This is a genomic window from Escherichia sp. WS1265 (assembly GCF_046487585.1).
GTDB lineage: Bacteria > Pseudomonadota > Gammaproteobacteria > Enterobacterales > Enterobacteriaceae > Escherichia > Escherichia coli.
The window spans coordinates 1-56,544 of the sequence record NZ_JBJQJE010000004.1; the positions used below are offsets into that span (position 1 = coordinate 1).

Here is a 56,544-nt window from a genome sequence, read left to right on the forward strand (position 1 = left end):
TCTGCAATCCAGTGCCCGAGGACCGTGAAGAAGAAAAAGATTAATCCAGTGTGAGAGGCTGGTGTGAGAAAGTTGAAAGAGTTTTGCCGTAGAAATGATGCCTGCATGACCGGCCAGATAATGATTTACAGCAGCAAGTTTTACTTCAAATGAATGTTTCATAAACTGCACCTTCAGATGTCAGATTATGTCCAACATTTGGGGTGCAGTTCATGACGCGTCTTATCAGGCCTACAAGTCCGTTGAAAATGCTGGTTTTGTAGGCTGGATAAGGCGTTCACGCCGCATCCGGCAGCCGTGCCCAACTTCCTGATAAGGCGTTTACGCGCATCCGGCAACCGGGTCCAACTGCCTGATGCGACGCTTGACGCGTCTTATCAGGCCCACAAGTCCGTTGGAAATGCTGGTTTTGTGCGCCACATCCGGCATATTACCCATGACGCCGAATCGGTTGTTCAGAGTGCCCACGCTGCATCACCCTTTGCAACACTTCCGATTCCAGCTCCGCTAATCGCACCGACCCTAATCGACGCGGACGGGGGATATCCACTGTCAAATCCAGACCAATTTTTCCCTCTTCAATTAATAACACCCGGTCAGCCATTGCTACCGCTTCGCTCACATCATGCGTCACCAACAGTACGGTAAAGCCGTGCTCCTGCCAAAGTGACACAATCAAATCCTGCATCTCGAGCCGAGTCAGGGCGTCCAGCGCCCCGAGCGGTTCATCAAGCAATAATAAACCCGGTCGATGAATCAACGCTCTTGCCAGCGCCACACGCTGTTTCTGCCCGCCAGAAAGTGCGGCAGGCCATTCCCCCGCGCGATTCTCCAGTCCTACCGCAGCCAGCGCCCGACGCGCGGCATCGCGCCACTGACCTTGAAGGCCTAACCCAACGTTATCAATCACCGATTTCCACGGTAGCAGACGCGCATCCTGAAACATCATTCGCGTGTCTTCCTGAATTTCAGCCAGCGGTGTGGTGCCCGCTAACACATCGCCTGCGGTTGGCGTTTCCAGACCTGCCAGCAGGCGCAGCAAGGTACTTTTGCCACCACCGCTACGGCCCACCACCGCCACAAACTGACCTGCAGGAATATGTAAATCCAGTTGGTTCAGGACGATATTTTCCGCGTAATGTTTGCTTACTGCATTGAGCAACAATGGTGTGCCCTGGTTCAGACGAGCAGTATTCATACCGTGGCCTCCTTCAAATGATAAGCCGGGTTCCAGCGCAACCAGAGGCGCTCTAACAGCTGCGCGCTGACGTCAGCAAGTTTGCCGAGCAGGGCGTAAAGAATAATGGCGACAACCACCACGTCCGTTTGCAGAAACTCCCGCGCATTCATCGCCAGATAACCAATGCCGGAATTGGCAGAAATGGTTTCGGCAACAATCAGCGTCAGCCACATCAGGCCCAACGCAAAACGCACGCCGACCATAATGGAGGGCAGGGCACCAGGCAGGATCACATGGATAAACAGCGGGATGCCGGATAATCCATAGCTACGCGCCATTTCCACCAGACCGCGATCGATATTACGGATGCCGTGCCAGGTGTTGATATAAATGGGGAATAGCGTGCCGAGCGCCACCAGAAAGATTTTTGCGGATTCATCAATGCCAAACCACAAAATCACCAGCGGGATCAGCGCCAGATGCGGCACGTTACGCAACATCTGAATGGAGGTATCCAGCAGCCGTTCTCCCCAGCGAGATAGCCCGCTAATCAGTCCCAAAATCAACCCCAGCGATCCGCCAATTGAAAAGCCAATCAACGCCCGCCAGGAGCTGATCGCCAGATGCTGCCACAATTCGCCGCTGGCGGAGAGCGTCCAGAACGCCGTCACCACTCCTTCCGGAGAGGGCAAAATACGCGTCGACAGCCAGCCAACTGAGGAGGCCAGTTGCCACACCGCCACGATGCCCACCGGTAAAAACCAGGGGGCAACGCGCAATAACCACTTCTTCACTGGCGTTGCTATTATTTATTCCTTAGCTTTGCGCGGCTTTACGGGGGATAAAATCATTTGCCACCGCTTCGCCTTGCGGATTCAGCGGCTGCGGCTTCGGAATTTCCGGGATGGCGACATCCAGATGCGGGAACAGCAATTCGCCAACCCGATACGCTTCTTCCAGATGCGGGTAGCCCGAAAGCACAAAACTGTCGATGCCAAGTGCAGCGTATTCGTTGATTCGCGCAGCGACCGTCGGACCATCGCCCACCAGTGCCGTCCCGGCACCGCCGCGCACTAAGCCAACACCCGCCCATAAATTGGGGCTGATCTCCAGATTGTCGCGCTTGCCGTTATGTAGCGCCGCCATTCGCTGTTGTCCTACGGAATCCGTCCGGGCGAATGCGGCTTGTGCTTTGGCGATAGTCTCATCATCAAGATGCGAGATTAACCGCTCGGCGGCCTGCCACGCTTCGTCGTTGGTTTCACGAACAATCACATGCAGACGAATACCGAAACGAATTTTGCGTCCATGCGCGGCAGCTTTCGCCCGCACTTGTTCGATTTTCTCTTTAACCAGTTCCGGCGGTTCGCCCCAGGTGAGGTAGAGATCAACTTGTTCTGCCGCCAGCTCCTGGGCGACATCTGACGATCCGCCAAAGTAAAGCGGAGGATACGGCTGTTGAATCGGCGGGAAGAGCAGTTTAGCTCCGCGCACATGAATATGTTTACCGTTGAAATTGACGGTTTCCCCCAGCAATAAGCGCCGCCAGACCTGGGTAAATTCCGCCGAGGCTTCGTAGCGCTCGCTATGATCAAGGAACACGCCGTCGCCTGCCAGCTCTTGTGGATCGCTGCCTGTGACCAGATTAAACAACGCACGACCATTCGAGAGACGGTCAAGCGTGGCGGCCTGGCGGGCGGCAACGGTAGGTGAGGTTACGCTGGGACGCAGGGCGACAAGAAACTTCAGCCGTTGCGTCACCGGGATCATCGACGCGGCAACCAGCCACGCATCTTCGCAGGAGCGCCCCGTTGGGATCAGCACACCGGTATAGCCCAGGCGATCCGCCGCTTGCGCAATTTGTTGCAGATAACCGTGATCAACCGGGCGTGAACCTTCTTCCGTTCCCAGATAATGCCCGTCACCGTGGGTCGGTAAAAACCAGAACATATTCAGACTCATAATTGTTTTCCTTCCAGTTGAGTGAGCTACCAGATACGCTGGCGAATATCGACTTTTTTCGGCACCAGACGGTTTTCATAAAACAGATCTGCCGTTTGCTGCTGTAAGGCGGCAACTTCGGCGTTAACCGGTTTGATGGTGGTGGGAGGGCGATGATCCAGATACGAGGCAATCACTGGGGCCGGTAAGCCCATCGTTTTTGCCAATAAGGCGATGCTTTGCTCGCGCTGGCTGCGGGTTAACGCATCGGCCTCACTAAAGGTTGCCAGTACGCCCTGAATAAAAGCGCCGTTTTTTTCTGCATAGGGGCGAGCTGCCAGATAAAACGATCCGGTTTGATTGAGATCGGTGCCGTCTTTCAACACCCGCACGCCGCCCTGTAATAATGCAGCGGAGTAGTAGGGATCCCAGATAGCCCATGCGTCGACGTTACCTTGCTGGAACGCGGCGCGGGCATCGGCAGGCGTCAGGTAAGTGGGCTGAATATCCGTGAATTTAAGCCCGGCCTGGCGTAGTGCGCGTAGTAAAAGATTGTGAGAGCTGGAACCTTTCTGAAAGGCAACTTTGTGACCTTTAAGATCGGCTACGGTTTTGATCGGGCTATTTTCTGCCACCAGAATCACTTCGGCTTTGGGCTTCGGCGGCTCGACGCCCACATATACCAAATCAGCACCGGCAGCCTGGGCAAAGATTGGCGGAATATCTCCGGTACTGCCGAGATCAATACTGCCAACGTTTAACGCCTCCAACATTTGCGGTCCCGCGGGAAACTCCACCCACGAGATTTTTGTTTGCGGATAGCGTTTTTCCAGTAACTGGTGGCTTTTTGCCAGCACCATACCAATACTGCCTTTCTGATAGCCTATACGTAACGCTTCAGGCGAGGATTCTGCAGCAACCGCAAAGTAGAGACGCTAAGCAATCCCGCCAGCGCCAGTTTAATGATCTTACGCATGGGCATTACCTCGCAGAGACAGAAGGTCAGGAACCTGAACATCCCGACGGTGCAATGCCTGCCAGAAAGTTTCTAGCGCGGTATCAAGACGGGTTTGTAAATTCGGCGTGAACTGCGGCTTGTGGTGGTAATCAATCACCTGTGAGTCATCGGCAAACACGCCGTGCAGGATCTCCTGGGCTTTCAGCGCACTTAAAACTGGCTTAAGGGCATAATCGACCGCCAGCAGATGGGCCACCGTACCGCCCGTCGCCAGCGGTAGCACCACTTTGCCTTGCAACGCACGTTCTGGCAGCAGGTCGAGCAGGGTTTTTAGCGCACCGGAATAGGCGGCTTTATACACAGGCGTGGCGACAATCAGCCCGTCAGCCTGTTGCAACTGTTCGGTGAAGGTATTGAGTGCCGGACTATCGAAACGAGCATAAAGCAGATCTTCCGGGGCGAAGTTTTGCAGATTCCAGTGATAAACCTCTACATCCAGGCCATTCAGTTTTTCCCGCGCATATTCCAGCAAGGAGCTGGAGCGAGAAGGAAAGCGAGGACTACCCGCCAGGGTGATGACACGCATACTCTCTCCTTATAACCAATTGTTCTTGTTTTGTTAACATTGATAACAATTCGGTCAGTCTGTCGGAGAGACAAGAAAATGCCAAATATAAATTTTGTGTATCTTTTTCTAAAAATGAACTAAGGATTGAGGGATATGTATCACGTGTATTTATTTATTGGATATTCAATAAATGTTGAATCAATGAATTACTCGTTCAGGTAATAAGTAAATATTCATGAAATCTATAAATTAAAAATTTGTCACTTATTGGATTAAGGATGCTTGATTTAAATGGCGGACAATTGTTGTTATTATTAAGTCCAATGTCATTTAAAGGCATTATCATATTTACGAAGAGATCAGGATGATGACGATGAAAAAAAGTGTATTGACGGCGTTTATAACTGTGGTATGTGCAACGTCCAGCGTTATGGCTGCTGATGATAATGCTATCACGGATGGCTCAGTAACATTTAATGGTAAAGTTATTGCTCCAGCTTGTACTCTGGTCGCTGCGACGAAAGATTCCGTGGTGACTTTGCCAGATGTTAGTGCCACGAAGTTGCAAACCAATGGTCAGGTTTCTGGCGTGCAAACTGATGTGCCAATTGAATTAAAAGATTGTGATACTACCGTAACAAAAAATGCAACGTTCACCTTTAATGGCACTGCGGATACTACTCAGATTACAGCGTTTGCTAACCAGGCCTCATCTGATGCTGCTACAAACGTGGCCCTGCAAATGTATATGAATGATGGTACAACGGCCATCACGCCAGACACAGAAACCGGGAACATTTTGTTGCAAGATGGAGATCAGACGTTGACTTTTAAAGTTGATTATATCGCTACGGGGAAAGCGACTTCTGGTAATGTGAATGCGGTAACAAATTTCCATATTAACTATTATTAATAGAACTCATTAATTGTTTTATTAATTAGTACCCCTCCAGTGTTCTGGAGGGGGTATTCATATTTTTTAAGAGTGACTATTTATGAAAACTTGCATAACAAAGGGAATTGTGACCGTAAGTTTAACGGCAATATTACTCAGCTGCTCATCCGCATGGGCGGCAGGTAAAGGCGGGATTGGACTTGCAGCAACACGTCTTGTTTATTCAGAAGGTGAAGAGCAAATTTCACTGGGTGTACGTAACACCAGTCCGGATGTTCCTTATCTTATTCAGTCATGGGTGATGACCCCAGATAATAAAAAATCAGCAGACTTTATTATTACACCACCGCTATTTGTGCTGAATCCGGCTAATGAGAATCTGTTACGCATTATGTACATTGGTGCGCCGTTGGCGAAAGACAGAGAAACCCTTTTCTTCACTAGCGTACGGGCAGTCCCTTCAACAACGAAGCGGGAAGAGGGAAATACCCTGAAGATTGCCACACAAAGCGTCATCAAACTTTTCTGGCGACCAAAAGGTTTAGCGTATCCCTTAGGCGAGGCTCCGGCGAAACTGCGTTGCACTTCGTCAGCTGACATGGTTACGGTCAGTAACCCAACACCTTATTTCATTACCCTGACAGACCTGAAAATAGGTGGAAAAGTAGTTAAAAATCAAATGATTTCCCCCTTTGATAAATACCAATTTCCTCTGCCAAAGGGTGCTCAAAACAGTAGCGTAACGTACCGAACCATCAATGACTACGGGGCGGAAACGCCGCAACTCAACTGTAAATCGTAAGCCGTCTTCAGTTAAGAGAGCGAGATGCCTAGAACTCACCGACAACACAGCCTGTTAACCTCTGGTGGAGTGCCATCGTTTATTGGTGGGCTGGTGGTGTTTGTGTCGGCGGCGTTCAATGCACAAGCTGAAACCTGGTTCGATCCCGCCTTTTTCAAAGATGATCCCTCAATGGTGGCCGATTTGTCCCGTTTCGAAAGAGGGCAAAAAATAACGCCAGGGGTTTATCGTGTCGATATTGTTCTGAATCAGACAATGGTAGATACGCGCAACGTTAATTTTGTTGAGATAACGCCAGAGAAGGGGATTGCCGCCTGTTTGACGACTGAAAGCCTGGATGCAATGGGCGTGAATACTGATGCATTTCCGGCTTTTAAACAACTGGACAAACAAGCGTGTGCGCCATTGGCAGAGATTATTCCGGATGCCAGCGTAACCTTTGATGTGAATAAACTCCGTCTGGAAATTTCAGTACCGCAAATTGCTATAAAAAGTAACGCCCGTGGCTATGTTCCCCCTGAACGCTGGGATGAAGGGATCAACGCATTATTACTGGGATATTCTTTTAGCGGGGCCAACAGTATTCATAGCAGTTCAGATAGTGATTCCACAGATAGCTATTTTTTGAATTTAAACAGTGGCGTGAATTTAGGTCCGTGGCGATTGCGCAATAATTCCACATGGAGTCGTAGTAGCGGGCAAACCGCAGAATGGAAGAATCTCAGCAGCTATTTGCAGCGGGCGGTTATTCCTCTGAAAGGCGAACTGACCGTTGGTGATGATTATACCGCAGGCGATTTTTTCGACAGCGTCAGCTTTCGTGGCGTACAGCTGGCGTCAGATGACAACATGCTGCCAGACAGCCTGAAAGGGTTTGCGCCTGTGGTGCGTGGTATCGCCAAAAGCAATGCCCAGATAACGATTAAGCAAAACGGCTACACCATTTACCAAACTTATGTCTCGCCAGGTGCTTTTGAGATTAGTGATCTCTACTCCACGTCGTCGAGCGGTGATTTGCTGGTTGAAATAAAAGAAGCTGACGGCAGCATCAATAGTTACAGCGTGCCCTTTTCCAGTGTGCCATTACTCCAGCGTCAGGGGCGAATCAAATACGCGGTGACGCTGGCGAAATACAGAACCAATAGTAATGATCAGCAAGAAAGTAAATTTGCTCAGGCCACGCTGCAATGGGGCGGACCGTGGGGAACGACCTGGTATGGCGGTGGACAATATGCTGAATATTACCGTGCTGCTATGTTGGGGCTGGGTTTTAACCTCGGCGATTTCGGAGCGATTTCGTTCGACGCGACCCAGGCGAAAAGTACACTGGCAGACCAAAGTGAACATAAAGGGCAGTCATATCGTTTTCTGTATGCCAAAACGCTCAACCATTTGGGCACTAACTTTCAATTGATGGGCTATCGCTATTCGACGTCGGGCTTCTACACCCTTTCCGACACCATGTATAAACACATGGATGGCTACGAATTTAATGACGGTGATGATGAAGATACGCCGATGTGGTCGCGTTATTACAATTTGTTTTACACCAAACGTGGCAAACTGCAGGTCAATATCTCCCAGCAATTAGGCGATTACGGTTCGTTTTATTTAAGTGGTAGCCAGCAAACATACTGGCATACCGATCAACAGGATCGGCTATTACAGTTTGGCTACAACACGCAAATTAAAGATCTCTCACTGGGCGTTTCCTGGAACTACAGTAAGTCCCGTGGTCAACCTGATGCTGATCAAGTATTTGCACTTAATTTTTCCCTGCCGCTCAATCTGTTGCTCCCCAGAAGTAATGATAGCTATACCAGGAAAAAAAATTACGCATGGATGACCTCTAATACCAGTATCGATAACGAAGGGCACACTACACAAAATCTTGGTTTAACGGAGACACTGCTCGATGACGGTAACCTGAGCTACAGCGTGCAACAGGGATATAACAGCGAGGGGGAAACGGCGAATGGTAGCGCCAGCATGGACTACAAAGGGGCGTTTGCGGATGCCCGAGTGGGCTACAACTACAGCGATAACGGTAGCCAACAACAACTTAACTACGCCCTTTCAGGCAGTTTAGTTGCTCATTCACGGGGCATTACCCTGGGGCAATCTCTGGGGGAAACCAACGTTCTGATTGCAGCACCAGGCGCGGAAAATACTCGTGTGGCGAATAGCACCGGGCTGAAAACTGACTGGCGCGGATATACCGTTGTTCCCTATGCCACTTCTTATCGTGAAAATCGAATCGTACTTGATGCTGCATCGTTAAAACGTAACGTGGATCTTGAAAATGCAGTAGTAAATGTAGTTCCCACCAAAGGGGCGTTGGTTCTGGCGGAGTTTAATGCCCATGCGGGGGGAAGGGTATTAATGAAAACATCAACGCAGGGTATACCGCTGCGTTTTGGCGCGATAGCGACGCTGGACGGCGTACAGACTAATAGCGGCATAATTGATGATGATGGCTCGCTCTATATGGCGGGTTTACCGGCGAAGGGAACAATAACCGTGCGCTGGGGCGAAGCACCCGATCAAATTTGTCATATCAGTTACCAGCTTACCGAACAACAAATTAACGCTGCGATTACGCGAATGGATGCCATATGCAGATAATCTTTGGAGAAAAATGCGTGTCATTACTACGACTATTTTTTGCCGCCGTCTTAATGCTATGGTGCGCTCAAACCGCTGCTTATAGCGGGCAGTGTCATACCACTCAGGGGAATCCCTATATTGGCGTCAATTTTGGCGTTAAAACCCTGGAGGAAGAAGAAAATACTGCAGGGGTAGTTAAAGACAAATTTTATCAGTGGAACGAATCGAATGATTATTATGTTTCCTGTGATTGCGATAAAGACAATGTCAGAAGTGGCCGATGGGCATTCGCCGCGGATTCGCCGTTAGTCTATTTAGGCGACAACTGGTACAAAATTAATGACTATCTTGCCGCCAAAGTTTTATTGCAGGTTAAAGGCAGTTCTCCTACTGCGGTTCCTTTTGAAAACGTGGGCACAGGGGCAGATACCCGGTGGCATATTTGTGACCCCGGCGGTCAACGTTTAGGCGGCCAGGGGGCTAGCGGTAATAGCGGTAGCTTTTCCCTGAAAATATTGCAGCCGTTCGTTGGTTCGGTCGTCATTCCTCCTATGGCGCTGGCGCGATTATTTGAATGCTACAACATACCCGCAGGTGATTCCTGCACGACTACAGGTACACCGGTTTTAGTGTATTACCTGTCTGGTACGATCAATTCACTTGGCTCATGTTCCGTCAATGCCGGAGAGACAATCGAAGTCGATCTGGGCGACGTATTTGCGGCTAACTTTCGTGTTGTAGGGCATAAGCCTCTTGGGGCCAGAACGGCAGAACTTGCAGTCCCAGTCAGGTGTAACACGGGAAACGAAGGGTTAGTTAACGTCAACCTGAGTCTGACGGCAACCTCAGACCCCAGCTATCCCCAGGCGATTAAGACGTCACGTCCTGGCGTGGGCATTGTGGTGACCGATAGCCAGAACAACATTATTTCCCCGGCGGGTGGAACACTACCGCTCTCTATTCCTGATGATGCAGACAGTATCGCGCGAATGAATGTCTATCCGGTCAGCACGACAGGCGTACCACCAGAAACCGGGCGATTTGAAGCCACGGCAACGGTGAGAATAAATTTTGATTAACGCGTGAACGTATGAAGAAAAAAACAATATTTCAGTACGTTATCTTGTTCTTTAGCTTTCTTAACACCCATGTCGGGATGGCTGGGCCTGAACAAGTCAGTATGCATATTTATGGTAATGTGGTCGATCAGGGCTGTGATGTTGCCACCAAAAGCGCATTACAAAATATTCATATTGGCGATTTTAATATCAGTGATTTTCAGGCTGCGAATACCGTAAGCACAGCTGCTGATTTGAATATCGATATCACCGGTTGTGCCGCTGGTATCACTGGCGCGGACGTCCTTTTTAGCGGCGAGGCTGACACCCTTGCGCCGACACTACTCAAACTAACTGACACAGGCGGAAGCGGTGGTATGGCAACGGGGATTGCCGTGCAAATTCTTGATGCGCAAAGTCAGCAAGAAATCCCGCTCAATCAGGTCCAGCCTCTTACGCCCTTAAAAGCGGGGGATAACACACTCAAATATCAACTTCGTTATAAGTCCACAAAGGCGGGGGCTACGGGCGGTAATGCGACGGCGGTTCTCTATTTTGATCTGGTTTACCAGTGAAGGAGTGATGTTGAAACGGATAATCTGGATTCTGTGCTTACTGGGTTTAACGGGGAGTTGTGAGCTATTTGCCCATGATGGCACGGTCAACATCAGCGGATCGTTTCGCCGTAATACATGCGTGCTGGCACAGGATAGCAAGCAAATCAATGTGCAGTTAGGCGATGTCTCGCTGACACGTTTTTCTCATGGGAACTATGGCCCGGAGAAATCTTTCATCATTAATTTGCAGGATTGCGGAACAGATGTCAGCACGGTTGACGTTACCTTTTCAGGAACACCCGACGGAATGCAGAGCGAAATGCTGTCCATTGAAAGTGGTACGGATGCAGCCAGTGGGCTGGCAATTGCGATTCTGGATGATGCGAAAATATTGATTCCGCTTAACCAGGCGAGTAAAGACTACAGCCTACATAGCAGTAAGGTGCCATTAACTTTTTATGCGCAATTGCGACCTGTTAATAGCGATGTGCAGTCGGGTAAAGTGAATGCCAGCGCGACATTTGTACTTCATTATGACTAATACGTGGAACAGATTGACGCTCGCGATTTTTGCCGTTTTATCGCTGCTGGTGGCGGGGAAATTGCAGGCAGGAGTGGTGGTTGGCGGAACGCGATTTATCTTCCCGGCAGACAGAGAATCGATATCTATTTCACTGACTAATACCAGTCAGGAATCCTGGCTTATTAACAGTAAAATCAATCGCCCAACGCGTTGGGCCGGGGGGGAAGCGTCGACAGGGTCAGCACCATTACTGGCCGCTCCGCCACTTATTCTCCTGAAGCCCGGTACTACAGGCACGTTGCGCTTGCTGAGAACGGAAAGCGGCATTTTGCCTGTGGATCGCGAAACGCTATTTGAGTTAAGCATTGCCAGCGTACCATCCGGCAAAGTTGAAAATCAGAGCGTAAAAGTGGCGATGCGCTCGGTATTTAAACTGTTCTGGCGACCCGAAGGTTTGCCGGGCGACCCGCTAGAAGCTTATCAACAATTACGCTGGACACGGAATTCGCAGGGTGTACAACTCACTAACCCAACGCCTTACTACATTAACCTGATTCAGGTGAGCGTAAATGGTAAAGCGTTAAGTAATGCGGGAGTTGTGCCACCTAAAAGCCAGCGTCAGACAAGCTGGTGTCAGGCAATAGCACCGTGTCATGTCTCCTGGCGGACGATAAATGATTACGGCGGGTTGAGTGCAAAGAAAGAGCAAAATCTGCTCTGAAACAGGCTCGGAAAACGTTTGCGCTTTTTTTGCCACAGGTCAATTCCCTTTTGGTCCGAACTCGCACATAATACGCCCCCGGTTTGCACACCGGGAATCCAGGAGAGTTCATGTACTACCCCTTCGTTCGTAAAGCCCTTTTCCAGCTCGATCCAGAGCGCGCTCATGAGTTTACTTTTCAGCAATTACGCCGTATTACAGGAACGCCGTTTGAAGCACTGGTGCGGCAGAAAGTGCCTGCGAAACCTGTTAACTGCATGGGCCTGACGTTTAAAAATCCGCTTGGTCTGGCAGCCGGTCTTGATAAAGACGGGGAGTGCATTGACGCGTTAGGCGCGATGGGATTTGGATCGATCGAGATCGGTACCGTCACGCCACGTCCACAGCCAGGTAATGACAAGCCGCGTCTCTTTCGTCTGGTAGATGCCGAAGGTTTGATCAACCGTATGGGCTTTAATAATCTTGGCGTTGATAACCTCGTAGAGAACGTAAAAAAAGCCCATTATGATGGCGTCCTGGGTATTAACATCGGCAAAAATAAAGATACGCCGGTGGAGCAGGGTAAAGATGACTATCTGATTTGTATGGAAAAAATCTATGCTTATGCGGGATATATCGCCATCAATATTTCATCGCCGAATACCCCAGGACTACGCACACTGCAATATGGCGAAGCGCTGGATGATCTCTTAACCGCGATTAAAAATAAGCAAAATGATTTGCAAGCGATGCACCATAAATATGTGCCGATCGCAGTGAAGATCGCGCCGGATCTTTCTGAAGAAGAATTGATCCAGGTTGCCGATAGTTTAGTTCGCCATAATATTGATGGCGTTATTGCAACCAATACCACTCTCGATCGTTCTCTGGTTCAGGGAATGAAAAATTGCGATCAAACCGGTGGCTTAAGTGGTCGTCCGCTTCAGTTAAAAAGCACAGAAATTATTCGCCGCTTGTCACAGGAATTAAACGGTCGCTTACCGATCATCGGTGTTGGCGGCATTGACTCGGTTATCGCTGCGCGTGAAAAGATTGCTGCGGGGGCCTCACTGGTGCAAATTTATTCTGGTTTTATTTTTAAAGGTCCGCCGCTGATTAAAGAAATCGTTACCCATATCTAATTATTTCTTCGAATTCCTCTTTATAAGATAATCAGGGCTTTATTTTAAGCCCTGGTTGTTTTATATTCATCGCTGTTGCTTATTTAGACATTTTGTACTTTTATTGTTGAGGTTATTAAGCGAAGCGACAATGGATTGTGTTGCTGCGGTTTTATAGGGTAGGGGAGAGGCAAATGCGAATTAAACCAGACGATAACTGGCGTTGGTATTACGATGAAGAGCACGATCGAATGATGCTCGATTTAGCCAATGGTATGCTATTTCGCTCACGTTTTGCGCGCAAAATGTTGACTCCAGATGCCTTTTCTCCCGCAGGCTTTTGCGTTGACGATGCTGCGCTCTATTTCTCGTTTGAAGAAAAGTGCCGCGATTTTAATTTATCTAAAGAACAAAAAGCCGAACTGGTGCTGAATGCACTGGTAGCAATTCGTTATCTCAAACCGCAAATGCCGAAAAGCTGGCATTTTGTTTCCCATGGAGAAATGTGGGTGCCCATGCCGGGCGATGCGGCCTGCGTTTGGTTGAGCGATACTCACGAGCAAGTCAATTTGCTGGTCGTTGAATCTGGCGAAAATGCCGCGCTATGTCTGCTAGCCCAACCCTGCGTTGTTATTGCGGGTCGCGCGATGCAGTTGGGCGACGCCATTAAAATCATGAACGACAGGCTGAAACCGCAGGTGAATGTTGACAGCTTCAGCCTCGAACAGGCAGTCTAACGCGCCAACTTAAGTGCAGTCTTCGGTACACAGCTACAGCAAAGAATGGTGCCATCATCGCCCATTGCTGATTTTTTCAGCGGCGTGACTTCGCCTTCTAAAAGCTGAACACGGCAACTTCCACAAATGCCCGCGCGGCAAGAATAAGGGATACGAATTCCCTGATTTTCTAATTGCTCCAGCAACACCTGCTGGTTATTTCCACGAAATGCCTGCCCCTGCCAGTCAATATCTACATTTGCGTCCGGTTGTTGCGTGATGTTGACGGTATCATCAGCGGCGGCTGCGCCGTAAATTTTAGCCGGAGCCGTTGCCAGAATTTCCACCTCATCGCCAACGCGAATTACGCCGCTATTACGGGCAATTAAATTCTGACCAAAATCGACATCGCCGTTATCCTGGGCAGTGCGGAAAGATTGCAATGTTTTTAATGGTTCGCCTGCCGGATGTTTTTGCCCTTTTTCTGGACTGACGGTGGTGAAAATACAGCGGCTACAAGGTTTAACCACATCAAACACCACATCACCAATGCGAATCACTTTCCAGCTATCTTCTTCCCAGGCTGACGCGCCGGAAACCACCAGATTGGGGCGGAATTGCTCCATTTTTACACTGGCCGGACAACGTTGTTGGAGATCACGTAACGAGGCTTCGTTAGCAAGAAGGTAAGGATAGCCATCAGCAAATGACAGGGGTACAGTGTTGTGGCGTTTCACGCGCCGCGTCATTTGTGGCCCCACCCAGCGCAACTGCACTTCGCGGGAGAAAAATCCACTTAGCCATTTGTTGATCGCGTCTGGTGCAATTCGCGCGGTAAAATGTGTGCCCCAAACTTCGGTTGGTGCGTCTTGTGTGGCGAAATCAGCAAAACGAACATATGCGCTACTGCCATCTGGTGCGGTGAGATGCAAGCCATCATGCACAGGTGAAGGAGTAAACCGTACCATTTGCGGAAACTGGCGAGCGGTAATAAACGTACCGTCAGGTTCCGTGATCATAAAGATGCGATCGAAGGCCAGACCACTGACATCTGCCAGAGCATGTGTAAGACCAATGCCGCGCATCGATTTAACAGGATGAATAAAAAGCCGGGTTAATGTCGCCACGGTGCGGTCCTCAAATGAAAATAAGCCCTCAACTTTATGACATGACGCGCTTATTAGCTATAATGCGCAACAATTTTCTTAGCGCCTGTCCCATTAGGCTATTTTATTTGTCAGTTTGGCCCAGGGAAGTGCTCGAAATCCTCACGTACTTGTGTACGCTCCGGTTTCTCCGCGCTGTCCATGTCCAGACTGACTGCAACAATTACGCCTACTGCGGTAGGCTCTTAGAGTAAAAGTGACGATATGAATTCTCTGTTTGCCAGTACGGCCCGTGGGCTGGAAGAGCTGTTAAAAACTGAACTGGAAAACCTGGGGGCCGTTGAATGCCAGGTGGTTCAGGGTGGGGTCCATTTCAAGGGCGACACACGGCTTGTTTACCAGAGCCTGATGTGGAGCCGCCTGGCCTCGCGTATTATGTTGCCGCTGGGCGAGTGTAAGGTTTACAGCGATTTAGACCTCTATCTCGGTGTTCAGGCGATCAACTGGACAGAGATGTTTAATCCTGGCGCGACCTTCGCTGTCCACTTCAGTGGTTTGAATGACACCATCCGCAACAGTCAGTACGGCGCGATGAAAGTGAAAGACGCGATTGTCGATGCTTTCACGCGGAAAAATCTGCCGCGTCCAAATGTTGATCGCGATGCGCCGGATATCCGCGTTAACGTCTGGCTGCATAAAGAAACCGCCAGTATTGCCCTTGATCTCAGTGGTGATGGTTTACATCTGCGTGGCTATCGCGATCGTGCTGGTATTGCGCCGATCAAAGAAACCCTGGCAGCCGCGATTGTTATGCGATCCGGCTGGCAGCCAGGAACACCGCTGCTCGATCCGATGTGTGGTTCCGGTACGTTGCTGATTGAAGCGGCGATGCTGGCGACCGATCGCGCACCAGGCTTGCACCGTGGACGTTGGGGCTTTAGCGGCTGGGCACAGCATGATGAAGCCATCTGGCAGGAAGTGAAAGCAGAAGCGCAAACCCGCGCCCGTAAAGGTCTGGCTGAGTACAACTCTCATTTCTACGGTTCCGACAGCGATGCGCGGGTGATTCAACGTGCGCGCACCAACGCCCGTCTTGCGGGGATTGGCGAACTGATCACTTTTGAAGTGAAAGATGTCGCGCAACTGACCAATCCGCTGCCGAAAGGGCCATACGGTACAGTGTTGAGCAACCCGCCTTACGGCGAACGTCTGGACAGCGAACCGGCGCTGATTGCGCTGCATAGCCTGCTGGGCCGAATCATGAAAAACCAGTTCGGCGGCTGGAATCTCTCTTTATTCAGTGCCTCGCCGGATCTGTTAAGTTGCCTGCAGTTGCGTGCAGACAAACAGTACAAAGCGAAAAACGGTCCATTAGACTGCGTGCAGAAAAATTACCACGTTGCCGAAAGCAAACCAGACAGCAAACCGGCAATGGTGGCAGAAGACTACGCCAACCGTCTGCGTAAGAACCTCAAAAAATTCGAGAAGTGGGCGCGTCAGGAAGGCATTGAATGCTACCGCCTGTACGACGCCGATCTACCGGAATACAACGTTGCAGTTGACCGTTATGCCGACTGGGTGGTGGTGCAGGAGTATGCGCCGCCAAAAACTATTGATGCGCACAAAGCGCGTCAGCGTCTGTTCGATATTATCGCTGCAACCATTTCGGTACTGGGGATTGCGCCAAACAAACTGGTGCTGAAAACCCGTGAACGCCAGAAGGGCAAAAATCAGTACCAGAAACTGGGCGAGAAGGGCGAGTTTCTCGAAGTCACCGAATATAACGCTCACTTGTGGGTGAACCTGACGGATTACCTCGATACCGGTCTGTTCCTCGATCACCGTATCGCCCGTCGTATGCTCGGTCAGATGAGCAAAGGCAAAGATTTCCTCAACCTGTTCTCTTATACCGGCAGCGCCACCGTGCATGCGGGATTAGGCGGTGCACGCAGCACCACCACCGTGGATATGTCACGTACTTATCTGGAGTGGGCAGAACGCAACCTGCGTCTGAATGGCCTAACCGGGCGTGCGCATCGCCTGATTCAGGCCGATTGCCTGGCGTGGCTGCGTGAGGCAAATGAACAGTTCGATCTGATCTTTATCGATCCGCCAACCTTCTCTAACTCAAAACGAATGGAAGATGCGTTTGATGTTCAGCGCGATCATCTGGCGCTGATGAAAGATTTGAAACGTCTGCTGCGTGCAGGTGGGACGATCATGTTCTCGAACAACAAACGTGGCTTCCGTATGGATCTCGACGGCCTGGCAAAACTGGGACTGAAAGCACAAGAAATTACGCAAAAAACGCTCTCCCAGGATTTCGCCCGTAACCGCCAGATCCACAACTGCTGGCTGATTACCGCAGCCTGAAAGGAATAGTAATGTCATTAATCAGTATGCATGGCGCATGGCTGTCGTTCAGCGACGCGCCGCTTCTCGATAACGCAGAACTGCATATCGAAGATAACGAACGTGTTTGTCTGGTAGGCCGCAACGGCGCAGGCAAATCGACGTTAATGAAAATCCTCAACCGTGAACAAGGGCTGGATGACGGTCGCATTATTTACGAGCAAGATTTGATTGTAGCTCGTCTGCAACAGGATCCGCCGCGTAACGTTGAGGGGAGTGTTTATGATTTCGTTGCCGAAGGCATTGAAGAACAAGCGGAATACCTGAAACGCTATCACGATATTTCGCGCCTGGTGATGAACGACCCGAGCGAGAAAAATCTCAACGAACTGGCGAAGGTTCAGGAACAGTTGGATCACCACAACCTGTGGCAGCTGGAAAACCGCATTAACGAAGTGCTGGCGCAACTGGGGTTAGATCCTAACGTTGCGCTGTCGTCGCTTTCCGGCGGCTGGTTGCGTAAAGCGGCATTAGGACGCGCGCTGGTGAGCAATCCGCGCGTATTGCTGCTCGACGAACCGACTAACCACCTGGATATCGAAACCATCGACTGGCTGGAAGGATTCCTTAAAACCTTCAATGGGACGATAATTTTCATCTCCCACGACCGTTCGTTTATCCGCAATATGGCGACGCGCATTGTTGATCTCGATCGCGGCAAGCTTGTGACCTATCCTGGGAATTACGACCAGTACCTGCTGGAAAAAGAAGAAGCCCTGCGCGTGGAAGAACTACAAAATGCCGAGTTCGATCGCAAACTGGCGCAGGAAGAGGTGTGGATCCGCCAGGGGATCAAAGCACGCCGTACCCGTAATGAAGGCCGCGTACGCGCCCTGAAAGCAATGCGTCGTGAGCGTGGCGAACGTCGCGAAGTGATGGGTACCGCAAAGATGCAGGTGGAAGAGGCCAGCCGCTCCGGTAAGATCGTTTTCGAAATGGAAGACGTTTGCTACCAGGTTGACGGTAAGCGACTGGTGAAAGATTTTTCGGCCCAGGTTCTACGTGGCGACAAAATTGCCCTGATTGGCCCGAATGGGTGCGGCAAAACCACGCTGCTGAAACTGATGCTCGGTCAGCTTCAGGCGGACAGCGGGCGTATTCACGTTGGCACCAAACTGGAAGTGGCTTATTTCGATCAGCACCGTGCGGAACTGGATCCCGATAAAACGGTGATGGATAACCTTGCTGAAGGTAAGCAAGAGGTGATGGTTAACGGCAAGCCACGCCATGTTTTGGGCTATTTGCAGGACTTCCTGTTCCATCCTAAACGGGCGATGACGCCGGTACGTGCGCTTTCTGGCGGTGAGCGTAACCGCTTGTTGTTGGCGCGTTTGTTCCTCAAACCAAGCAACTTATTGATTCTTGACGAACCGACCAACGATCTTGATGTTGAAACGCTGGAACTGCTGGAAGAACTGATCGACAGCTACCAGGGCACGGTATTGCTGGTGAGCCACGATCGTCAGTTTGTCGATAACACCGTTACAGAATGCTGGATCTTCGAAGGCGGCGGTAAAATTGGTCGTTATGTCGGCGGTTATCATGATGCCCGTGGTCAGCAAGAACAGTATGTGGCGCTCAAACAGCCTGCGGTGAAAAAAATCGAAGAAGCCGCCGCGCCAAAAGCAGAAACTGTAAAACGCAGCAGTAGCAAACTAAGCTATAAATTGCAGCGCGAACTGGAGCAGCTACCGCAATTGCTCGAAGATCTGGAGGCGAAGCTGGAAGCCCTACAGACGCAGGTGGCGGATGCTTCCTTCTTCAGTCAGCCGCATGAGCAGACGCAAAAAGTGCTCGCCGATATGGCTGCTGCAGAGCAGGAGCTGGAGCAAGCCTTTGAACGCTGGGAGTATCTTGAAGCGTTAAAAAATGGTGGCTGATCGCAAAATAGTCGATTTAAACAGAGACAGCTGACAACGGTAAAATTGCCTGATGAACTGGGTTTATCAGGCATGAAAACCAACACTTTGTTAGTCATCTGTAAAATAGCGCATCATTAAGGAGTACCAATGTGCGAACATCATCATGCCGCGAAGCACATCCTGTGCTCGCAGTGTGACATGCTGGTGGCGTTACCGCGCCTTGAGCATGGTCAGAAAGCGGCATGTCCCCGGTGTGGCACAACGTTAACCGTGGCGTGGGATGCCCCTCGGCAGCGTCCCACCGCCTATGCGTTGGCTGCACTGTTCATGCTGTTGCTGTCCAACTTGTTTCCTTTTGTGAATATGAACGTTGCAGGAGTTACCAGTGAAATTACATTACTGGAAATTCCCGGCGTGCTTTTTTCTGAGGACTACGCCAGCCTCGGCACCTTTTTCCTGTTGTTTGTGCAACTGGTTCCCGCGTTTTGTCTGATAACCATTCTGTTACTGGTGAATCGCGCGGAATTACCGGTCCGTTTAAAAGAGCAACTGGCACGGGTGCTTTTTCAACTCAAAACCTGGGGAATGGCGGAGATTTTCCTCGCGGGTGTGCTGGTCAGTTTCGTTAAACTGATGGCCTACGGCAGCATTGGTGTCGGCAGCAGCTTTCTCCCCTGGTGTTTATTTTGTGTCCTGCAACTGCGCGCCTTTCAGTGCGTTGATCGTCGCTGGTTATGGGACGATATCGCCCCGATGCCAGAACTGCGCCAGCCGCTAAAACCAGGCGTCACGGGGATACGTCAGGGGCTGCGTTCATGCTCCTGTTGTACGGCAATCCTTCCTGCTGACGAACCCGTATGCCCGCGCTGTAGTACCAAAGGGTACGTTCGGCGTAGAAACAGCCTGCAATGGACACTCGCGCTGCTTGTTACGTCCATCATGCTGTATCTTCCGGCTAATATTTTGCCCATCATGGTGACGGATTTATTAGGCTCGAAGATGCCATCGACGATTCTCGCTGGGGTCATCCTGTTATGGAGCGAAGGCTCTTATCCCGTCGCTGCGGTGATCTTTCTGGCCAGTATTATGGTGCCAACGTTAAAGATGATCGCCATCGCGTGGCTGTGTTGGGATGCCAAAGGGCATGGCAAGCGCGACAGTGAAAGAATGCATTTGATTTATGAAGTTGTTGAGTTTGTAGGCCGCTGGTCGATGATTGACGTTTTCGTTATCGCGGTGCTCTCGGCGCTGGTGCGTATGGGAGGTTTAATGAGTATTTATCCGGCAATGGGTGCATTAATGTTTGCTTTAGTCGTCATAATGACAATGTTTTCTGCTATGACGTTTGACCCGCGTTTGTCGTGGGATCGTCAACCTGAATCAGAGCATGAGGAGTCCTGACAGTATGGAATCTAATAATGGGGAAGCCAAAATCCAGAAAGTGAAGAACTGGTCTCCCGTGTGGATATTTCCTATCGTCACGGCGCTCATTGGGGCCTGGGTTCTTTTTTATCATTACAGCCATCAGGGGCCGGAAGTGACCCTGATCACCGCGAATGCGGAAGGAATAGAAGGTGGTAAAACCACCATTAAAAGCCGTAGCGTTGACGTCGGCGTGGTTGAAAGCGCCACACTGGCTGATGATTTGACGCACGTTGAAATCAAAGCGCGGCTGAATTCCGGTATGGAAAAATTGCTGCATAAAGATACCGTCTTTTGGGTGGTGAAACCGCAGATTGGTCGAGAAGGGATTAGCGGCCTGGGAACGCTGCTGTCTGGGGTTTATATCGAACTGCAGCCAGGCGCGAAAGGCAGCAAAATGGATAAATACGATTTGCTGGACTCGCCACCGTTGGCCCCGCCTGATGCGAAAGGTATCCGTGTGATTCTCGATAGCAAAAAAGCCGGGCAGCTCTCGCCAGGAGATCCCGTGCTGTTCCGTGGCTATCGGGTAGGTTCGGTTGAAACCAGCACCTTCGATACGCAAAAACGCAATATCAGCTATCAACTGTTCATCAATGCACCTTATGACCGACTGGTGACCAGCAATGTTCGCTTCTGGAAAGATAGTGGCATTGCGGTTGATTTGACGTCAGCGGGAATGCGTGTGGAGATGGGCTCATTGACAACGCTGCTTAGTGGCGGTGTCAGCTTTGATGTGCCGGAAGGTCTGGATTTAGGGCAGCCAGTGGCACCGAAAACAGCTTTCGTTTTGTATGATGATCAGAAGAGCATTCAGGATTCGTTGTACACCGATCACATTGATTATCTGATGTTCTTTAAAGATTCGGTACGCGGTCTGCAACCGGGAGCTCCGGTAGAATTCCGGGGTATTCGCCTGGGTACCGTAAGCAAAGTGCCATTCTTTGCGCCGAATATGCGTCAGACATTTAACGATGATTACCGTATTCCGGTACTGATTCGTATCGAGCCAGAGCGGCTGAAAATGCAGCTTGGCGAAAATGCGGATGTTGTTGAGCACCTTGGCGAATTGTTGAAACGTGGTTTACGCGGATCGCTGAAAACCGGAAACCTGGTCACTGGCGCACTGTATGTTGATCTCGATTTCTATCCAAATACGCCTGCAATAACCGGTATTCGTGAATTTAATGGTTATCAGATTATCCCGACCGTTAGCGGCGGTCTGGCGCAAATCCAGCAACGACTGATGGAAGCGTTGGATAAGATCAACAAACTGCCATTGAATCCGATGATTGAACAGGCAACCAGTACGCTTTCTGAAAGTCAGCGCACAATGAAAAACCTGCAAACGACGCTGGATAGCATGAACAAGATCCTCGCCAGCCAGTCGATGCAGCAGTTACCGACGGATATGCAGTCAACGTTGCGTGAATTGAATCGCAGCATGCAGGGCTTCCAGCCTGGCTCCGCAGCCTACAACAAGATGGTGGCGGATATGCAGCGCCTTGATCAGGTGTTGCGAGAACTGCAACCGGTGCTGAAAACGCTCAATGAGAAGAGTAACGCGCTGGTATTTGAAGCGAAGGACAAAAAAGATCCAGAGCCGAAGAGGGCGAAACAATGAAAAAGTGGCTAGTGACGATTGCAGCACTGTGGCTGGCCGGATGCAGCTCCGGCGAAATTAATAAAAACTATTACCAGTTACCTGTGGTGCAGAGCGGTACACAAAGTACCGCCAGCCAGGGTAATCGCCTGTTATGGGTAGAGCAGGTCGCTGTTCCTGACTATCTGGCCGGAAATGGTGTGGTTTATCAAACCAGTGATGTGAAGTATGTGATTGCCAACAACAACTTGTGGGCCAGCCCGTTGGATCAACAGTTGCGCAACACTCTGGTTGCCAACCTGAGTACGCAACTGCCCGGCTGGGTGGTTGCCTCCCAGCCTCTGGGAAGCGCCCAGGACACGCTCAATGTTACCGTAACGGAGTTTAACGGTCGCTATGATGGCAAGGTCATTGTCAGTGGTGAATGGCTGTTGAACCACCAGGGACAACTGATCAAACGTCCGTTCCGTCTGGAAGGGGTGCAAACTCAGGATGGTTACGATGAGATGGTTAAAGTACTGGCCAGTGTCTGGAGTCAGGAAGCCGCTTCTATTGCGCAAGAGATAAAGCGTCTACCTTAATTATAAAGATTTGTAAATATAACCGTCTCCGGTATGTTGCCTGAGGCGGTTTTTTTGTTTCTAAGGTGCGGAAAAAGTTGTTCCTCTTCACATTTTTTGTACAACCGACATGCCCGTGTAGCTCACAAATATGACAGTGGCGTGAATTTTGCGCATTGACGGCAGTTATGATTCGCGGTATTGCTTAACTGTGATTGCACATTTAGTAATCACTGTTTTCTTTTCCACCAGAAACCAGTATGAGGGAAACGAGGCATGAAGAGACAAAAACGAGATCGCCTGGAACGGGCACATCAACGTGGTTATCAGGCCGGCATCGCCGGACGCTCAAAAGAAATGTGTCCCTATCAGACGCTGAATCAAAGGTCACAATGGCTGGGAGGCTGGCGAGAAGCCATGGCGGACAGGGTAGTAATGGCCTGATTCTGTCTCTTTAAAAAGAAACCTCCGCATTGCGGAGGTTTCGCCTTTTGATACTCTGTCTGATTATAATCAGAAGGCAGACGTATCCTGGAACAGACCGACTTTCAGGTCGCTGGCGGTATAGATCAAACGACCATCAACCAGCACTTCGCCATCCGCCAGGCCCATAATCAGACGACGGTTAACAATGCGTTTAAAGTGAATACGGTAGGTCACTTTTTTCGCTGTCGGCAGTACCTGACCAGTGAATTTCACTTCGCCAACGCCCAGCGCGCGGCCTTTACCTTCGCCGCCCAGCCAGCCGAGGTAGAACCCTACCAGCTGCCACATTGCGTCCAGGCCCAGGCATCCTGGCATAACCGGATCGCCAATGAAGTGGCATCCGAAGAACCACAGATCCGGATTGATATCCAGTTCTGCTTCAACATACCCTTTGTCGAAGTTACCACCCGTTTCGGTCATTTTGACCACACGGTCCATCATCAGCATGTTCGGTGCTGGCAATTGCGGGCCTTTAGCGCCAAACAGTTCACCGCGACCAGAGGCAAGAAGGTCTTCTTTTGTATAGGATTCGCGTTTATCTACCATGTTCTCTGTAAGCCTTATTTTATTGAAGCACGCAGGATAGCTAACACGTGTACGCTGAACAAGTCCGATCAGTTCGGAATAAACCAGTTCAGCCAACGTAATGGCCATGGAAAACGGTGACGTCCTTCCTGTTGCGATGCTTGCGCGATACGTTCCTGGATGGTTTGCATCAGCGTCGTTTGGCCTTCGCCATCCCACACCAGATTTAATAATAACGGCAGTGCGTCAGTCACATCGTCTACTGCCCAGATGGTGAATTTGCCTTCTTCTACCGCTTTCACCAGTTCACTGTGAAGACTTAAATGGCGAACGTTAGCAGTGGGGATAATGACACCTTGTTTCCCGGTTAACTCACGTTGCTGGCAAATAGCAAAGAAGCCTTCGATTTTCTCATTTAAACCACCGACCGGCTGGGCACGACCGAACTGATCGACTGAACCTGTGATAGCGATACTCTGATTCACCGGCACATCGGCGAGGGCGCTTATCAGGGCGCAGAGCTCAGCCATCGAGGCACTATCGCCATCCACTTCACTGTATGACTGCTCAAATGTCAGCGATGCTGAGAAGGGGATCTGTTGCTCAAGCTGTAGTTCCGACATCAGGAACGCCTGCATGATCATCATCCCTTTCGCATGGATATTGCCGCCAAGCTCCGCTTTGCGTTCGATGTCGGTGAATTCACCATCGCCAATATGCACAACGCAGCTAATGCGAGAAGGTTCGCCAAAAGCGCGTGGATGACCCGGAAATTCAATGACCGAAAGGGCGTTAATTTGCCCGATGCGTTCGCCTTCGGTTTCAATCAGGATTTGCTCCTGAAGAATCTCATCCTGCATGCGTTCAGCGAGGAAACCTTCGCGCCATTCACGCTGCTGTAGCATTAAGTTTAGCTGCTCGCCGGAGAAGGTGTCGCCATCGCACAGGGAGGCGACCTCTTTACACTGGCGGAGGATCCACTGCGGGCTAAGCGGAAGTGTTTCTTGTTCACCGGTGTAGCGGGCTGCTTCGCGGATAAGTACCGGCCAGGCATCCGCTCCCGGTGCAGGTAAGTGATTATGTCTGGCGGTCAATGTTACCCAGCGACACCACTGGCTTACTGACTCCGCATCGACAATCTGCAGAGTATCTTCAAATTCGCTATAAATAGCCTGCTCTGAAAGCTCTGGTTCCATCTCCTGGAAATCAGCCAATGATTCGCGTTCGCCTACCAGAATGACTTTCAGCTTCAATGGCATCGAAGGCACAGAGACGGGGAGAGGGCGCGACTCATCAAACGCAACCCAGTCAAAACGCTCGCGGTTAACGATATTTTTCAGCCGCATCCACAGCAGAGGTTGCGCCAGCAGTGTACGCAAAGAGATGATGAGAATACCGCCATTTGCCTGATGCACCAGACCTGGCTGCAGGGTAATGTCGCCATTAAACTGGCGCAGGCAGCCAAAGAGTTGTTCCGCTTCTACCCAGTCGGCAGCGACAACTTGCGTTAAAGTCGCAAAATTATCATCTGCACTCACTGCGTTACGTAAGCGGATGGTGTGCCCGGAAACCTCATAGTGACCGCCCACCAGTTGGCCTGCATCGCTTTGTAGCGCACGCGCGGCATCGGCAATAAGATTCAGATACTCAGACTCTTCCGGGGCCTTCGCCAGCATAAAAGAGGAGGATGCTCGCGTATGCAGCAACTGCTCCAGCGCAAATTGCAGTCGCGGTTGAGTATCACTGAATAAAGGATCGTTTTCGTCAATCAAATGTGGCTGAGCAAATATTTCCTGATAGCTATCGGTATCAGGAACCAGGTCACGCCATGCAAGTTTCGTAATGGTCAAAGTTGATGTTTTTTAGTCTGTTGTCAAAGCCGCGATTATACCGTAACCGGCACTGCAGCACACGTAGAAAGCACCGACAATACTCCTGGCATGGGCGTTAAAGCTCACAGGATGGAGATTCTTTTCTTCACTGACCCAAAAAGCTGATATTCTGTAAAGAGTTACACGGTAACATTGAGATCGCTATGAAATATCAACAACTTGAAAATCTTGAAAGCGGTTGGAAATGGAAGTATCTGGTGAAGAAGCACCGCGAAGGGGAGTTAATCACCCGTTACATAGAAGCCAGTGCCGCCCAGGAAGCCGTCGATGTGTTGCTCTCGCTGGAAAATGAACCCGTGCTGGTAAATGGCTGGATTGACAAGCATATGAATCCGGAACTGGTCAATCGCATGAAGCAAACCATTCGGGCCAGACGGAAGCGCCATTTTAATGCGGAACACCAGCATACGCGCAAAAAATCGATCGATCTGGAATTTATTGTCTGGCAACGTCTGGCTGGTCTTGCGCAGCGTCGCGGTAAAACGCTTTCTGAAACGATTGTTCAGCTGATTGAAGATGCGGAAAACAAAGAGAAATACGCGAATAAAATGTCTTCTTTGAAGCAGGATCTGCAGGCATTGCTGGGTAAGGAATAACTGACGAAAGTCAGTTCAATTTTCTAAAGACGAAAAAAAACCCCGCAGCAGCGGGGTTTTTTACCAGACGAGAACTTAAGCCTGCGGCTGAGTTACAACGTCTTTGATGCCTTTAACTTCGATCTCTACGCGACGATCCGGAGCCAGGCAGTCGATCAGTGCAGCACGCTGTTTCACGTTGTCACAGGTGTTGCCAGTAACCGGGTTGGATTCGCCCATACCACGTGCGGAGATTTTGTCTGCCGGGATACCTTTGGAGATCAGGTAATCAACAACAGACTGAGCACGACGCTCGGACAGACCCTGGTTGTAAGCGTCAGAACCGATGCGGTCGGTGTAACCCAGAACAACTACGGAACCGTCTTTCGGATCCAGGTTGCTCAGCTGGCTGTACAGCTGATCCAGAGCAGCCTGACCTTCCGGTTTCAGGGTTGCTTTGTTGAAGGTGAACAGAACGTCAGACTTCAGAGTGAAGTGCTTGGTCTGTACTTCCGGTGCCGCAGCTGGAGCCGGAGCAACTACTGGAGCTGCTTCGCCCTGACCGAAACGGTAGGAAACACCCAGGCTCAGCATGCCGTTGTCCGGACGAGTACCGATGGTGTGTGCGTCACCGATGTTGTTGGTCCACTGGTATTCCAGACGGGTAGCGATTTCAGGAGTGATCGCGTACTCAACACCGCCAGCGAAAACCGGAGAAACGCCGGTGTCGTGGTCTTTAAAAGATGCGCCACCAGGTACGTTAGCCTTGGTGTCTGCACGCCATACCATACCACCCAGACGAGTGTAGATGTCCAGATCGTCAGTGATTGGGTAACCCAGTTTAGCGGTCAGCTGAACGCCCTGAGCTTTGTATGCGCCGTTGATGTTGTCGCCTTTGTACGGCATACGACCTAACCAGTCGTAACCCATTTCAAAGCCAACATACGGGTTAACCTGGTAACCACCAAAAGCACCTGCACCCAGTTGGTTTTCGTGGGTCGGACCATTGTTAGGAATAAAACCAGTGTCATGGTACTGGGACCAGCCCAGTTTAGCACCAGTGTACCAGGTGTTATCTTTCGGAGCGGCCTGCGCTACGGTAGCGAAACCAGCCAGTGCCACTGCAATCGCGATAGCTGTCTTTTTCATTTTTTGCGCCTCGTTATCATCCAAAATACGCCATGAATATCTCCAACGAGATAACACGGTTAAATCCTTCACCGGGGGATCTGCTCAATATTAACTCTACCGATATCTTCGGCTTATGCCGAGCACCCCTGGCGATGTAAAGTCTACAACGTAGTTGAAAACTTACAAGTGTGAACTCCGTCAGGCATATGAAAAAAAAGTCTTGTATAAGGTACGTTTAATCTTTTTTGTCAGCGACAATTTACAGAAGAAAATCGCGGAAACCGCTTCAGACAAGCCTCCGCAAGGAAAATTAGTCACGACTGAAAGCATTGGCTGGGCGACAAAAAAAGTTCCAGGATTAATCCTAAATTTACTTAATGATACAAATTAGAGTGAATTTTTAGCCCGGAAAGTTGTCTCGTTGCGTGAGAGGATGCGCTTACCGGACGCATAATAAACCCCATAGCGTTACCTTCATTTGCCGCATCAACAAGTTCAGCATGCTCTTCTTCAGTCAAATCATCTGCCAACCAACCGATCACCACACTGTAATTGCCCGTGCGTAAAGCGCGAACCATTGACTCCACGGTGTGGCAAGGGGAGAGCTGGCTAATCTGCATCACTTTCGTTAAGGGTAGCCCAGATGCCTGAACCCATTCCCGACTCAGTTTTTGTTGCGGTGTTAACCAGAGTTGCCAGCGCGATTGCTGACCGAGTTGCTGTAACAATGGCAACAGTAGAAGTTGCGTCATCATGGGCTGATCTTCGCGATAGACAACTTCACTGATAAGCCCGGCTGTAGTGTTTTCCGTAGAGACACGCGCAATTTTACTTGCTGCAGATGAGAACGACGAAGAACGATGTGCATAGCCTGAAGTGTACATAATCAATCCAGCCCCTGTGAGTTACTGTATGGATGTACAGTACATCCGGTGACGACAAAGATCAACCCTATTTTCGGAAAGAGCCTCGCAAATTTTGTCGTTAGTGACGGGAAAACATAAATTAATCTTGCCCCTTAAGAATAAGTTGCCTATTTTCGTAGTTAACGGATCCGTTAATGTGAATCATTCTTTTATGTTATGATTTTAAAAGGAATTTTATGAAAAGCCTCTCCTATAAGCGGATCTATAAATCACAAGAATACCTGGCAACGTTGGGCACAATTGAATACCGATCATTGTTTGGTAGTTACAGCCTGACCGTTGACGACACGGTGTTTGCGATGGTTTCTGATGGTGAGTTGTATCTTCGGGCTTGTGAGCAAAGTGCACAGTACTGTGTAAAACATCCGCCTGTCTGGCTGACATATAAAAAGTGTGGCCGATCCGTTACCCTCAATTACTATCGGGTTGATGAAAGTCTATGGCGAAATCAACTGAAGCTGGTGCGTCTGTCGAAATATTCTCTCGATGCAGCGCTGAAAGAGAAAAGCACGCGCAATACCCGGGAAAGACTGAAAGATTTGCCCAATATGTCTTTTCATCTGGAAGCGATTCTCGGGGAGGTGGGGATTAAGGATGTACGGGCGTTACGTATACTTGGGGCAAAAATGTGTTGGTTGCGACTGCGGCAGCAAAACAGTCTGGTGACAGAAAAGATTCTGTTTATGCTTGAAGGGGCCATTATCGGCATTCATGAAGCTGCGCTCCCGGTGGCACGCCGCCAGGAGCTTGCAGAATGGGCTGACTCTCTTACGCCGAAACAGGAGTTTCCTGCGGAACTTGAGTAATCTGGCGTTGCAGACGACCAATCTCTGGCAGTAATGCAATCAATAACCCGACTTGTTGTACGACCAGAGGTTCTTTGCTGTCTGCCCGCGGTTCAAGTTGCTGCATTCGCTGTTTCAGGCCAGCTAATGCCTGATTGACGCGTTCTTCATCAGCAGGTTGATGATGTAGCGCGTCATCAACATAGCAAACTGCGTCATCAAGAAACGCCAGAATTTCAGGATTAGTTAACTGCTCCCGGTGAGCACCGAGGGCTGAGATATAGCTGGTAAACGTATGGTTAAGGCACAGCAACCGAAACGCGGCCTCGCGAATTTGCGGGGTAACGTTCGGCTCGCTGGACATATTTGATACCACCGACGCCAGTTCAGCATCACGGTTGTGTGCATCGCGGCGGGCAATACGATACGCCAGACGGTTATCACGCCCCTGATGGTATTGCTCCAGTATGGCATCGAGATACCGGCAGTTGGCCTCTGTGGCGCGTTCGAGCATTCGCGGCAGATTGCGAAACTTCCAGTCAGGCCAGATGTAGCTCACTGCCGCCCACGCAATGGCACAACCAATCAGCGTATCGATTACGCGAGGTAACGCCACTTCAAAACCTTCACCCAGCAAGTTAAAACACAGTAGCACCAAAAGTGTGATGAACATCGTTGCATGGGCATATTGCACGTTACGGAAGGCAAAAAAGAGCACGCCGGTAATAACCAGTAGCACCAGCTGCCCTTCCAGTGACGGCACAAACCACAGCACAGGAATGCCAATCGCGATACCTACCAGCGTCCCAATAATCCTTAACTTCAGGCGGTGGCGAGTGGCGTTATAGTTTGGCTGGCAGACAAACAAACTTGTCAGCAAGATCCAATACCCGTGATGCATTCCGGTTATCTGAATGATGGCGTAGCCGAAGCACAACACCAGCGACATTCTTACCGCATGACGGAAGAGGGCGGATTCCGGCGTGAAGTGACGGCTAAGACGCAGCCAGATATCACTCAATCCGTGCGGGCTGTCATCAGCGAGCTCATTTTCGTCATTATTATGGGGCAGTGCCTGGGCCTGTTCTGATTCAATTGTTGCCAGTTGGGCATCAATGGCGCGTAAATTGTTCAGCAAAAAACCCAGTGTTTTGAGTAAATCGGCAGGCGCGCCGTTATCGCGCATCCGCTCCAGCGCAGCATCAATATGCGTAAAAGCGCGCTCAAAATGCGGATCATGTTGATAAGGCTGACGCAGCAAAATACAGCGTGACAGTTGCTGGCACGCCTGGCCCTGCATCGACATCAGCCGCTGAAAACGGAACAGCACGTCGCTGTGGCGAAAATGTTCACGCAATGTTTGATACTGAATATGAGAAGAGCTGGCACGCTCGTGAATATCCTGTGCGACAAAGTAATAATGCAGCGTGCGACGCGTTCCCCGTTGACCACGATCGCCACGTAAGCGGGTCAGCAGCGAGAGTTTCGTCTGATTCAATGTCGCCATCAGCTGACCGTTGGCGAGTGCCAAATCGTACAGCGGTGCCTGGCTTTCATCTTCAATATCAGGATCAAACATGCGCGACTTGAGCTCAAGGTAACGCGCCAGTTGTTCATAGCAACGCGCCAGGTTGTCCTGCAGCGGGCGGACCGGGAACAGTAGATGACCAATAAGTGTCAGGACGTTGTACCAGACGGCACCGGCCAGCAGATACATCGGCTGCTGATACCAGTGCTCATACAGTGACGCCCCCAACATAGTGTAAATGGCGATCAGTAACGCACCGAAGGCAATTGTTGCATAGCGTTGACCCAGACCGCCGAGCAAAATGAAGCCGCTGGTTGAGAGCGTTAAGCCAATCGCAAATAGCCAGGGCCAGGGAAACAGCAGTTCTACTGAGGCCGAGGCGATAAAAAAGCAGAACAGCGTAATGATGAGGTTACGCAAACGTCCCGCCAGCCGGTCATCGAGATCGGTCAGCGCCGCTGCCACCATCCCCAGCGTCAGCGGAATCGTCAGTTTTACATCACCCAGCCACCACGGAAACGCTGTGGTTCCACAAAGCGCAATAAAAATACGCGCGTAATACAGCCAGGCGCTGTTCCAGGTATAGCGTTTGAGCAAAGGACTTAGCATAAAGGCCATATTAGTGGATTATTCAAAACGACGACGTGCATTGGCTTCACGCGCAGCTTGCGCTGTTTCTACCGATACCACGCGACGACCGACCGGCCATAGTGCAATAGCGGCAATTTTAAAGTTCGCAATGCCGACAGGAATGCCAATGATGGAAATACATTGTGCGATGCCCGTTGCAATGTGCATCAGGCATAACCACCAGCCAAAGAAAATCAGCCAGAAAATATTCAATACCGTACCGCCAGTATTTAGCAGCACATTTTTGCCAGCCGGGTTCAGTTCATCGACATGAATAGCTTCATTGCCATAAGGCACCAGAGACAGTTTAGTGATCTCCCAGCAGGATCGTGTCAGCGGTAAGGTAAAAATCAGCACAATACTGACCAGAGTCGCCAACAGCCAGCCCAGAGTGGTGGCAAATCCGCCAAGCACAAAGTTCAGAATGTTCAAAACGGTACGCATAAAACCTCGCTTTACTGTGGTTTTCAGTAATGGGCGGCAATTGTAACGTTTTTTTGGGCTGGAGCACGTTTTCTCTGACGGTTACACTGATAAGAAATCATTTCGTGTGGATCTACAGAGTCATGGAACTGAAAGCGACAACGCTTGGAAAACGTCTGGCACAGCACCCTTACGATCGGGCGGTGATCCTCAATGCCGGGATTAAAGTCTCCGGCGATCGCCACGAATACCTTATTCCTTTCAATCAATTACTGGCGATTCACTGTAAGCGCGGTCTGGTATGGGGCGAGCTGGAATTTGTACTGCCGGGCGAAAAAGTGGTGCGTCTGCACGGTACCGAATGGGGCGAGACGCAGCGTTTTTACCATCATCTTGATGCTCACTGGCGGCGGTGGAGTGGCGAGATGAGCGAAATTGCGTCTGGTGTTTTACGCCAGCAACTGGATTTGATTGCCACGCGCACTGGAGAAAATAAATGGCTGACGCGTGAGCAAACCTCTGGCGTTCAGCAACAAATCCGCCAGGCTTTGTCGGCGTTGCCGTTGCCGGTTAACCGACTGGAAGAATTCGATAACTGCCGTGAGGCGTGGCGTAAATGTCAGGCCTGGTTGAAAGATATTGAAAGCGCTCGGTTGCAGCATAACCAGGCGTATACCGAAGCCATGCTTACCGAGTATGCGGATTTTTTCCGCCAGGTCGAGTCTTCACCGCTGAATCCGGCGCAGGCCCGGGCAGTCGTTAATGGCGAGCATTCTCTGTTAGTGCTGGCAGGTGCAGGAAGCGGAAAAACGTCGGTGCTGGTGGCCCGTGCAGGCTGGTTGCTGGTGCGTGGTGAAGCGTCCCCTGAGCAAATTTTATTGCTGGCGTTTGGTCGCAAAGCCGCTGAAGAGATGGACGAGCGTATTCGCGAACGGCTACATACCGAAGACATTACCGCACGCACGTTTCATGCGCTGGCGCTGCATATTATTCAGCAGGGCAGCAAAAAAGTTCCGATAGTCAGCAAACTGGAAAATGATACCGCTGCCCGTCATGAACTCTTTATTGCTGAGTGGCGCAAGCAATGCAGCGAAAAGAAAGCGCAGGCGAAGGGCTGGCGGCAATGGCTGACGGAAGAAATGCAGTGGTCAGTGCCAGAAGGTAACTTCTGGGATGATGAAAAATTACAGCGTCGTCTTGCCTCACGCCTCGATCGTTGGGTAAGTCTGATGCGGATGCACGGTGGCGCACAGGCAGAAATGATTGCCAGTGCACCCGAAGAGATTCGCGATCTGTTCAGTAAACGTATCAAGTTGATGGCCCCGTTATTAAAAGCCTGGAAAGGTGCGCTGAAGGCAGAAAACGCTGTCGATTTTTCGGGCCTTATTCACCAGGCGATTGTGATTCTGGAGAAAGGTCGCTTTATCAGCCCGTGGAAGCATATTCTGGTTGATGAATTTCAGGATATCTCGCCGCAGCGCGCAGCGTTGTTAGCGGCATTACGCAAGCAAAACAGTCAGACGACGTTGTTCGCCGTTGGTGATGACTGGCAGGCGATTTATCGCTTCAGCGGTGCGCAAATGTCGCTCACCACCGCTTTCCATGAAAACTTTGGTGAAGGTGATCGCTGCGATTTAGACACGACTTACCGTTTTAACAGTCGTATCGGTGAGGTGGCAAACCGGTTTATTCAGCAGAACCCAGGCCAGCTGAAAAAGCCGCTAAACAGCTTAACCAATGGAGACAAAAAAGCCGTCACGTTATTGGATGAGAGCCATCTTGACGCTTTGCTGGATAAGCTCTCTGGTTATGCCAAACCGGAAGAGCGCATTCTGATCCTGGCGCGTTACCATCACATGAGGCCTGCCAGCCTGGAAAAAGCGGCAACACGCTGGCCGAAGTTGCAAATCGACTTTATGACCATTCATGCCAGCAAAGGGCAACAGGCGGATTACGTCATCATCGTTGGCTTGCAGGAGGGGAGTGATGGTTTTCCGGCTGCGGCGCGGGAGTCGATTATGGAAGAGGCGCTACTGCCACCGGTTGAGGATTTCCCGGACGCTGAAGAACGGCGGTTAATGTACGTGGCGCTGACCCGGGCACGCCATCGGGTATGGGCACTGTTTAACAAAGAGAATCCCTCTCCATTTGTCGAAATACTGAAAAATCTGGATGTGCCGGTGGCGAGAAAACCGTAAGAAACAGGTGGCGTTTGCCACCTGTGCAATATTACTTCAGACGGTCCGCGAGATAACGCTGATAATCGGGGATCAGAATATCGACCGCGTCGTTGAAATGCGGCGACTGGATAATGAAGTCTGCCGTTGCCACGTTGGTGGCGACCGGAATGTTCCATACCGTCGCCAGACGCAGCAAGGCTTTCACGTCAGGGTCGTGCGGCACGGCGTTTAGTGGGTCCCAGAAGAAAATCAATACATCAATTTTCCCTTCTGAGATCAATGCGCCAACCTGCTGGTCACCCCCCATTGGGCCACTCAACATCGCGTTGACGTTCATGCCGGTTGCACGGGAAATCAAGTTACCGGTAGTGCCTGTTGCATACAGTACGTGTTGTTCCAGTAACGGTTGATGTCGTTCCACCCAGCTCATCAGCATTTGTTTGCAGTGATCGTGTGCCACCAGCGCAATATGTTTCCGCGCAGGTAAAGTGCGTGTCGTCAGTTCCATAATGTTACATCCGTAGTTAACTTTCCTACAGATTACTGTAAGCACTTATCGCTGCAAGATAAAGACCGAAAAAGCCTGCGCACAGGCACAAAAATCTCAGGAAGATGGTTGTTTTTCCGCCCATTGCAGGAAAGTATTTCGCGTTTGTGGGTCAGCCAGTTTAAACCAATACTTCAGCCGTTGTTCTGTGAGCACCTGAGACTGCGGTGGAATAGCATCTAGCTCGGAAACACCCGAAAGCAGCGTACTGTCATCTGCCATCATCGTGGCAAATTGCGGTAGTGAAGCGCGTTTCGCGGATTTGTTATAGCGTTCAACCTCGACCTCATAATCAATCGTTTTTGCCGTTGAGGTAATGGCGAGAATATCCAGCTTTACCGGAATCGGCGTCGCATCGCCATCCAACAATTCAAGGCGCGGCGCGGCATCAAAATGGTTAGCTTCCCGCTCATTCTCCAGACGAGGCAGGCGAAAATTGACCTGGTTGATGAGCTGGGTATTAAAACTGACCACCAGCGGTGGGGAGATATACAGCCGTTCTTCACTATTGGAAAGATGAATCGTCTTCTCAACGCGAAACACTAACTGATGCGGTCCATTATCCAGTTCAATGCTGTCCGCACCGCGCAGCAGAGAGCTGGAAACCTTTTTACCGTCGAGTACCAGAAGATCGACATCGGTTGAAAGCCGCAGCGTGGTGGCAAAAACGGATACCGGCAAACATAATGCAATCAAGGTGGTCACGATGCCGGTTTTCATAGGTAGCTCCTGTCAAAAGACCGCCCGAATAATAATGTGTCAAAATTTTTCTTTAATCATACTTACTAACATATAGACATATTTCCCGCTTTTGCTCTCATTCATTCGTATTAGCTGCATGGTTGGCATGTCGGCTTTGTCGTACACTTTGTTAAACAGTCTGGAGGAAATAATGAAAGAAACCGATATTGCAGGCATTTTAACGTCCACTCACACCATTGCGCTGGTGGGGGCAAGCGACAAACCCGATCGTCCCAGCTATCGCGTGATGAAATATCTACTCGACCAGGGGTATCACGTCATTCCGGTTTCACCAAAAGTTGCCGGCAAAACGCTGCTGGGCCAGCAGGGGTATGGCACGCTGGCAGAAGTTCCTGAAAAAGTCGATATGGTCGATGTTTTCCGGAATTCAGAAGCGGCGTGGGGCGTAGCGCAGGAAGCGATCGCCATCGGCGCGAAAACCCTCTGGATGCAACTGGGGGTGATTAATGAGCAAGCGGCAGTACTGGCTCGGGATGCCGGATTAAATGTAGTGATGAATCGCTGCCCGGCTATTGAGATCCCTCGCCTGGGCCTGGCCAAATAAAAAATCCCCGGAAGGCAAAAACCTTCCGGGGATTTGTTAAGGGATTAGTTACGCAGACGCGGGGCCTGGAGTTGTTTGCGGATGGTCTGCGCCAGCTCATCCATGGATGGCTGTTCAGGATGTTCATCCTGCAATTCGCTACTTAGCTGGGCTTCAGCCAGGTAGGTATGAACCGGTAGGCCGTTATCGTCCTCCATCACCACGTGATACCACGGAGCGGCGCGAAGCTCGTCATTCACCGCCAGCTCATCAGGCGACGGTTCAGAGAGCGAATAAACCGGGTCGATATCCACGACCACTCCGAGATAACCTAACAGGGAATGGCGGACCTGCTGGCCGATACCGAATTTGCTGGCAATCATAGTCACCTCCCGGGAAATCTTTACCTTTGATATAAGGGTAAAATTCCACATTTCAAGTTACATGACGCGACAGGCAAACCCTTTCAGATATAGCCCTTCCGGGTAGGTAGCGATCACCGGATGATCGGCTGCCTGACGGAACTGCTCTATAAATTGTACATCACGGCCGGCATCAATTGCGGCATCCGCGATGATTTTCTGAAATAAATCGCTGGTCATCAGACCGGAACAGGAGAAAGTCAGGAGAATACCGCCTTCATTCAGCAACTGAATCGCCAGCATGTTGATATCTTTATAGCCACGACACGCGCCCATCAACTGGCTTTTATTCTCAACAAACTTCGGCGGGTCCATCACGATAACGTCAAATTTTTCACCGCGATCGCGATAGGTTCGCAGCAATTTAAAGACATCATCACGGACAAACTCAGCCTTGCTCAGATCCAGTTTGTTCAGCTCAACGTTCTGCCGTGCAATATCCAGGGCTTCCTGGGAGGTATCAACGCTGACAACCTGGCTGCAACCGCCCATCAGTGCCGATACGGCGAAACCACCGGTATAGGAGAAACAGTTCAGTACGCGTTTATTTTCAACGTAGCGGCGGGTAGCCAGGCGGCTGTCACGCTGGTCCAGGTAGTAGCCCGTTTTGTGCCCGTGCTGTATGTCCACCAGCAGCTTCATGCCGTGTTCTTCAATCGGCAGCAGGGCAGGCGGTAGCTCTCCGGTAACGGGGCCCTGGGTCAGTTCCATCCCTTCTTTTTTACGTACCGCAACGTCGCTGCGATCGTAAATCGCACATTCCGGGTACAGCGTTTGCAGGGCACTAATTAATGCTGCGCGCTGATATTCTGCGCCAGCACTCAGCAATTGCAGCACCAGAAAATTACCGAAACGATCGATAGTAATACCCGGCAGGCCATCAGATTCACCGGCGATTAAACGATAGCTGTCGAGGCCATCTTTTTGTGCCAGCCAGTCACGCCATTTTTGTGCTTGCTGCAAACGGCGGGTAAAAAAAGCAATGTCGATAGACTCTGACGGGTCAAACGTCCAGACGCGCGCCCGGATTTGCGAAGCTGGCGAATAAGCGCCGCGTGCTAACCATTTTCCCTGATGATCAACAATATCGATGGTTTCACCGAGGCTGGCTTTACCTTCCATGCGGGCAACGGCCCCGGAAAAGACCCACGGATGGCGACGAAGTAATGATTTTTCGCGCCCTTTGGCTAACACTAAACGTACACTCATAATTTACTTTTCTATCGATGCAAAGAAATGGGCGTCATTGTCCGGAGTTTTCCATGGATTTGCAACGCGTCCATTAAGGATAAGGAGAGCAGCAATGTCGAAAGTCTGCATAATTGCCTGGGTTTACGGGCGAGTTCAGGGCGTAGGATTCCGCTACACCACGCAGTACGAAGCGAAAAAACTGGGACTAACCGGGTACGCCAAAAATCTTGACGATGGCAGCGTGGAAGTGGTTGCCTGCGGTGAAGAAGGGCAGGTGGAAAAATTAATGCAGTGGTTAAAAAGTGGCGGCCCGCGTTCTGCACGTGTGGAACGGGTGCTCAACGAGCCGCATCATCCCTCGGGGGAATTAACCGATTTTCGTATCCGTTAAATACATTTTACCGGTTTTGGCAGGCCAGCAATTTTGGTGGCTTGCTTAGCCGGACCTTTCGGAAACAGTCGGTATAAATAGCGGCTGTTACCTTTTTCTTCGCCAAATTTATTCGCCATCGCTTTTACCAGCATACGAATCGCCGGAGAAGTATTGAATTCCAGATAGAAATCACGCACAAAACGCACCACTTCCCAGTGTTCTGGTGACAGCGAAATCCCTTCGTTCTCTGCAATCACCACTGCCAGCGGCTCACTCCACTGGCTGCTTTCTTTGAGATAGCCTTCGGTATCCGTTTCTATCTCTTTACCTTCGAAGATCAGCATAATTATTACTACCTTAATCAGACTGGCGGCAGTGTAACAAAAAACAAAGCCCCGCATAAAGCGAGGCTATGAAAGTGTTAGCGGGTGAGATTAATCGCGGCTGGCGAAGCCCAGAATGCTCAGCAGGCTGACGAAGATGTTGTACAGCGAAACATACAGGCTAACCGTGGCACGAATATAGTTCGTTTCACCGCCATGAATGATGTTGCTGGTTTCAAACAAAATAGCGCCAGAGGAGATCAGAATGAAGACCGCGCTGATCGCCAGATGCAGAGCAGGCAGTTGCAGGAAGATATTAGCAACCATACCAATCAGCACCACCACAATACCCGCCATCAGCATACCGCCGAGGAACGACATATCTTTGCGGGTGGTCAGCACATACGCAGAGCAGCAGAAGAACACTAACGCCGTTCCGCCCAGTGCCATAGCGATTACGTCACCCATTCCAGCAGACAGATAGGTATTCAGAATTGGTCCGAGGATATAACCCAGAAAACCGGTAAAGGCGAATGCGGAGATAATCCCGGTCGGCTTATTCGCCGTTTTATAGGTCAGGAACATCAAACCATACATACCCACCAGCGTCAAAATCAGACCCGGAGATGGCAGCATCAGCACCGTACTGGCAGTTGCGGTAATCGCCGAAAAGGCCAGCGTCAGGCTCAGCAGAAAATAGGTATTACGCAGCACCTTATGGGTGCTAAGCAGCGATGTACGGTCATGTGAAGAACTAACAATACGATCCATTGAGTCACTCTCTATGACAGATGTAATTAATTAAGCAGCATAATGATAATGCGTAAGGGCACCCAGAAGTTTTACCCATCTTTACGCATTTGATCTGGAACAGGTTTAACAGCGGATTATCAGGTCATTAAGCAAATATAACGCCCTGAGAATTTCGACAGGCAAAAGAAAAAGGGGTTAGCATTTAGCTAACCCCTTATCTTATTTGGCGGAAGCGCAGAGATTCGAACTCTGGAACCCTTTCGGGTCGCCGGTTTTCAAGACCGGTGCCTTCAACCGCTCGGCCACACTTCCGGAATGACGCGCACTATAAACATCCCGATGCGGCGTGTAAACCCCTAATTTGTTTGTTTGCCTGAAAAACAGCCAAAAGTGCATTGATAGCGTGAAATAACAGCAGATTGATCATTTCATCACCATGAATTCCTTCTCTTTTACTCGTTTAGCAACCGGCTAAACATCCCCACCGCCCGGCCAAAGAAAAATAGGTCCATTTTTATCGCTAAAAGATAAATCCACACAGTTTGTATTGTTTTGTGCAAAAGTTTCACTACGCTTTATTAACATTACTTTCTGGCGACGTGCGCCAGTGCAGAAGGATGAGCTTTCGTTTTCAGCATCTCACGTGAAGCGATGGTTTGCCTTGCTACAGGGACGTCGCTTGCCGACCATAAGCGCCCGGTGTCCTGCCGGTGTCGCAAGGAGAAGAGACGTGCGATATGAATAACGAGGAAACATTTTACCAGGCCATGCGGCGTCAGGGCGTTACCCGGCGCAGCTTTCTCAAATATTGCAGTCTGGCTGCAACGTCGCTGGGATTAGGCGCGGGGATGGCACCAAAGATTGCCTGGGCGCTGGAGAACAAACCCCGCATTCCGGTGGTGTGGATCCACGGTCTGGAATGCACCTGCTGTACCGAATCTTTTATCCGCTCCGCTCACCCACTGGCGAAGGACGTCATCCTTTCCCTGATTTCCCTCGATTACGACGATACTTTGATGGCTGCCGCCGGAACCCAGGCGGAAGAAGTCTTTGAAGACATCATCACGCAATACAATGGCAAATATATCCTCGCAGTAGAAGGTAATCCGCCGCTGGGCGAGCAGGGGATGTTTTGTATCAGCAGCGGTCGACCGTTTATTGAGAAACTCAAACGTGCCGCTGCCGGAGCCAGTGCAATTATTGCCTGGGGCACCTGTGCGTCCTGGGGCTGTGTACAAGCCGCGCGACCTAACCCGACGCAGGCAACGCCTATCGATAAAGTCATTACCGACAAACCGATCATTAAAGTGCCAGGCTGCCCGCCAATCCCGGATGTGATGAGCGCCATCATTACTTACATGGTGACCTTTGATCGTCTGCCGGATGTCGACAGAATGGGCCGTCCATTGATGTTCTATGGTCAGCGAATCCACGATAAATGTTATCGCCGCGCTCACTTTGACGCCGGAGAGTTCGTGCAGAGTTGGGACGATGACGCTGCCCGCAAAGGTTACTGCCTGTACAAAATGGGCTGCAAAGGGCCTACCACCTATAACGCCTGTTCCTCCACACGCTGGAACGATGGCGTTTCTTTCCCAATCCAGTCAGGTCACGGCTGCCTGGGTTGTGCGGAAAATGGTTTCTGGGATCGCGGTTCGTTCTACAGCCGCGTGGTCGATATTCCACAAATGGGTACTCATTCCACCGCCGATACCGTCGGTTTAACCGCGCTTGGCGTGGTGGCAGCGGCTGTTGGTGTGCACGCAGTTGCCAGCGCCGTTGACCAACGCAGACGTCATAACCAGCAACCTACAGAAACCGAACATCAGCCAGGCAATGAGGATAAACAGGCATGAGCACTCAGTACAAAACTCAGGGATACACCATCAATAATGCCGGACGCCGCCTGGTGGTCGACCCGATTACGCGCATTGAAGGCCACATGCGCTGCGAAGTGAATATCAACGATCAGAATGTAATCACCAATGCCGTCTCCTGCGGCACCATGTTTCGCGGGCTGGAGATCATCCTGCAAGGGCGCGACCCGCGCGATGCGTGGGCGTTCGTTGAACGTATCTGCGGCGTCTGTACTGGCGTACACGCCCTGGCTTCGGTTTACGCCATCGAAGATGCCATCGGTATTAAAGTGCCGGACAACGCCAATATCATCCGCAACATTATGCTGGCAACGCTCTGGTGCCACGATCATCTGGTGCACTTCTATCAGCTTGCCGGGATGGACTGGATCGATGTGTTAGATGCGCTGAAAGCCGACCCGCGGAAAACCTCCGAACTGGCGCAAAGTCTCTCCTCATGGCCGAAATCATCCCCTGGCTATTTCTTCGACGTACAAAATCGCCTGAAGAAATTCGTTGAAGGCGGGCAGTTGGGGATCTTCCGCAATGGCTACTGGGGGCACCCGCAGTACAAACTGCCGCCAGAAGCTAACCTGATGGGCTTTGCCCACTATCTCGAAGCTCTCGATTTCCAGCGTGAAATTGTCAAAATCCACGCGGTCTTTGGCGGTAAAAACCCGCATCCAAACTGGATTGTCGGCGGGATGCCTTGCGCCATTAACATTGACGAAAGCGGCGCGGTCGGGGCGGTCAATATGGAACGCCTGAACCTGGTGCAGTCAATTATCACCCGCACGGCGGACTTCATTAACAACGTGATGATCCCCGACGCCTTAGCCATCGGCCAGTTCAACAAACCGTGGAGCGAAATCGGCACGGGTCTTTCTGATAAATGCGTTCTCAGTTACGGCGCGTTCCCGGATATCGCCAACGACTTTGGCGAGAAAAGTCTGCTGATGCCTGGCGGCGCGGTGATTAACGGCGACTTCAACAATGTGCTGCCAGTGGATTTGGTTGATCCGCAGCAGGTGCAGGAGTTTGTCGACCACGCCTGGTATCGATATCCCAACGATCAGGTCGGGCGTCATCCGTTCGATGGCATCACCGACCCGTGGTACAACCCCGGCGATGTCAAAGGCAGCGATACCAACATTCAGCAGCTGAATGAACAGGAACGCTACTCGTGGATCAAAGCGCCACGCTGGCGCGGTAATGCGATGGAAGTGGGGCCGCTGGCACGCACGTTAATCGCTTATCACAAAGGCGATGCTGCGACCGTTGAGTCGGTTGATCGCATGATGTCGGCGTTGAACCTGCCGCTTTCCGGCATCCAGTCAACGTTGGGCCGCATTTTGTGTCGCGCGCACGAAGCGCAGTGGGCCGCAGGTAAGTTGCAGTATTTCTTCGACAAGCTGATGACCAACCTGAAAAACGGCAATCTCGCCACTGCTTCCACTGAAAAATGGGAACCTACAACCTGGCCGACAGAGTGCCGTGGCGTCGGCTTTACCGAAGCGCCGCGCGGGGCGTTAGGCCACTGGGCTGCCATTCGCGATGGCAAGATTGATCTCTATCAGTGCGTGGTGCCGACCACCTGGAATGCCAGCCCGCGCGATCCCAAAGGGCAGATTGGCGCTTATGAAGCGGCGCTGATGAACACCAAAATGGCGATCCCCGAGCAACCGCTGGAGATCCTGCGTACTCTGCACAGCTTTGACCCGTGCCTCGCCTGTTCAACACACGTGCTGGGCGACGACGGTAGCGAGCTGATCTCCGTGCAGGTGCGTTAACAGCGAAGGAGAATCATCATGCAACAGAAAAGCGACAACGTTGTCAGTCACTATGTCTTTGAAGCACCCGTGCGGATATGGCACTGGCTGACGGTGTTATGCATGGCGGTGTTGATGGTCACCGGTTACTTTATCGGCAAGCCGCTACCTTCCGTCAGTGGCGAGGCGACGTATCTGTTCTATATGGGCTACATCAGGTTAATTCACTTCAGCGCCGGGATGGTTTTTACCGTGGTCTTGCTGATGCGGATCTACTGGGCTTTTGTTGGCAATCGCTACTCCCGCGAGCTGTTTATCGTGCCAGTATGGCGTAAAAGCTGGTGGCAGGGCGTGTGGTATGAAATCCGCTGGTATCTGTTTCTGGCAAAACGTCCGAGTGCCGATATTGGCCATAACCCCATCGCCCAGGCGGCGATGTTCGGCTATTTCCTGATGTCAGTTTTTATGATCATCACCGGCTTTGCGCTATACAGCGAACACAGCCAGTACGCTATTTTTGCGCCGTTCCGTTATGTGGTGGAATTTTTCTACTGGACGGGCGGCAACTCAATGGACATTCACAGCTGGCATCGGCTGGGGATGTGGCTGATTGGCGCGTTTGTGATCGGTCATGTCTACATGGCGCTGCGTGAAGACATCATGTCCGACGACACAGTGATCTCCACCATGGTCAACGGCTATCGTAGCCACAAATTTGGCAAAATAAGTAACAAGGAGCGTTCATGAGCGAGCAACGCGTGGTGGTAATGGGGCTGGGCAACCTGCTGTGGGCCGATGAAGGCTTCGGCGTGCGGGTGGCGGAACGGCTGTATGCCCATTACCACTGGCCCGAGTATGTGGAGATTGTCGATGGCGGTACTCAGGGACTGAACTTGCTGGGGTATGTCGAAAGCGCCAGTCACTTGTTGATCCTCGATGCCATTGATTACGGGCTGGAACCCGGAACGCTGCGAACCTATGCCGGAGAACGCATTCCGGCTTATCTCAGCGCGAAGAAAATGAGCCTGCACCAGAACAGTTTCTCCGAAGTGGTGGCGCTGGCAGATATCCGCGGACATCTGCCAGCACATATTGCCCTCGTCGGTCTGCAACCCGCAATGCTCGACGACTACGGCGGCAGCCTGAGCGAACTGGCACGGGAGCAACTGCCCGCAGCGGAACAGGCGGCGCTGGCGCAGCTGGCTGCATGGGGAATTGTGCCGCAACCGGCTAATGAATCGCGCTGTCTCAATTATGACTGTCTGTCGATGGAAAATTATGAAGGCATTCGCTTGCGCCAGTACCGGATGACGTTGGAGGAGCAGAGATGAGCAACGACACGCCATTTGATGCGTTGTGGCAACGAATGCTGGCGCGCGGCTGGACGCCGGTCAGTGAATCCCGTCTTGACGACTGGCTTACGCAAGCGCCAGACGGCGTGGTGTTATTAAGCAGTGACCCGAAACGCACGCCAGAGGTCAGCGATAATCCGGTAATGATTGGCGAATTACTGCGCGAGTTTCCCGACTACACATGGCAGGTGGCGATTGCTGACCTTGAGCAGAGCGAAGCCATCGGCGATCGCTTTGGCGTCTTTCGCTTTCCCGCCACATTAGTGTTTACCGGCGGAAACTATCGCGGCGTGCTGAATGGTATTCACCCGTGGGCGGAACTGATAAACCTGATGCGTGGGCTTGTCGAACCACAACAGGAGCGTGCCTCATGAGCGAAACTTTTTTCCATCTGCTGGGGCCAGGAACGCAACCGAACGATGACAGTTTCAGCATGAATCCACTGCCGATCACCTGTCAGGTGAATGATGAACCGAGTATGGCGGCCCTGGAGCAATGTGCTCACAGCCCGCAGGTGATTGCGCTGTTAAACGAGTTACAACATCAACTAAGTCAACGCCAGCCGCCGTTGGGCGAGGTGCTGGCAGTCGATCTGTTAAATCTCAACGCCGACGATCGTCACTTTATCAATACGCTTCTCGGGGAAGGGGAAGTGTCAGTGCGCATTCAGCAGGCTGACGACAGTGAAAGTGAAATACAGGAGGCGATCTTCTGCGGATTATGGCGGGTGCGCAGACGTCGCGGCGAAAAGTTGCTGGAGGACAAACTGGAGGCTGGCTGCGCGCCGCTGGCGTTGTGGCAGGCGGCAACGCAAAATCTCTTGCCGACAGATTCGCTGTTACCGCCGCCCATTGATGGCCTGATGAATGGCCTACCGTTGGCGCATGAGTTACTGGCACATGTACGTAACCCCGACGCGCAGCCGCACAGCATTAATCTGACGCAATTACCCATCAGCGAGGCTGATCGGCTTTTTCTCTCACGTCTCTGTGGGCCGGGAAATATTCAGATTCGCACCATTGGCTATGGCGAGAGCTATATCAACGCCACGGGGTTACGCCATGTCTGGCATTTACGCTGTACGGACACCTTAAAAGGCCCGTTACTGGAAAGTTATGAAATCTGCCCAATACCGGAAGTGGTGCTGGCAGCGCCAGAAGATTTGGTCGACTCAGCGCAGCGGCTTAGCGAGGTATGTCAGTGGCTGGCGGAAGGTGCACCGACGTAAAAAGACGGTAAGTATCGCTTTCAGTCTTATGAATATCGCAATCGGCGAATACCTCTGGTCGTAGAGTTTCAGGATAAAGAGGGAGATCTACCATTATCGGGTTATTTTTCTCTCTTCGCCTACAGGAGTGCGCATGTGGGATGTCATTGATTTATCGCGCTGGCAGTTTGCACTGACCGCGCTGTATCACTTTTTATTTGTACCCCTTACCCTGGGGCTGATTTTTTTGCTGGCTATCATGGAAACCATTTACGTGGTCACCGGCAAAACAATCTACCGCGATATGACGCGCTTCTGGGGTAAGCTCTTCGGTATCAACTTTGCTCTTGGCGTGGCTACCGGCCTGACCATGGAGTTTCAGTTTGGTACTAACTGGTCATTCTATTCCAACTATGTGGGCGATATTTTTGGCGCACCGCTGGCGATGGAAGCATTAATGGCCTTCTTCCTCGAATCCACCTTTGTCGGGCTGTTCTTCTTCGGCTGGCAGCGGCTGAATAAATACCAGCACCTGCTGGTGACGTGGCTGGTGGCGTTCGGTTCAAATCTCTCTGCATTGTGGATATTGAATGCCAACGGTTGGATGCAATACCCGACCGGTGCGCATTTTGATATCGACACCCTGCGTATGGAGATGACCAGTTTCAGCGAGTTGGTCTTTAACCCGGTCAGCCAGGTGAAATTTGTGCACACCGTAATGGCGGGCTACGTGACCGGGGCCATGTTTATTATGGCGATCAGCGCCTGGTATTTACTGCGCGGACGGGAGCGCGATGTTGCATTACGCTCGTTTGCCATCGGTTCCGTCTTCGGTACTCTGGCGATTATCGGTACGCTGCAACTCGGAGATAGTTCGGCGTATGAAGTCGCGCAAGTACAACCGGTAAAACTGGCGGCAATGGAAGGGGAGTGGCAAACGGAACCTGCACCTGCACCGTTCCATGTGGTTGCCTGGCCGGAACAGGATCAAGAGCGTAACGCCTTTGCTATCAAAATTCCCGCGCTGCTAGGGATCCTCGCCACTCACTCATTAGATAAACCCGTGCCGGGTCTGAAGAATTTGATGGCTGAAACCTACCCACGCTTGCAACGCGGACGTATGGCCTGGCTGTTAATGCAGGAAATATCGCAAGGCAATCGTGAGCCGCATGTGTTGCAGGCATTCCGGGAACTGGAAGGTGACCTGGGCTACGGCATGTTGCTCTCCCGCTATGCGCCGGATATGAATCATGTCACAGCCGCACAGTACCAGGCGGCGATGCGTGGCGCGATACCTCAGGTTGCGCCGGTATTCTGGAGTTTCCGCATCATGGTGGGCTGTGGTTCCCTGCTGCTACTGGTGATGCTGATTGCGCTTGTCCAGACGCTGCGTGGCAAAATCGACCAGCATCGCTGGGTGCTGAAAATGGCGCTCTGGAGTTTGCCGTTGCCGTGGATTGCGATTGAAGCCGGGTGGTTTATGACCGAGTTTGGTCGTCAGCCGTGGGCGATACAGGACATCTTACCTACATACTCCGCGCACTCCGCTTTAACCACAGGACAACTGGCTTTCTCACTGATCATGATCGTAGGGCTTTACACCCTGTTCTTAATCGCCGAAGTCTATCTGATGCAGAAATATGCCCGTCTGGGGCCGAGCGCGATGCAGAGTGAACAACCGACGCAGCAACAGGGGTAAAGGAGAAAATCATGTTTGATTATGAAACATTGCGCTTCATCTGGTGGCTGCTGATTGGCGTGATCCTGGTGGTCTTTATGATCTCCGACGGATTTGACATGGGGATCGGCTGTTTGCTGCCGCTGGTGGCGCGTAATGATGATGAACGTCGGATAGTGATTAATAGCGTTGGTGCGCACTGGGAAGGCAATCAGGTCTGGTTGATCCTCGCAGGTGGGGCATTATTTGCCGCCTGGCCCAGAGTGTATGCAGCGGCGTTTTCCGGCTTTTATGTGGCGATGATCCTGGTGCTGTGCTCGCTGTTCTTCCGCCCGCTGGCCTTTGATTATCGCGGAAAAATTGCCGATGCACGCTGGCGTAAAATGTGGGATGCCGGTCTGGTCATCGGCAGTCTGGTGCCGCCGGTAGTCTTCGGTATCGCCTTCGGCAACTTGTTGCTCGGCGTGCCGTTTGCCTTCACACCGCAATTACGCGTGGAGTATCTCGGCAGCTTCTGGCAACTGCTGACGCCATTCCCTTTATTGTGCGGATTGCTCAGCCTTGGGATGGTGATTTTGCAAGGTGGCGTCTGGTTACAACTGAAAACTGTTGGTGTGATTCATCTGCGTTCACAGCTGGCGACTAAACGCGCTGCACTACTGGTGATGCTGTGCTTTTTGCTGGCGGGTTACTGGCTGTGGGTCGGTATTGATGGCTTTGTACTGCTCGCCCAGGATGCTAACGGTCCTTCCAATCCGTTAATGAAACTGGTGGCAGTGCTACCTGGTGCCTGGATGAATAATTTTGTCGAGTCGCCCGTTTTGTGGATCTTCCCGCTGCTGGGGTTCTTCTGCCCATTGCTGACGGTGATGGCGATTTATCGTGGTCGCCCGGGTTGGGGATTTTTGATGGCGTCATTGATGCAATTTGGCGTGATTTTCACGGCAGGCATCACGCTGTTCCCCTTTGTCATGCCGTCAAGCGTGAGTCCGATCTCCAGCCTGACGTTGTGGGACAGTACTTCCAGCCAGCTGACGCTGAGCATTATGTTGGTAATCGTGCTGATATTTTTGCCCATTGTGTTGCTCTACACTCTCTGGAGCTACTACAAAATGTGGGGGCGCATGACAACAGAAACTCTCCGCCGTAACGAAAACGAGTTGTACTAAGGAGCAGGAACAATGTGGTATTTACTTTGGTTCGTCGGCATTTTGTTGATGTGTTCGCTCTCCACCCTTGTGTTGGTATGGTTGGACCCGCGTCTGAAAAGTTAACGAACGTAAGCCTGATGAGGCGCATTAGCGTCGCATCAGGCAATCAATAATGTCGGATATGAAAAGCGGAAACATATCGATGAAAGCGATCTTGATCCCATTCTTATCTCTTCTGATTCCGTTCACCCCGCAATCTGCATTCGCTCAGAGTGAGCCGGAGCTGAAGCTGGAAAGTGTGGTGATTGTCAGTCGTCATGGTGTGCGTGCACCAACCAAGGCCACGCAACTGATGCAGGATGTCACCCCAGACGCATGGCCAACCTGGCCGGTAAAACTGGGTTGGCTGACACCGCGCGGTGGTGAGCTGATCGCCTATCTCGGACATTACCAACGCCAGCGTCTGGTAGCCGACGGATTGCTGACGAAAAAGGGCTGCCCGCAGCCTGGTCAGGTCGCGATTATTGCTGATGTCGACGAGCGTACCCGTAAAACAGGCGAAGCCTTCGCCGCCGGGCTGGCACCTGACTGTGCAATAACCGTACATACCCAGGCAGATACCTCCAGTCCCGATCCGTTATTTAATCCTCTAAAAACTGGCGTTTGCCAACTGGATAACGCGAACGTGACTGACGCGATCCTCAGCAGGGCAGGAGGGTCAATTGCTGACTTTACCGGGCATCGGCAAACGGCGTTTCGTGAACTGGAACGGGTGCTTAATTTCCCGCAATCAAACTTGTGCCTTAACCGTGAGAAACAGGACGAAAGCTGTTCATTAACGCAGGCATTACCATCGGAACTCAAGGTGAGCGCCGACAATGTCTCATTAACCGGTGCGGTAAGCCTCGCATCAATGCTGACGGAGATATTTCTCCTGCAACAGGCACAAGGAATGCCGGAGCCGGGGTGGGGAAGGATCACTGATTCACACCAGTGGAACACCTTGCTAAGTTTGCATAACGCGCAATTTTATTTACTACAACGCACGCCAGAGGTTGCCCGCAGTCGCGCCACCCCGTTATTGGATTTGATCATGGCAGCGTTGACGCCCCATCCACCGCAAAAACAGGCGTATGGTGTGACATTACCCACTTCAGTGCTGTTTATTGCCGGACACGATACTAATCTGGCAAATCTCGGCGGCGCACTGGAGCTCAACTGGACGCTTCCAGGTCAGCCGGATAACACGCCGCCTGGGGGTGAACTGGTGTTTGAACGCTGGCGTCGGCTAAGCGATAACAGCCAGTGGATTCAGGTTTCGCTGGTCTTCCAGACTTTACAGCAGATGCGTGATAAAACGCCGCTGTCATTAAATACGCCGCCCGGAGAGGTGAAACTGACCCTGGCAGGATGTAAAGAGCGAAATGCGCAGGGCATGTGTTCGTTGGCAGGTTTTACGCAAATCGTGAATGAAGCACGCATACCGGCGTGTGCTCTCCATCAAGACAAATAAACATTTGCCGCTGTTAGTCCTCGCAGGCCATTTACGCGGCAAAATTCCACGCGTAATCCTGGTATAAGCACTTCTGCGTCGCGGGGAGTGAATGCGGAAATATGGACCTGGACTTCTTTACGACCGTCGGAGGGGATAATGAATCCTTTGCCGCTTTTGCGATCAAAGGTTTTGACAATTCCTGTCATTTTACGGGACAAACAAATTCCTTACTGAAAATACTGCGCTGCACTATACGGGGTTAATAAAATAAAGCCAGCGATATTTAAGACCGCCGGACGGCTAAAATAAAATTTGCTTAATCTCAATTATCATGCGTTAATAGCTGCGTCGGTTTGAAAGACAGACAGCATACAAAGTAGTTTACTAAAGCAGTTCTCATTATCAGGCATTATCCCCTTCTTTTGAGTCTCTCTCCTGAACACTAAGTAGTTTCTGTATTAAAGCCCTGTTTGCCGAAAGGCCCAAAATGAAGGAAGTAAAATATGTCTAATAAAATGACTGGTTTAGTAAAATGGTTTAACGCAGATAAAGGTTTTGGCTTTATCACTCCTGATGATGGCAGCAAAGACGTTTTCGTCCATTTCACCGCCATCCAGAGCAATGAATTCCGCACGCTGAACGAAAATCAGAAAGTTGAATTTTCTATTGAGCAGGGGCAACGTGGTCCCGCGGCAGCGAACGTTGTTACGCTCTAAGGTTGCCGTTATTACTCAACATCTCCATTTCCGCTGTCCATGTTGTCATGGTTCACTGTACCGCACATCGGCATTCGATGTGACGGAGCGAAATCCTTTAGGGGCAAAGTGTATTTTTTGTAAATCGACGATGATCACCTTTGATAACGTCGCGCTGCAAATACGCACTGACCATGCGCCGCTGGATTTCACAAAATAATATCAGGCTCCCTCGTGGAGCCTTTTTTATATCTGCCTTATTTTTCTTCAACGCTGTATGTATAGTAAGCGATAACCTGTTGATTATTGAATCTTTCGGGGAGATGGCTTATAACATTTCTTACCTGACCAGGGTACCGGGAACCAACACCTTACTGGCGTGTTGCTGTCTTTTAAGACCAGAAGAGGTTAACAGTGAATATTGAAGAGTTAAAAAAACAAGCCGAAACGGAAATCGCCGACTTTATCGCGCAAAAAATCGCCGAGCTGAACAAGAACACAGGGAAAGAAGTCTCTGAAATTCGCTTCACCGCACGAGAAAAAATGACCGGGCTTGAAAGTTATGATGTCAAAATCAAAATAATGTGATTTTGTGAACATCACCCCGTGCGAGGTGATGTTCCGCTTGTTGCTAATTTAGTGACCAATCATTGGCGCTTGCGGAATTAAGCGTCGGTACAATTCCTCCGGCACCGGGCTTTGCCATACTCCCGCATACATTGCGTAACCAATCACCGCAAACATAATCCCCAGAACCAGTAGCGTCATTAACCAGCCAGACAACGCAAAGGCTTTTTTATTTGCCGCAGGTTTTTGCAGTGAAAAGGTCAATGTTGAGGCTACCGGACATGACTCTACGCAACTCATACAACCGGTACATTCCACGCTTCGTACCTGAATTAATTTATCGACCGGGATCCGTGATGGGCAATTTTTTGCGCATTTGCCACAGTCGATACAACTTTCGGCATTGCGACGAATCTTAAACGGTGATAATAGCGAAACCACGCCCATCAGCGCGCCATATGGGCAAAGATAACGACACCAGGTATAGCGAATAAACAGGCTGGCAATCAGCAAAACGGTCACGCTGATTAATGTCGCGGTCCCCATATGACGAAAGAAATCGAGCATTTTAACGTCCATCACCACGCTGTAGGGCGACAACATAAAATAGTGAATCGCCTGAGCGGGCATCAATAACGCAATATAGAGAAAAAAACTCAACAGCAAATACTTCACGCCGCGCAGAGGAATATCCAGCCAGCGGGGAAGGACACATTGCCGACCAAACAGTTTGCTACCGAGATCGCCGATTAATTCAGAAAGCGTACCAACCGGGCATAACCATGAACAAAAGGCCTTTTTTAGTAATAGACTGATGACGATAAAAGCGACCAATAACAGCATCGCGGCGGCGTGGACGGACGGTAACTGACCTGTTGCAAGGCTATATTTCAGATTCATCAGACCGGCAATCGGTAGCCAGCCTTCGATGCCCCCTGGCCTGGCGACAAATGTCGTACTACCTGCCGTTTCGTAATAGCGCACCCAATACCAGAACGTGATGGCAATATAAATATTAATTGCCAACAGTAATAATTGCGTCGCTTTACGCCAGGTCGTGGCATTGCGCCAGTCATTCCACGGTAATTTGCCGCCCGTCGTGCCTGGCCGCCGCTGCCAGCGGGTTCTTCTTTTCTCTGTCATGATTTTGCCAGTCCGTTAAGTTGCATACCAAATGCCACTATTCTAGTTGTTCTTAACTGGCTGATATTGATTCAAATCGCGTTCAGGTCTTTCTTATTTAACCATGCTTTCAGAGCGGCAACACTGCGTGTAATTTCTTCGTGTGGAAGGGGGGCAGATAATGGCTGCTGCTCCAGTTGTGCGCAAAGCTGGCTGGCGCTACGCATTCCCAGACTCGAGCAACTGCTTTTTAGCTGATGTGCGGCACGCTTTATTTTTTCGCTGTTCTGGCTGGAGCGGGCGATGCCGATGTCATCGAGAAGCGGCAGGGCATGTTGTTTAAATAATGCCAGCCATTCGTGGATCTTCTCCGTCCCCATCAACTGAGCATCTTCATTGAGTTGCGATACATCCAGCGGTTGATCGTTATTGACTTGCAGTTGGAGATAGTGCGCCAGTAACTGACCGAGCACTTCACGCGGCACCGGTTTAGGGATAATCCCGCGAAATAATGAACTGGTACGCTGGCGCAACGTTTCGTCGATGACATGAGCGCTAAAGCCAATCAAAACCAGCGACGGATATTGCTGTGCCAGTTGCCGGGCAAGCGTAATGCCGTCGATATCGGGCAGATCAAAATCCACCAGTGCGGCAGCAAACGGTTCGCTATTTTGCAACGTCTCTATTGCGTGCGCGGCATTTCCTACCGCAACGACCTGCGCCCCACTGTTGTTCAGCATCTCAACGGTAATTCGCTGGGTTAGCGGGTTATCTTCAATTAACAGCAAACGTAAACCGTCCAGATGCACCGCCTGATTGACTGTTTTTGGCACGGGTGCAGTGGCAACACGTAACGGCAAGCGTAAACAAAAACAGCTTCCAACCTCCGGCGTGCTGGTGGCGCTCAGTTCGCCGCTCATCGCCTGGGCCAGACGGCTACTGATAGTCAGCCCCAGCCCGGTGCCGCCGCGTTTGCCGCTAACCTGAACAAATGGCTGGAAGATTTCAGCCAGTTTCGCGGGATCAATACCGCAGCCGCTGTCTTCCACTTCGACCAGCCACAGCTCGCCATCAGTGCGACTACGCAGGATAATGTACCCTTCGTCGGTGAAACGCAGGGCGTTGCTCAACAGGTTGGTAATGACCTGACGAATACGCCGCGGATCGCCCATTAACGCAGTCGGTACATCGTCGGCAATTTCAGTTGCCAGGCGAATCGGGCGACCTTTCACCCGTCCGCTCATTAATTGCAGGGTACTTTCCAGCAACGGGCGCGGTTCAAAGGGTTCATCGCTGACCGAAACATTCTTGCCGCCTGCTTCGATAGCCGAATAATCGAGAATATCGTTGAGGATGGTCAGCAACGATTCACCAGAGTCGGTAATTGCCCGCAAATCATCGCGCTGGGCATTAAGTGCGGGGTTATCTGCCAGCAGTTGCGCGGTGCCAAGAATACCGTACAGCGGTGTGCGGATCTCATGGCTCATCGCCGCCAGAAACGCCGATTTTGCCTGGCTGGCTTTTTCTGCTTCCGCCCGTGCCTGTCGGTGTTCTATCACCAGCTCCTGCAATTCAGCTGTACGCGCTTTGACCTGTGCCGCCAGCTGTTCGCGGTGGCGATTCAGCGCATGAACACTGCTGCGAAACGCATCCATCAGCCGCCCGATGGTATCCAGCTCCCGCACGCCAGCGGTTTCCGGAAAAGGGGAGTCGATATCACCGTCCAGTAAGCGTTGCAGCGCCTGCGTTTGTTCGGCAAGTGGACGCGTGACTGAGCGATAAACCACGCGCCAGAGGATCAGAATCAATGCACAAAGTGAAACCATCCCCAGTAATAACAGGCTGTATTGCCCGCGTGAACTGGCTTTTTCCAGATGCGCCAGTCCGTGCTGATTACGTAGCTCAATGGTGTCGACCAGCTGACTGACTTCGCTACTAAACTGCGCGAACTGGGCGATGTTATTTTGGGCGAGAGTTTGCAGGCGATTGCTGATTTCACTGTCCTGCTGATACAGCGCCAGCAAATCGTTATATTGGCTAACGGTAGTTAACGTTGTTGCGACCTGAGCACGAACTCCCGGATCTTCAATGCGTATTTGCCGACGTTGCAGAATTTTCACCGCATTATTGAGCTGCTTTTCCAGCGTTGGCGCATTTTTCTGGATTTGTTCCAGCCCCAGATTCATCACCATTTGCTGCACCCGCAGGGCGCTAAGGCGCAGTTCATTCGTCTGGTTAACATACTCAAGATCGATATCAATCAGCCGATCGAGTGCACTTTCTGCGGCCTGACGCTGATGTTGTTCAATCAAATCGTAAATCCCGGCCTGGGTCGCTCCGGCGGAGGTTGCCGCATTATTCGCCTGACCTTGCGCCAGGCGTGCGATTTCATCGGCGGCGGCGACTATCTGCTGACTGAGTTGCTGTTGTTGCTGGCGCAGTTGCAAACGCTGTCCCACCAGTTCCCCTTGCTGACGTAACGAACGGGAGATCTCCTGCTCCTGTTGTTCAATAGCGGTGGTATCAAAACCTTGTTCCCGTAACGCTTGCAGCAACGCATTAATCTTCAGGCTTTGTGCGGTGAGCATTCGCCCCTGCGCCTGCCACATCTTTTCGTTATCGGCACTGGTCAGGTTCTGCGCGGCGAAAAGTTCCCAGGCGCTGGCTTCGCTCAACTGGCGCGCCATATTCATGGTAGGAATCAATGCCTGAGTGTTGTCTTTTTCCACCTGGCTGATAAAGCGCAGGTTGTACCATCCCACCAGGGTACTGGTCAGGGTTAACAGCGCCATCAGGGCAAAGCCCATCCAGAGTCTTCGGGTCAGGGTTAAATTCACGGTCGGTGCACTTAAGATGAAAAAGGTTGAGTCGCAAAGCGGAATGCATCTAGCATAAAGCCTTATTATTGATGAGGCTATCATGCGCGTACTGCTATTTTTACTTCTTTCCCTTTTCATGTTGCCTGGTTTTTCGGCTGATAACCTGTTGCGCTGGCATGATGCGCAGCATTTCTCGGTGCAACCCTCTACGCCGCTTAAAGCCAAACGTGCATGGAAACTGTGCGCGCTTTATCCCAGCCTGAAAGATTCATACTGGTTATCGTTGAACTATGGTATGCAGGAGGCTGCTCGCCGCTACGGTGTGGATTTAAAAGTGCTGGAGGCAGGCGGCTACAGCCAGTTGGCTACCCAGCAAGCACAAATCGACCAGTGTAAACAGTGGGGCGCAGAGGCCATTTTGCTCGGTAGTAGCACGACGTCATTTCCCGACCTGCAAAAGCAGGTAGCAAGTCTGCCGGTGATTGAACTGGTAAATGCTATTGATGCTCCCCAGGTGAAAAGCCGCGTTGGTGTGCCCTGGTTTCAGATGGGCTATCAACCAGGGCGATATCTGGTGCAATGGGCGCACGGTAAACCACTGAACGTGCTGTTGATGCCCGGCCCCGATAACGCTGGGGGCAGTAAGGAGATGGTCGAGGGTTTTCGAGCAGCCATTGCCGGAAGCCCGGTGCGTATTGTCGATATTGCGCTCGGTGACAACGATATTGAAATCCAGCGTAACCTGTTGCAGGAGATGCTGGAACGCCATCCAGAAATCGACGTCGTTGCCGGAACGGCCATTGCGGCAGAGGCGGCAATGGGGGAAGGGCGTAACCTGAAAACACCGCTTACCGTGGTGTCGTTTTATCTTTCACATCAGGTGTATCGCGGGCTGAAGCGGGGAAGGGTGATTATGGCTGCCAGCGATCAGATGGTCTGGCAGGGGGAACTGGCGGTTGAGCAGGCCATCAGGCAATTACAGGGGCAATCGGTGTCTGATAATGTCAGCCCACCGATTTTAGTTCTGACGCCGAAAAATGCCGACCGTGAACATATCCGCCGCTCGCTGTCACCAGGGGGATTTCGTCCGGTCTATTTTTATCAGCACACATCAGCGGCTAAGAAATAACCTTCGCCATGTTGCGTCACCAGTAAATCCGCGCTGAGTTTATGGCGTAAACGACGAATTAACACATCGACGGTGCGCAGGTCAGGGTTTTCCACCCGACGCGCAGAAAGCATACGCAGCAGACGTTCACGGCTGAGAATTTCGCCCGGATTAGTCACAAATGCCACCAATATTTCATACTCTGCGCGGGTCAGTTTAATCGGCTCGCCATCCCGCTCCAGCGTATGGCGCGACACATTCAGGCAATAACCGGCAAAGCGATAGCAGTTGTCCTGTGTGTGCGGTTGAGCTTGTCGCGCGAGGTCGATTCGCCAGAGTAGATTTTTCACCCGTACTACCAGTTCGCGCAGTTCCAGCGGTTTGGTGACGTAATCGTCTGCGCCCATTTCCAGCCCAACAATACGGTCAATTCGATCGCTGCGTCCGGTAACCAGAATAATCCCCACCGTTGAGCGTTCCCGCAGGGCGCGGGTTAACATCAGGCCATTTTCATCGGGCAAATTGATATCCAGCAGAATTAAATCCACCGGCTGATTCTGCATAATTTCCCGCAGCCCGGCACCGCTCGCCGTAACGGAAACGGTATACCCCTCCTGAGTGAAGTAAGATTGTAATCGCGCCTGGGTAACCGGCTCATCTTCAACAATAACAATGTGATGTGGCATCAGAGGATTTTACTCATTCTGTTCATATCTGTTCATATTCTGCCGTAAGCCGTTCATCCTGACCAGTGCCGCTGTTCATATTTACTCATTAAGATCGCTTCACTAAACCATAATTTTACAGGGGCTATTATGCGGAAACTCTGGAGCGCGTTACGCCGACCCAGTGCTCGTTGGTCGGTACTGGCGCTGGTCGCTATTGGGATTGTGATTGGCATTGCGCTGATTGTATTGCCACACGTTGGGATCAAAGTCACCAGCACAACCGAATTTTGTGTCAGTTGCCACAGTATGCAACCGGTGTATGAAGAATATAAACAGTCGGTGCATTTCCAGAACGCCTCTGGCGTGCGAGCTGAATGCCATGACTGTCATATCCCGCCGGATATTCCAGGCATGGTGAAGCGCAAACTGGAAGCGAGCAACGATATCTACCAGACCTTTATTGCCCACTCTATTGATACACCTGAAAAATT

At 51.1% G+C, this 56,544-nt stretch carries 58 protein-coding genes, 1 tRNA gene and 1 pseudogene (1 of these 60 only partly in view); 36 read left to right on the forward strand and 24 right to left on the reverse strand.

Going from position 1 to position 56,544, the window contains the following annotated elements:
• The 6 genes and pseudogenes from ACJHX3_RS05190 to ssuE form a co-directional block, all read right to left on the reverse strand.
• On the reverse strand, positions 1-162 hold a 162-nt coding region (locus ACJHX3_RS05190), incomplete at its 3' end, for a helix-turn-helix domain-containing protein (RefSeq protein ID WP_021535487.1).
• A gap of 268 nt (positions 163-430) precedes the next feature.
• Positions 431-1,198, reverse strand: coding sequence for an aliphatic sulfonates ABC transporter ATP-binding protein (ssuB, locus tag ACJHX3_RS05195; RefSeq protein WP_001090520.1), 768 nt, complete (start codon positions 1,196-1,198; stop codon positions 431-433).
• A complete protein-coding gene (gene ssuC, locus ACJHX3_RS05200) occupies positions 1,195-1,986 on the reverse strand; it encodes an aliphatic sulfonate ABC transporter permease SsuC (protein ID WP_000235203.1) in 792 nt (263 codons plus the stop codon). The genes ssuB and ssuC overlap by 4 nt, the downstream gene beginning before the upstream one ends.
• Positions 1,987-1,996: 10 nt before the next feature.
• Positions 1,997-3,142 (reverse strand): FMNH2-dependent alkanesulfonate monooxygenase, encoded by a 1,146-nt coding sequence (gene ssuD / locus ACJHX3_RS05205; protein ID WP_000055995.1) that lies wholly within the window; start codon positions 3,140-3,142, stop codon positions 1,997-1,999.
• A 26-nt stretch (positions 3,143-3,168) separates the two neighbouring features.
• A pseudogene (gene ssuA / locus ACJHX3_RS05210) lies at positions 3,169-4,097 on the reverse strand (aliphatic sulfonate ABC transporter substrate-binding protein SsuA).
• Entirely contained in the window at positions 4,090-4,665 is a 576-nt protein-coding gene (gene ssuE / locus ACJHX3_RS05215) for an NADPH-dependent FMN reductase (RefSeq protein ID WP_001263938.1), read from the reverse strand. Before ssuE ends, ssuA begins: the two are co-directional and overlap by 8 nt.
• Positions 4,666-5,020: 355 nt before the next feature.
• Here ssuE and ACJHX3_RS05220 point away from each other — a divergent pair, with 355 nt between their 5' ends.
• The 9 genes from ACJHX3_RS05220 (at position 5,021) to zapC (ending at position 13,647) form a co-directional block, all read left to right on the forward strand.
• Complete coding sequence (locus ACJHX3_RS05220) at positions 5,021-5,560, forward strand: fimbrial protein (protein WP_000750296.1); 540 nt, start codon at positions 5,021-5,023, stop codon at positions 5,558-5,560.
• Between the two features lie 82 nt (positions 5,561-5,642).
• Positions 5,643-6,344, forward strand: a complete 702-nt coding sequence (locus ACJHX3_RS05225; RefSeq protein ID WP_001522784.1) for a molecular chaperone — start codon at positions 5,643-5,645, stop codon at positions 6,342-6,344.
• Positions 6,345-6,368: 24 nt separating this feature from the next.
• Complete coding sequence (locus ACJHX3_RS05230) at positions 6,369-8,969, forward strand: fimbrial biogenesis usher protein (RefSeq protein ID WP_001522785.1); 2,601 nt, start codon at positions 6,369-6,371, stop codon at positions 8,967-8,969.
• Positions 8,960-10,030 (forward strand): fimbrial protein, encoded by a 1,071-nt coding sequence (locus ACJHX3_RS05235; RefSeq protein WP_094308106.1) that lies wholly within the window; start codon positions 8,960-8,962, stop codon positions 10,028-10,030. Before ACJHX3_RS05230 ends, ACJHX3_RS05235 begins: the two co-directional genes overlap by 10 nt.
• A gap of 11 nt (positions 10,031-10,041) precedes the next feature.
• The gene (locus ACJHX3_RS05240; RefSeq protein WP_000730623.1) at positions 10,042-10,584 is read left to right on the forward strand and encodes a fimbrial protein; all 543 of its coding nucleotides are present in this window, start codon (positions 10,042-10,044) and stop codon (positions 10,582-10,584) included.
• A gap of 7 nt (positions 10,585-10,591) precedes the next feature.
• Entirely contained in the window at positions 10,592-11,107 is a 516-nt protein-coding gene (locus ACJHX3_RS05245; RefSeq protein WP_094308107.1) for a fimbrial protein, read from the forward strand.
• Positions 11,073-11,810, forward strand: coding sequence for a fimbrial chaperone (locus ACJHX3_RS05250; RefSeq protein ID WP_162535815.1), 738 nt, complete (start codon positions 11,073-11,075; stop codon positions 11,808-11,810). The genes ACJHX3_RS05245 and ACJHX3_RS05250 overlap by 35 nt, the downstream gene beginning before the upstream one ends.
• A gap of 110 nt (positions 11,811-11,920) precedes the next feature.
• Entirely contained in the window at positions 11,921-12,931 is a 1,011-nt protein-coding gene (gene pyrD / locus ACJHX3_RS05255; protein ID WP_001305914.1) for a quinone-dependent dihydroorotate dehydrogenase, read from the forward strand.
• Between the two features lie 173 nt (positions 12,932-13,104).
• Positions 13,105-13,647 carry a cell division protein ZapC gene (gene zapC, locus ACJHX3_RS05260; protein ID WP_001295353.1) on the forward strand — a complete coding sequence of 181 codons (543 nt, stop codon included), beginning with the start codon at positions 13,105-13,107 and terminating at the stop codon, positions 13,645-13,647.
• Here the strand turns inward: zapC and ycbX are convergent.
• Complete coding sequence (gene ycbX, locus ACJHX3_RS05265; RefSeq protein ID WP_000224275.1) at positions 13,644-14,753, reverse strand: 6-N-hydroxylaminopurine resistance protein YcbX; 1,110 nt, start codon at positions 14,751-14,753, stop codon at positions 13,644-13,646. The genes zapC and ycbX overlap by 4 nt on opposite strands.
• Positions 14,754-14,996: 243 nt before the next feature.
• Between ycbX and rlmKL the strand changes: the two genes are divergently transcribed.
• From rlmKL to rmf, 6 genes are all read left to right on the forward strand, one after another.
• Positions 14,997-17,105, forward strand: coding sequence for a bifunctional 23S rRNA (guanine(2069)-N(7))-methyltransferase RlmK/23S rRNA (guanine(2445)-N(2))-methyltransferase RlmL (gene rlmKL / locus ACJHX3_RS05270; protein WP_094322069.1), 2,109 nt, complete (start codon positions 14,997-14,999; stop codon positions 17,103-17,105).
• Positions 17,106-17,116: 11 nt separating this feature from the next.
• Entirely contained in the window at positions 17,117-19,024 is a 1,908-nt protein-coding gene (locus tag ACJHX3_RS05275) for an ABC transporter ATP-binding protein (RefSeq protein ID WP_094308109.1), read from the forward strand.
• A gap of 129 nt (positions 19,025-19,153) precedes the next feature.
• A complete protein-coding gene (gene pqiA, locus ACJHX3_RS05280) occupies positions 19,154-20,407 on the forward strand; it encodes a membrane integrity-associated transporter subunit PqiA (protein WP_000333176.1) in 1,254 nt (417 codons plus the stop codon).
• A gap of 4 nt (positions 20,408-20,411) precedes the next feature.
• Entirely contained in the window at positions 20,412-22,052 is a 1,641-nt protein-coding gene (pqiB, locus tag ACJHX3_RS05285; protein ID WP_000445541.1) for an intermembrane transport protein PqiB, read from the forward strand.
• On the forward strand, positions 22,049-22,612 hold the full coding sequence (gene pqiC / locus ACJHX3_RS05290) for a membrane integrity-associated transporter subunit PqiC (RefSeq protein ID WP_000759110.1): 564 nt from the start codon (positions 22,049-22,051) through the stop codon (positions 22,610-22,612). Before pqiB ends, pqiC begins: the two co-directional genes overlap by 4 nt.
• A 255-nt stretch (positions 22,613-22,867) precedes the next feature.
• Positions 22,868-23,035: a ribosome modulation factor gene (gene rmf / locus ACJHX3_RS05295; RefSeq protein ID WP_000828648.1), complete on the forward strand. Its 168-nt coding sequence runs from the start codon at positions 22,868-22,870 to the stop codon at positions 23,033-23,035.
• Between the two features lie 69 nt (positions 23,036-23,104).
• Here the strand turns inward: rmf and fabA are convergent, their stop codons facing one another.
• Together fabA and ACJHX3_RS05305 are read right to left on the reverse strand one after the other, a co-directional pair.
• Positions 23,105-23,623 carry a bifunctional 3-hydroxydecanoyl-ACP dehydratase/trans-2-decenoyl-ACP isomerase gene (fabA, locus tag ACJHX3_RS05300; RefSeq protein ID WP_000227927.1) on the reverse strand — a complete coding sequence of 173 codons (519 nt, stop codon included), beginning with the start codon at positions 23,621-23,623 and terminating at the stop codon, positions 23,105-23,107.
• 68 nt (positions 23,624-23,691) lie between these two features.
• On the reverse strand, positions 23,692-25,452 hold the full coding sequence (locus ACJHX3_RS05305; RefSeq protein ID WP_000156477.1) for a Lon protease family protein: 1,761 nt from the start codon (positions 25,450-25,452) through the stop codon (positions 23,692-23,694).
• A gap of 185 nt (positions 25,453-25,637) precedes the next feature.
• Here ACJHX3_RS05305 and matP point away from each other — a divergent pair, with 185 nt between their 5' ends.
• A complete protein-coding gene (matP, locus tag ACJHX3_RS05310) occupies positions 25,638-26,090 on the forward strand; it encodes a macrodomain Ter protein MatP (protein WP_000877161.1) in 453 nt (150 codons plus the stop codon).
• A 75-nt stretch (positions 26,091-26,165) separates the two neighbouring features.
• Here the strand turns inward: matP and ompA are convergent, their stop codons facing one another.
• Both ompA and sulA read right to left on the reverse strand, forming a co-directional pair.
• On the reverse strand, positions 26,166-27,218 hold the full coding sequence (gene ompA, locus ACJHX3_RS05315) for a porin OmpA (protein WP_094308110.1): 1,053 nt from the start codon (positions 27,216-27,218) through the stop codon (positions 26,166-26,168).
• A gap of 356 nt (positions 27,219-27,574) precedes the next feature.
• The gene (gene sulA, locus ACJHX3_RS05320; RefSeq protein WP_000288710.1) at positions 27,575-28,084 is read right to left on the reverse strand and encodes an SOS-induced cell division inhibitor SulA; all 510 of its coding nucleotides are present in this window, start codon (positions 28,082-28,084) and stop codon (positions 27,575-27,577) included.
• 218 nt (positions 28,085-28,302) lie between these two features.
• Here sulA and sxy point away from each other — a divergent pair, with 218 nt between their 5' ends.
• On the forward strand, positions 28,303-28,932 hold the full coding sequence (gene sxy / locus ACJHX3_RS05325; RefSeq protein ID WP_000839153.1) for a CRP-S regulon transcriptional coactivator Sxy: 630 nt from the start codon (positions 28,303-28,305) through the stop codon (positions 28,930-28,932).
• On the opposite strand, the gene yccS is transcribed toward sxy, so the two are convergent.
• Positions 28,895-31,057 (reverse strand): YccS family putative transporter, encoded by a 2,163-nt coding sequence (gene yccS / locus ACJHX3_RS05330; protein ID WP_140427130.1) that lies wholly within the window; start codon positions 31,055-31,057, stop codon positions 28,895-28,897. The two genes, sxy and yccS, sit on opposite strands and share 38 nt — an antisense overlap.
• Before the next feature lie 9 nt (positions 31,058-31,066).
• Complete coding sequence (locus ACJHX3_RS05335; RefSeq protein WP_001261235.1) at positions 31,067-31,513, reverse strand: YccF domain-containing protein; 447 nt, start codon at positions 31,511-31,513, stop codon at positions 31,067-31,069.
• Between the two features lie 122 nt (positions 31,514-31,635).
• Between ACJHX3_RS05335 and helD the strand changes: the two genes are divergently transcribed.
• Positions 31,636-33,690, forward strand: coding sequence for a DNA helicase IV (helD, locus tag ACJHX3_RS05340; RefSeq protein WP_000420538.1), 2,055 nt, complete (start codon positions 31,636-31,638; stop codon positions 33,688-33,690).
• Between the two features lie 31 nt (positions 33,691-33,721).
• Here the strand turns inward: helD and mgsA are convergent, their stop codons facing one another.
• Complete coding sequence (mgsA, locus tag ACJHX3_RS05345; protein ID WP_000424181.1) at positions 33,722-34,180, reverse strand: methylglyoxal synthase; 459 nt, start codon at positions 34,178-34,180, stop codon at positions 33,722-33,724.
• 96 nt (positions 34,181-34,276) lie between these two features.
• Positions 34,277-34,939 carry a DUF2057 family protein gene (locus tag ACJHX3_RS05350; protein WP_000847791.1) on the reverse strand — a complete coding sequence of 221 codons (663 nt, stop codon included), beginning with the start codon at positions 34,937-34,939 and terminating at the stop codon, positions 34,277-34,279.
• Positions 34,940-35,111: 172 nt separating this feature from the next.
• On the opposite strand from ACJHX3_RS05350, the gene ACJHX3_RS05355 reads away from it, so the two are divergent.
• Positions 35,112-35,525 (forward strand): CoA-binding protein, encoded by a 414-nt coding sequence (locus tag ACJHX3_RS05355; RefSeq protein WP_001469505.1) that lies wholly within the window; start codon positions 35,112-35,114, stop codon positions 35,523-35,525.
• 44 nt (positions 35,526-35,569) lie between these two features.
• On the opposite strand, the gene hspQ is transcribed toward ACJHX3_RS05355, so the two are convergent.
• Both hspQ and rlmI read right to left on the reverse strand, forming a co-directional pair.
• Entirely contained in the window at positions 35,570-35,887 is a 318-nt protein-coding gene (gene hspQ / locus ACJHX3_RS05360) for a heat shock protein HspQ (protein WP_001295356.1), read from the reverse strand.
• 57 nt (positions 35,888-35,944) lie between these two features.
• Positions 35,945-37,135: a 23S rRNA (cytosine(1962)-C(5))-methyltransferase RlmI gene (rlmI, locus tag ACJHX3_RS05365; protein ID WP_065226498.1), complete on the reverse strand. Its 1,191-nt coding sequence runs from the start codon at positions 37,133-37,135 to the stop codon at positions 35,945-35,947.
• 94 nt (positions 37,136-37,229) lie between these two features.
• Between rlmI and yccX the strand changes: the two genes are divergently transcribed.
• Entirely contained in the window at positions 37,230-37,508 is a 279-nt protein-coding gene (gene yccX, locus ACJHX3_RS05370; RefSeq protein ID WP_000048232.1) for an acylphosphatase, read from the forward strand.
• Here the strand turns inward: yccX and tusE are convergent.
• The 3 genes from tusE to ACJHX3_RS05385 all read right to left on the reverse strand — a co-directional run bounded on the left by tusE (position 37,505) and on the right by ACJHX3_RS05385 (position 38,878).
• Entirely contained in the window at positions 37,505-37,834 is a 330-nt protein-coding gene (tusE, locus tag ACJHX3_RS05375) for a sulfurtransferase TusE (protein WP_000904442.1), read from the reverse strand. The two genes, yccX and tusE, sit on opposite strands and share 4 nt — an antisense overlap.
• Before the next feature lie 90 nt (positions 37,835-37,924).
• Positions 37,925-38,584 carry an FtsH protease modulator YccA gene (gene yccA, locus ACJHX3_RS05380; protein ID WP_000375136.1) on the reverse strand — a complete coding sequence of 220 codons (660 nt, stop codon included), beginning with the start codon at positions 38,582-38,584 and terminating at the stop codon, positions 37,925-37,927.
• A 206-nt stretch (positions 38,585-38,790) separates the two neighbouring features.
• Positions 38,791-38,878 (reverse strand) — tRNA-Ser (locus ACJHX3_RS05385).
• Positions 38,879-39,303: 425 nt separating this feature from the next.
• Here ACJHX3_RS05385 and hyaA point away from each other — a divergent pair.
• From hyaA to appA, 10 genes are all read left to right on the forward strand, one after another.
• Positions 39,304-40,422, forward strand: coding sequence for a hydrogenase 1 small subunit (gene hyaA, locus ACJHX3_RS05390; protein WP_001058323.1), 1,119 nt, complete (start codon positions 39,304-39,306; stop codon positions 40,420-40,422).
• A complete protein-coding gene (hyaB, locus tag ACJHX3_RS05395) occupies positions 40,419-42,212 on the forward strand; it encodes a Ni/Fe-hydrogenase large subunit (protein WP_000107417.1) in 1,794 nt (597 codons plus the stop codon). Before hyaA ends, hyaB begins: the two co-directional genes overlap by 4 nt.
• Before the next feature lie 18 nt (positions 42,213-42,230).
• Positions 42,231-42,938: a Ni/Fe-hydrogenase b-type cytochrome subunit gene (hyaC, locus tag ACJHX3_RS05400; RefSeq protein ID WP_001186424.1), complete on the forward strand. Its 708-nt coding sequence runs from the start codon at positions 42,231-42,233 to the stop codon at positions 42,936-42,938.
• The gene (gene hyaD / locus ACJHX3_RS05405) at positions 42,935-43,522 is read left to right on the forward strand and encodes a hydrogenase 1 maturation protease (protein ID WP_094308132.1); all 588 of its coding nucleotides are present in this window, start codon (positions 42,935-42,937) and stop codon (positions 43,520-43,522) included. The genes hyaC and hyaD overlap by 4 nt, the downstream gene beginning before the upstream one ends.
• A complete protein-coding gene (gene hyaE / locus ACJHX3_RS05410; protein WP_000063978.1) occupies positions 43,519-43,917 on the forward strand; it encodes a hydrogenase-1 operon protein HyaE in 399 nt (132 codons plus the stop codon). The genes hyaD and hyaE overlap by 4 nt, the downstream gene beginning before the upstream one ends.
• Entirely contained in the window at positions 43,914-44,771 is an 858-nt protein-coding gene (locus ACJHX3_RS05415; RefSeq protein WP_000004918.1) for a hydrogenase expression/formation protein, read from the forward strand. The genes hyaE and ACJHX3_RS05415 overlap by 4 nt, the downstream gene beginning before the upstream one ends.
• A 133-nt stretch (positions 44,772-44,904) precedes the next feature.
• The gene (gene appC / locus ACJHX3_RS05420; RefSeq protein ID WP_000263563.1) at positions 44,905-46,449 is read left to right on the forward strand and encodes a cytochrome bd-II oxidase subunit 1; all 1,545 of its coding nucleotides are present in this window, start codon (positions 44,905-44,907) and stop codon (positions 46,447-46,449) included.
• An 11-nt stretch (positions 46,450-46,460) separates the two neighbouring features.
• A complete protein-coding gene (gene appB, locus ACJHX3_RS05425) occupies positions 46,461-47,597 on the forward strand; it encodes a cytochrome d ubiquinol oxidase subunit II (protein ID WP_000460803.1) in 1,137 nt (378 codons plus the stop codon).
• A 12-nt stretch (positions 47,598-47,609) separates the two neighbouring features.
• A complete protein-coding gene (gene cbdX / locus ACJHX3_RS05430) occupies positions 47,610-47,702 on the forward strand; it encodes a cytochrome bd-II oxidase subunit CbdX (RefSeq protein ID WP_000270305.1) in 93 nt (30 codons plus the stop codon).
• Positions 47,703-47,781: 79 nt separating this feature from the next.
• Complete coding sequence (gene appA / locus ACJHX3_RS05435) at positions 47,782-49,092, forward strand: bifunctional acid phosphatase/4-phytase (RefSeq protein ID WP_001366242.1); 1,311 nt, start codon at positions 47,782-47,784, stop codon at positions 49,090-49,092.
• Here appA and cspH read toward each other — a convergent pair.
• A complete protein-coding gene (gene cspH, locus ACJHX3_RS05440; RefSeq protein ID WP_000087762.1) occupies positions 49,080-49,292 on the reverse strand; it encodes a cold shock-like protein CspH in 213 nt (70 codons plus the stop codon). The two genes, appA and cspH, sit on opposite strands and share 13 nt — an antisense overlap.
• Before the next feature lie 285 nt (positions 49,293-49,577).
• On the opposite strand from cspH, the gene cspG reads away from it, so the two are divergent.
• From cspG to ACJHX3_RS05460, 4 genes are read left to right on the forward strand one after another with little or no spacing between them, the layout of a single operon-like run.
• Positions 49,578-49,790, forward strand: a complete 213-nt coding sequence (gene cspG, locus ACJHX3_RS05445) for a cold shock protein CspG (RefSeq protein ID WP_000066490.1) — start codon at positions 49,578-49,580, stop codon at positions 49,788-49,790.
• Between the two features lie 10 nt (positions 49,791-49,800).
• Entirely contained in the window at positions 49,801-49,989 is a 189-nt protein-coding gene (locus ACJHX3_RS05450) for a cold-shock protein (protein ID WP_071556308.1), read from the forward strand.
• Complete coding sequence (gene ymcE / locus ACJHX3_RS05455) at positions 49,964-50,194, forward strand: protein YmcE (protein WP_001309400.1); 231 nt, start codon at positions 49,964-49,966, stop codon at positions 50,192-50,194. Before ACJHX3_RS05450 ends, ymcE begins: the two co-directional genes overlap by 26 nt.
• Complete coding sequence (locus ACJHX3_RS05460; RefSeq protein ID WP_001019197.1) at positions 50,184-50,357, forward strand: GnsA/GnsB family addiction module toxin; 174 nt, start codon at positions 50,184-50,186, stop codon at positions 50,355-50,357. The genes ymcE and ACJHX3_RS05460 overlap by 11 nt, the downstream gene beginning before the upstream one ends.
• A 48-nt stretch (positions 50,358-50,405) precedes the next feature.
• Here the strand turns inward: ACJHX3_RS05460 and ACJHX3_RS05465 are convergent, their stop codons facing one another.
• Together ACJHX3_RS05465 and torS are read right to left on the reverse strand one after the other, a co-directional pair.
• Entirely contained in the window at positions 50,406-51,479 is a 1,074-nt protein-coding gene (locus tag ACJHX3_RS05465) for a 4Fe-4S binding protein (protein ID WP_094322068.1), read from the reverse strand.
• 71 nt (positions 51,480-51,550) lie between these two features.
• Positions 51,551-54,295: a TMAO reductase system sensor histidine kinase/response regulator TorS gene (gene torS, locus ACJHX3_RS05470; protein WP_094322067.1), complete on the reverse strand. Its 2,745-nt coding sequence runs from the start codon at positions 54,293-54,295 to the stop codon at positions 51,551-51,553.
• A gap of 82 nt (positions 54,296-54,377) precedes the next feature.
• Between torS and torT the strand changes: the two genes are divergently transcribed.
• On the forward strand, positions 54,378-55,406 hold the full coding sequence (gene torT / locus ACJHX3_RS05475) for a TMAO reductase system periplasmic protein TorT (protein ID WP_024044538.1): 1,029 nt from the start codon (positions 54,378-54,380) through the stop codon (positions 55,404-55,406).
• Here torT and torR read toward each other — a convergent pair.
• Positions 55,379-56,071 carry a two-component system response regulator TorR gene (gene torR, locus ACJHX3_RS05480; protein ID WP_024044537.1) on the reverse strand — a complete coding sequence of 231 codons (693 nt, stop codon included), beginning with the start codon at positions 56,069-56,071 and terminating at the stop codon, positions 55,379-55,381. The two genes, torT and torR, sit on opposite strands and share 28 nt — an antisense overlap.
• Before the next feature lie 129 nt (positions 56,072-56,200).
• On the opposite strand from torR, the gene torC reads away from it, so the two are divergent.
• A protein-coding gene (gene torC, locus ACJHX3_RS05485) for a pentaheme c-type cytochrome TorC (protein WP_094322066.1) crosses the window boundary here: on the forward strand, positions 56,201-56,544 show its start. The gene runs 829 nt beyond the window's last position; the window shows 344 of its 1,173 coding nt (coding positions 1-344); the start codon lies at positions 56,201-56,203; its stop codon lies off the right edge, out of view.

Excerpts from the sequence above, each read along its gene's own strand:
- ymcE (WP_001309400.1), top strand. The coding sequence starts at position 49,964 with ATGCGCCGCTGGATTTCACAAAATAATATCAGGCTCCCTCGTGGAGCC.
- ACJHX3_RS05350 (WP_000847791.1), bottom strand. The coding sequence starts at position 34,939 with ATGAAAACCGGCATCGTGACCACCTTGATTGCATTATGTTTGCCGGTA.
- mgsA (WP_000424181.1), bottom strand. The coding sequence starts at position 34,180 with ATGGAACTGACGACACGCACTTTACCTGCGCGGAAACATATTGCGCTG.
- hyaD (WP_094308132.1), top strand. The coding sequence starts at position 42,935 with ATGAGCGAGCAACGCGTGGTGGTAATGGGGCTGGGCAACCTGCTGTGG.
- ssuD (WP_000055995.1), bottom strand. The coding sequence starts at position 3,142 with ATGAGTCTGAATATGTTCTGGTTTTTACCGACCCACGGTGACGGGCAT.
- ACJHX3_RS05250 (WP_162535815.1), top strand. The coding sequence starts at position 11,073 with ATGCCAGCGCGACATTTGTACTTCATTATGACTAATACGTGGAACAGA.
- cbdX (WP_000270305.1), top strand. The coding sequence starts at position 47,610 with ATGTGGTATTTACTTTGGTTCGTCGGCATTTTGTTGATGTGTTCGCTC.
- ACJHX3_RS05240 (WP_000730623.1), top strand. The coding sequence starts at position 10,042 with ATGAAGAAAAAAACAATATTTCAGTACGTTATCTTGTTCTTTAGCTTT.
- appA (WP_001366242.1), top strand. The coding sequence starts at position 47,782 with ATGAAAGCGATCTTGATCCCATTCTTATCTCTTCTGATTCCGTTCACC.
- ACJHX3_RS05415 (WP_000004918.1), top strand. The coding sequence starts at position 43,914 with ATGAGCGAAACTTTTTTCCATCTGCTGGGGCCAGGAACGCAACCGAAC.
- rlmI (WP_065226498.1), bottom strand. The coding sequence starts at position 37,135 with ATGAGTGTACGTTTAGTGTTAGCCAAAGGGCGCGAAAAATCATTACTT.
- pqiA (WP_000333176.1), top strand. The coding sequence starts at position 19,154 with ATGTGCGAACATCATCATGCCGCGAAGCACATCCTGTGCTCGCAGTGT.
- ACJHX3_RS05220 (WP_000750296.1), top strand. The coding sequence starts at position 5,021 with ATGAAAAAAAGTGTATTGACGGCGTTTATAACTGTGGTATGTGCAACG.
- ssuE (WP_001263938.1), bottom strand. The coding sequence starts at position 4,665 with ATGCGTGTCATCACCCTGGCGGGTAGTCCTCGCTTTCCTTCTCGCTCC.
- ACJHX3_RS05225 (WP_001522784.1), top strand. The coding sequence starts at position 5,643 with ATGAAAACTTGCATAACAAAGGGAATTGTGACCGTAAGTTTAACGGCA.
- yccX (WP_000048232.1), top strand. The coding sequence starts at position 37,230 with ATGTCGAAAGTCTGCATAATTGCCTGGGTTTACGGGCGAGTTCAGGGC.
- rlmKL (WP_094322069.1), top strand. The coding sequence starts at position 14,997 with ATGAATTCTCTGTTTGCCAGTACGGCCCGTGGGCTGGAAGAGCTGTTA.
- ACJHX3_RS05355 (WP_001469505.1), top strand. The coding sequence starts at position 35,112 with ATGAAAGAAACCGATATTGCAGGCATTTTAACGTCCACTCACACCATT.
- ACJHX3_RS05275 (WP_094308109.1), top strand. The coding sequence starts at position 17,117 with ATGTCATTAATCAGTATGCATGGCGCATGGCTGTCGTTCAGCGACGCG.
- hyaC (WP_001186424.1), top strand. The coding sequence starts at position 42,231 with ATGCAACAGAAAAGCGACAACGTTGTCAGTCACTATGTCTTTGAAGCA.
- appC (WP_000263563.1), top strand. The coding sequence starts at position 44,905 with ATGTGGGATGTCATTGATTTATCGCGCTGGCAGTTTGCACTGACCGCG.
- torT (WP_024044538.1), top strand. The coding sequence starts at position 54,378 with ATGCGCGTACTGCTATTTTTACTTCTTTCCCTTTTCATGTTGCCTGGT.
- pqiB (WP_000445541.1), top strand. The coding sequence starts at position 20,412 with ATGGAATCTAATAATGGGGAAGCCAAAATCCAGAAAGTGAAGAACTGG.
- ACJHX3_RS05245 (WP_094308107.1), top strand. The coding sequence starts at position 10,592 with ATGTTGAAACGGATAATCTGGATTCTGTGCTTACTGGGTTTAACGGGG.
- hyaE (WP_000063978.1), top strand. The coding sequence starts at position 43,519 with ATGAGCAACGACACGCCATTTGATGCGTTGTGGCAACGAATGCTGGCG.
- ACJHX3_RS05230 (WP_001522785.1), top strand. The coding sequence starts at position 6,369 with ATGCCTAGAACTCACCGACAACACAGCCTGTTAACCTCTGGTGGAGTG.
- ssuB (WP_001090520.1), bottom strand. The coding sequence starts at position 1,198 with ATGAATACTGCTCGTCTGAACCAGGGCACACCATTGTTGCTCAATGCA.
- pqiC (WP_000759110.1), top strand. The coding sequence starts at position 22,049 with ATGAAAAAGTGGCTAGTGACGATTGCAGCACTGTGGCTGGCCGGATGC.
- helD (WP_000420538.1), top strand. The coding sequence starts at position 31,636 with ATGGAACTGAAAGCGACAACGCTTGGAAAACGTCTGGCACAGCACCCT.
- pyrD (WP_001305914.1), top strand. The coding sequence starts at position 11,921 with ATGTACTACCCCTTCGTTCGTAAAGCCCTTTTCCAGCTCGATCCAGAG.
- cspG (WP_000066490.1), top strand. The coding sequence starts at position 49,578 with ATGTCTAATAAAATGACTGGTTTAGTAAAATGGTTTAACGCAGATAAA.
- matP (WP_000877161.1), top strand. The coding sequence starts at position 25,638 with ATGAAATATCAACAACTTGAAAATCTTGAAAGCGGTTGGAAATGGAAG.
- hyaA (WP_001058323.1), top strand. The coding sequence starts at position 39,304 with ATGAATAACGAGGAAACATTTTACCAGGCCATGCGGCGTCAGGGCGTT.
- ompA (WP_094308110.1), bottom strand. The coding sequence starts at position 27,218 with ATGAAAAAGACAGCTATCGCGATTGCAGTGGCACTGGCTGGTTTCGCT.
- hyaB (WP_000107417.1), top strand. The coding sequence starts at position 40,419 with ATGAGCACTCAGTACAAAACTCAGGGATACACCATCAATAATGCCGGA.
- fabA (WP_000227927.1), bottom strand. The coding sequence starts at position 23,623 with ATGGTAGATAAACGCGAATCCTATACAAAAGAAGACCTTCTTGCCTCT.
- appB (WP_000460803.1), top strand. The coding sequence starts at position 46,461 with ATGTTTGATTATGAAACATTGCGCTTCATCTGGTGGCTGCTGATTGGC.
- rmf (WP_000828648.1), top strand. The coding sequence starts at position 22,868 with ATGAAGAGACAAAAACGAGATCGCCTGGAACGGGCACATCAACGTGGT.
- tusE (WP_000904442.1), bottom strand. The coding sequence starts at position 37,834 with ATGCTGATCTTCGAAGGTAAAGAGATAGAAACGGATACCGAAGGCTAT.
- hspQ (WP_001295356.1), bottom strand. The coding sequence starts at position 35,887 with ATGATTGCCAGCAAATTCGGTATCGGCCAGCAGGTCCGCCATTCCCTG.
- sxy (WP_000839153.1), top strand. The coding sequence starts at position 28,303 with ATGAAAAGCCTCTCCTATAAGCGGATCTATAAATCACAAGAATACCTG.
- ACJHX3_RS05465 (WP_094322068.1), bottom strand. The coding sequence starts at position 51,479 with ATGACAGAGAAAAGAAGAACCCGCTGGCAGCGGCGGCCAGGCACGACG.
- yccS (WP_140427130.1), bottom strand. The coding sequence starts at position 31,057 with ATGGCCTTTATGCTAAGTCCTTTGCTCAAACGCTATACCTGGAACAGC.
- torR (WP_024044537.1), bottom strand. The coding sequence starts at position 56,071 with ATGCCACATCACATTGTTATTGTTGAAGATGAGCCGGTTACCCAGGCG.
- ACJHX3_RS05235 (WP_094308106.1), top strand. The coding sequence starts at position 8,960 with ATGCAGATAATCTTTGGAGAAAAATGCGTGTCATTACTACGACTATTT.
- ACJHX3_RS05335 (WP_001261235.1), bottom strand. The coding sequence starts at position 31,513 with ATGCGTACCGTTTTGAACATTCTGAACTTTGTGCTTGGCGGATTTGCC.
- zapC (WP_001295353.1), top strand. The coding sequence starts at position 13,105 with ATGCGAATTAAACCAGACGATAACTGGCGTTGGTATTACGATGAAGAG.
- yccA (WP_000375136.1), bottom strand. The coding sequence starts at position 38,584 with ATGGATCGTATTGTTAGTTCTTCACATGACCGTACATCGCTGCTTAGC.
- sulA (WP_000288710.1), bottom strand. The coding sequence starts at position 28,084 with ATGTACACTTCAGGCTATGCACATCGTTCTTCGTCGTTCTCATCTGCA.